Raw genomic sequence first — 56230 nt, forward strand, 5'->3', positions numbered from 1 at the left:
CGCCGCCCTGGCCGCCGACTGAGCCGGACCCGCCCGCCGTCGGGCCCCGCTGCCGGAGCCGGTGCCGGCCCGGCAGATCACGGGCCGCTCGCTCATCGTCGTCGCCGTGCTGCTGCTGGCCGCCGTCCTGGTGGCCCCCACGCTGCGCGCGTTCCTGAACCAGCAGCTGGAGATCTCGGCCGCGCGCGAGGAGATCGCCGCCATGCAGGCCCAGCGCGAGGACTACGAGCGGCGGATCCAGCTGTGGGACGACCCCGCCTACGTGACCCAACAGGCGCGCGAGCGTCTCGAGCTGGTCATGCCGGGGGAGACCCTGTACTCCGTGACGGGGCTGCCCTCCGAGACCGACACCGACACCGAGGTCGAGGACACGCCCGCCGCCGGCGCGGACGAGACCGTCAACACCCGCCTGCCGTGGGCCGAGGGCCTGTGGGACTCGGCCGTCCGCGCCGGGCTCGAGTGAGCCCCGCGTCCCGCCCCCGCCCGCACCATCCCCGCACCCCCGAGGACACCATGACCGTCAGCCCCCGCCCCGCCCAGGACCGCACCGTCACCGAGCAGGACCTGGACACCCTGTCCCGCCAGCTCGGCCGCCCGGTCCGGGACGTCGTGGAGATCGGCGCCCGCTGCGTGTGCGGCAACCCCCTCGTGGCGACCACCGCGCCGCGCCTCTCCAACGGCATCCCGTTCCCCACGACCTTCTACCTGACGCACCCCGTGCTGACGGCGGCGGTCTCGCGCGTGGAGGCGGACGGGGAGATGGCGCGCATGAACGACCGCCTCGCCCAGGATCCCGCGCTCGCGGCCGCGCACCGCGCCGCGCACGAGGCCTACATCGCCGAGCGGGACCGGGTCGGGGCCGAGGCCGGCACGGGGCCCGTCCCGGAGATCGCCGGGGTCTCGGCCGGCGGCATGCCCGAGCGCGTGAAGTGCCTGCACGCCCTCGTGGGCCACGCGCTCGCGGCCGGGCCGGGGGTGAACCCGCTCGGTGACGAGGCGATCGCCCTGGTGGCCCCGTGGTGGACGCCCGAGGTCTGCGCGTGCGAGGGCGCGTGGGACGAGGCCGCGGCGGTGCCCACGAAGGACCTGTCCCGGCACGTGAGGCACCTCGAACGCGTCGCCGCGCTCAAGGAGGTCACGGTGGCCGGCGTGGACTGCGGCACGAACTCCATCCGCCTGCTGATCTCCCGGCCGGCCGGGACGGATGAGACCACCGGCGCCGTGGCCGACCCGACGGCGCCGCTGGCCGACGTCGTGCGCGAGATGCGCGTGGTGCGCCTGGGCGAGGGCGTGGACGCCACCGGCGCGTTCTCCGACGCCGCGCTGGAGCGCACCTTCGCGGCGGTGGACGAGTACGCCCGCCTGGTCCAGCGCCACCACGCCGGCCGGGTCCGGTTCGTGGCCACCTCCGCCAGCCGGGACGTCTCCAACCGGGCCGCGTTCGTCGACGGCGTCCGGGAGCGGCTCGGCGTCGAGCCGGAGGTCGTCTCGGGCGCCGAGGAGGCCGCCCTGTCCTTCGCGGGCGCCGTCTCCGCCGTCGAGACCGCGGACCTGGGCCCGGAGGACCTCGTGCTCGTCGTGGACCTCGGCGGCGGCTCCACCGAGCTGGTCGTCGGCACGCCTGCGGGCGAGGTCGTGGGCGCGGTCAGCCTGGACATGGGCTGCGTGCGGTTCACCGAGCGTCATCTGCGCTCCGACCCCCCGACGTCGGACGAGGTCGCCGCGGCCCGCGCGGACGCCCGCCGCCTCCTCGACGACGCCGCCGCCCGCCTGCCGCTGGAACGCGTGGCCCGCGTAGTCGGCGTGGCCGGCTCGGTGACCACCGTGACCGCCGAGGCCCTCGGGCTCAGCACGTACGAGCCCGAGGCCATCCACGGCGCGCGCCTGCCGATCGCGGAGTTCCGCGCGGCGGCGGAGGGCCTCGTGGCCGCGACCCGGGCCGAGCGCTCCGAGCGGGGGTTCATGCACCCGGGACGGGTGGACGTGATCGGCGCGGGCGCGCTGCTGTGGAGCACCGTCCTGGAGCGGGTGGCCGAGACCGCGGGCGTCACCGAGGCCTGGGCGAGCGAGCACGACATCCTGGACGGGATCGTGCTCTCGCTGCGGTCCTGATCACGGCGGCGGAAGATGGAGGGGCGGGGCCGGTGCGTGCGTAGACTGGCGGTATGTCTCTCACTCCTGAACTGTCTCCCAAGCCGCGCCTGCTGATCGTCGGCGGCGGCTACGCCGGTTTCCAGCTCGCGAAGGAGCTGCAGACCAAGGTCAAGGACCGCGGCGGCGTCGTGACCGTCGTGGACCCGCTGCCGTACATGACGTACCAGCCGTTCCTGCCCGAGGTCGTCGGCGGCCACATCGTGGGGCGCAACGTCGTCGTGGACCTCGCCACGCATCTCAAGGACGCCGAGGTGCTGCGCGGCACCGTCGTGAAGGTGGAGCACGCCCGCCGTGTCGCCACCGTGCGCGGCGAGGACGGCCACGAGTTCGAGCTGCCCTACCAGGACATCGCCATGACCGCCGGCGCCACCACCCGCGTCTTCCCGATCAAGGGCCTGGGCGAGCACGGCATCGGTCTGAAGACCGTGGAGGAGGCCGTGACGCTGCGCAACCAGATCCTGGAGCGCCTGGATGCCGCCTCCCTCATGGTGGACGCCGAGGCCCGTCGTCGCGCCCTGACCTTCGTGGTGGTCGGCGGCGGCTTCGCCGGCATCGAGACCGTGGGCGAGATGGAGCACCTCATCCGCACCGCCGTCGCCCGTAACCCGCGCCTGTCCCAGTCCGAGGTCCGCATCGTGCTCGTCGAGGCGATGGGCCGCATCATGCCCGAGGTCGGCGAGGACCAGGCCGTCGGCGTGGTGGAGCACCTGAAGGACCGCGGCATCGAGGTCCTGCTCAACACCTCGCTGGGCGACGCCACGGACGGGATCATGACCCTCGTGGACATGAAGGACAAGTCCGAGAAGGAGAAGTTCGGGGCCGACACCCTCGTGTGGACCGCGGGCGTGGCCGCCAACGCCGTCGCCAAGCAGACCGACTTCCCGGTCGAGGAGCGTGGCCGCATCGAGGTCACCCCCACCCTCCAGGTCAAGGACGGGGAGGACGGCGTGCTCGAGGGCGCCTGGGGCTGCGGCGACGTCTGCGCCGTCCCGGACCTGACCGGCGCGGGCCCCGGCGGGTTCTGCGTCCCGAACGCCCAGCACGCCGGCCGTCAGGCCAAGCAGCTGGCCGCCAACTACATGGCCGTCCGCCACGGCGAGGGCGAGGTGCAGGAGTACGTGCACAAGTCGCTCGGCGCCGTCGCCGGCCTGGGCTTCTTCAAGGGCGTTGGCAACCCGCTCGGCGTGAAGATCTCCGGCCCGGCCGCCTTCCTGGCGCACCGCGGCTACCACGCCTACGCGATGCCCACCCTGGACCGCCGCTTCCGGATCCTCTCCGGCTGGGTCGCCGAGACCCTGTTCGGCCGCGACTCCACCTCGGTGGCGGGCCTGGACACCCCGTTCAACCCGTTCCGCCGCGCCGCCGGCGTCGAGCTCGAGCCCGGCCGCTTCGAGCGGCAGCGGGCCCTCGAGTCCTCGAAGGGCTGATCCCGCAGCCAGCGGGCCGCCGGCCCCGTCCGAGTGCATCGGACGGGGCCGGCGTCGTCCGCACCCGGGCCCGCGTCCACGGGCCCGCCACGCCCCCGTGGCCCAACTGGCAGAGGCGGCCGACTTAAAATCGGCGTGTTGCGGGTTCGAGTCCCGCCGGGGGCACCACGCGTCTCCCCGCGCGCCTCGCTTCTGCGCCCACCGTGAACAGCCGGTGAACCGGCGCGGATCCACGCTCCGCCCCGCGCGCGGACGCAGACATCCCGATAGGATCGTGCTGAACCCCGGGGCACGAGCGCTGCTCACTGCGGCGGCGTGCGACCGGGCCGACTCGACCCGAAGGAGCGAGCCGTGGCGAATCCGGTCATGAACTCTCAGAACTTCCAGCAGCAGATGCAGGGCGGCGGACAGGCGCAGCCCGGTTGGTACCAGGGCGGGCAGCAGTCCGCGCAGTCCCCGTACGGCCAGCAGCAGAGCCCGTACGGCCAGGCCCAGGCGTTCGGCGCCGGCCAGGCGGCCCAGCAGTACGCGCACCAGCAGTCCATGGAGGACGCCTTCCGCGCGCCCTCCGCCGGCCCGGAGCAGACCGGCCGGATGACCTTCAACGACGTCGTCGGCAAGACCGGCCTGATGCTCGTGCTCGTCGTGGTGGCGGGCGCCGTGGGCTGGTTCTCGCCGGGCCTGATGATCATCGGCGCGATCGCCGGCCTCGTGCTGGGCCTGGTCAACGCGTTCAAGCGCGAGCCCTCGCCCGTGCTGATCATGCTCTACGCCCTGGCCGAGGGCCTGTTCCTCGGCGGCATCTCGGCGTTCTTCGAGGGCGCCTACCCGGGCATCGTGGTGCAGGCCGTGCTCGGCACCTTCTCCGTGTTCGCGGTGATGCTGGCCCTGTACACCTCGGGCAAGTTCCGCCCGACCCCGCGCATGACGAAGATCGTCATGGCGGCCATGCTGGGCTACCTCGTCTTCATGCTCGTCAACCTGGTCCTCACCTGGACGGGCATCGCGAACCTGCGCACCGGCGGCCTGGGCCTGATCATCGGCGCGATCGCCGTGCTGCTGGCCGCGTACTCGCTGACGATGGACTTCGAGATGGCCGCCGTGGGCGTGAAGAACGGCGCCCCGCAGAAGTACTCCTGGTCCGTGGCCTTCGGCCTGACCGTGACCCTGATCTGGCTGTACGTCGAGATCCTGCGCATCCTCTCCATCCTGCGCGGCAACGACTGACCGGCGCCCCGTCCCCGCACGGAGACCCGCACCGCCGCCCCGGTCCTGCACAGGGCCGGGGCGGTCTGCGTCCGCGAGGGCGTAGATTGAGGGGGTCCCTCGCCGCCACTCAGGAGGTCCCGTGACCGAGACCAGCGACCTGCCCGCCTTCGGGGCCCCGGACGCCACCGGCACCCAGCACCGCCTGCACCGCGGGTCCGCGGAGGCCGTCGTCGTCGGCCTGGCCGGTGCCCTGCGCAGGTACCGCGTGGGCGGCGTGGACCTGACCGAGCCGTACGGCCAGGACGTGGTCCCGCCCGCCGCCAACGGCATCCAGATGAGCCCGTGGCCGAACCGCGTCGCCGGCGCCCGCTGGATCCTGGACGGCGTCGAGCAGCGCCTGGACGTCACCGAACCCGCGCGCGGCCACGCCAGCCACGGCCTGCTGCGCAACACCCACTTCGTCACCGAGACGTTCTCCGCCCACGCGGTGACCCTGCGCGGTGAGATCCACCCCCAGCACGGCTGGCCGTTCCGGCTCACCCACCGCGTCACGTACGAGCTCGAGGCGGACGGCGGCCTCACCGTCACCGCCGAGGTGCAGAACCACACGGACGCCACCGTGCCCGTGGCGGTCGGCTCCCACCCGTTCCTGCGGATCGGGGACGTCCCGACGGCGGAGCTGAGCCTGCGCGTGCCCGCGGACGCCTGGATCCGCACGGGGGAGGACCTCATCCCCGTGGAGACCCTGCCGGTGGACGGCACCGACCTGGACTTCCGCCGCGGCCGGGCCGTGGGCGAGGCCGCCCTGGACGTGTGCCTCACCGGCCTGACCCCGGACGCCGACGGCCGGCACCGCCAGACCCTGCTCGCCGCGGACGGCCGCGCCGTGACCCTGTGGACCGACCACGCGTTCGCCTACACCCACGTCTTCGTCACGGACCGGCTGCCCGGCCGTGACACGGCACTAGCGGTGGAGCCGCTCACCGCTCCCGCGGACGCCCTGAACTCGGGGGAGGGCCTGCACCGGCTCGTCCCGCACGCCCGCTGGAGCGTCCAGTGGGGTCTGACCCCCCATGTCCCCGACCACCCACACGAGGAGGATCGCGCGTGAGCTCGACCCTGGCGGCCCAGACCAAGATCGACAAGGACGTGCCCTACGGGCTGACGGTGGCCGCGGCCTGGTCCTGGCGGCTGGTGGCCGTCGTCATCGGCATCGGCGTCGTGGTGTACCTGCTGGGCTTCGTGAGCCTCGTGGTGATCCCGATCCTCGTGGCCGCGCTGCTGGCCACGCTGCTGGCCCCGGTGTTCCAGGCGATGCGGCGCATCAAGGTGCCGGGCGTCGCGGCCGCCCTGCTGTGCGTGCTGCTGCTGGTCGTCGTCGTGGTGGGCCTCATGGGGCTCGCCGGTCAGCAGATCGTCCAGGGCTTCGCCCAACTGGGCGGCCAACTGGGCCAGGCCGTCGACGACGCGATCGCCTGGCTGGCCGGCGTGGGCGTGGAGATCCCCCGGTCCGGTGCCGGGCTGGAGGGCCTGTGGCAGACGCTGCGGGACAACTCCGCCACGGTCATGAACAGCGCCGTCTCGTTCGGCTCCACGGCCGTCAACATCGGTGCGGGCCTGTTCATCGCCCTGTTCTCCCTGATCTTCTTCCTCTACGACGGCGACCGCATCTGGCGCTTCCTGCTGATCTTCGTGCCGAAGGCGCACCGGGCCACCGTGGGCCGCGCGGGCCGCTCGGGCTGGCAGTCGCTCGGCTCCTACGTGCGGGTCCAGATCTTCGTGGCGTTCATCGACGCCGTCGGCATCGGCATCGGTGCCCTGATCCTGGGCGTGCCGCTGGCCATCCCGTTGGCCGTGCTCGTGTTCCTGGCCTCGTTCATCCCGATGATCGGCGCCACCCTGACCGGCGCGATGGCGGTGCTCCTGGCACTGATGTCCAACGGCCTGGTCAACGCGCTGCTCATGCTGGGCGTGGTGCTGCTCGTGCAGCAGATCGAATCGAACGTCCTGCAGCCGCTCGTGATGGGCAAGGCCGTCGCGCTGCACCCGCTGGCCGTGTTCCTGGCCGTCGCCGCCGGCTCCACCGTCCTCGGCCTGGCGGGCGCCGTGTTCGCCGTGCCGGTGCTGGCCTTCGTGAACAGCTTCGTCCGCGCCCTCACCGCCGACACCCCCGAGGAGCTCACGGAGCGGACGGACCACGCCCTCGAACCGGGCGGCGCGGAGGACGAGACGGCCGGCTCCCACCGGTACCGCCCCTCGACGCACGAGGACGCCGCCCTCGCCTCCGAGGCCGACGCGGGCACCCGGCACGGGGACGGCGCCTGATGGGCGCGGCGCAGGCCACGGACACCCCGGACCGGACCGTCCCGACGCCGTCGCCCCGGTGGGTGCGGCCCGCCGGCGGCCCGCCGACCCCGGCGGAGCTGCCCGTCACCCTCGGGGAGATCGAGCGGGCGCGCGAGACGCTGCGCGGGATCGCCGAGCGCTCCCCGCTGCAGCACTCCCGGGCGCTCTCCCGGGCCGTGGGCACGGACGTGCACCTGAAGTGCGAGAACCTGCAGCGGGCCGGCTCGTTCAAGGTCCGCGGCGCCTACGTGCGGATGGCGCAGCTGAGCGAGGAGGAGCGCGGCCGCGGCGTCGTGGCCGCCTCGGCCGGCAACCACGCCCAGGGCGTCGCCCTCGCGGCCGCCAAGCTCGGCATCCGCGCCCGCATCTTCATGCCGCACGGCGTCGCCCTGCCCAAGCTCCAGGCCACCCGGGACCACGGTGCCGAGGTCGTCCTGCACGGCTCCACCGTGGACGAGTCCCTCGCCGAGGCGCAGCGGTGGGCCACGGAGACCGGTGCCGTGTTCATCCCGCCGTTCGACGACCCGGCCGTGATCGCGGGCCAGGGCACCGTCGGCCTCGAGATCCTCGACGTGCTGCCGGACGTGGACACCGTGATCATGGGCATCGGCGGCGGGGGACTCATCGCCGGCACGGCCGTGGCCCTCAAGGAGGCCGCCCGGCGTCGTGGGCGCACGGTGCGGGTCATCGGGGTGCAGGCGGCCACCGCCGCCGCGTTCCCCGGCTCCCTCGAGGAGGGCCGCGTCCAGGTGCTGGAGAGCGTGTCCACCATCGCGGACGGCATCGCCGTCGGCAAGCCCGGGGCCCTGCCGCTGCGGATCGCCGCCGAGCTGGTGGACGCCGTCGTGACCGTCACGGACGACGAGATCGCCGCGGCCCTCGTCCACCTCCTCGAGCGCTCCAAGCTCGTGGTGGAGCCGGCGGGCGCCGTCGGGGTGGCCGCCCTGCTGGCGGGCCGCACGGCGGACCTGGGCTTCGAGCTCGGCACCACCGCCGTGATCCTCTCCGGCGGGAACATCGACCCGATGCTCATGCTGAAGTCCATCCAGGCCGGACTGTCGGCCGCGGGGCGCTACATGACCGTGCGCATCCCACTGCGGGACCGCCCGGGCGAGCTGGCCACGATCTCACGGATCATCGCGGACACGGACGCCAACGTGGTGCGCGTGGACCACACCCGCGTCGGCCCGGAGCTGTCCATGGGCGGCGCGCACATCACGATCGACATGGAGACCCGCGGCGCCGAGCACTCCGCCCAGGTCCTGGAGGCGCTGCGCGCGGCCGGCTACAGCCCGGCCCCGCTGCCCTGACCGGGCCGGCTCAGGCCACGGAGCCGGCGGCGGCCGCGGTGACGGTGCCACAGGTCCCGCCCACCGCGCGGCGCACGGCCTGGACCAGGAGGTCCTCGCGCGTCAGCGTCTCGATGCGGCGGACCATCTCGCGGCGGTCGTAGCGCTCGCGGACGCCCGGCAGCAGGCGTCGGGCCAGGTTGAGGTGCTGCAGCACGCCGAGCAGGAGCACGTCCTCGTCGGAGGGCTCGGCCTCGTCCAGGACCACGGCGGTCAGGTGCGCGAGCAGTTCGGCGCGCTCGGTGCCGCGGGGGACGTGCCGGGTGGCCAGGAAGGCCTTGCGCTCGGTGAGGCGACCGGTCTCGGTCAGATGGGCGACGACGGCCTTGCGCAGATCCGGCTTCCCGGCCGCCAGGGTGGCCACGAGCGGTCGGCCGGCCAGGGCGTCGACCTGTCCGAGGGAGGAGTCCAGGACGGGGTCGCCGGTGGTGCCGGCCGCGGTCACGAGCACGCGGGCCCGGTCCACGGGGACGTCCTCGAGGGTCACGATCCCGGCGGAGCGGTGGTCGGCCAGCGCGGCGGCCGCAAGGGCCACGCGGTGGTGGGAGGGGCTCTCGGAGAGCCCGTCCTCGCGGGTGAGCAGCAGGTGCGCCTTCTCGACGGTCAGCATGGGGCCAGAGTAGCAACGGGGGCGCGGTGGGACCCGGGACGGACGACGGCCGCGGCCCCTGGAGGGGACCGCGGCCGTCGTCGGAGTCGGGGTCGGTCAGCCGGAGTAGGGCTGGACGTCCTTGACCTCGACCTTGATGTCCTTGCCGTTCGGGGCGGTGTAGGAGACCTTGTCGCCCTTCTTGGCACCGTTGATGGCCTCGCCGAGCGGGGAGCGCTCGGAGTAGACCTCGAGCGACTCGTCGTCCGCGGCGATCTCGCGGTTGCCGAAGAGGAAGGTCATCTCGTCGCCGGCGACGACGGCGGTCACCACGGTGCCCGGGTGCACGGCGCCGTCGTTCTCGGCGGCCTCGCCCACGCGGGCGGTCTCGAGCAGGTGCTTCAGCTCGGCGATGCGGCCCTCGTTCTTGGACTGCTCCTCGCGGGCGGCGTGGTAGCCGCCGTTCTCCTTGAGGTCGCCCTCATCGCGGGCGGCCTCGATGCGCTCGATGATCTCCTGGCGGCCGGGGCCGGAGATGTGCTCGAGCTCCTTGGAGAGGCGGTCGTACGCCTCCTGGGTCAGCCACGGGGCGTCGGACTGGCTGGTGGTCATGCTCTGTTCCGCCTTTCTGTCTCGGGTGATGCGGAGTCCGGGGCGCGGCACACCGGGTCCGGCGCGCGATCCGCGTCCGGCGGACGCGCCCGCATGCGAAAGACCCCGCCGATTAGGAGGACGCGCGTGCCCCGAGGGCTCCGTGCGACGCCTGCCTGACTCACCGGCGGGGCGGGAATGCTCCGACGAGTCTATCCGGGCGGTGTTCGTCACACCAAAGGCGGCCGCTACGCCGAGGGCGGAGCGGGCCGGGAGGGTTCAGACCTTGCGGCAGGTCTCGACGACGCCGGAGTCGCCCCGCACCACGGTGCGCACGTCCACGGTGTAGCGCTGCTGCGCGTCCGAGGGGGAGTCCCGCCGGTCGGCCGGCAGGGTCTCCAGGCGGACGGTGCGGAAGCCGACGGGGGCGGCGTGGGAGTCGGTGACGAGCACATCGCACTCGGCCTGCACGCCCTCCGGGACGGAGGCCTGGAAGGTGACGGTCGCGTGGCCGTCGTCCTCGATGGTGAAGCCGACGTCCTTGTACTCGATGGCGCCCACGGACATGTTCAGGCCGATCCACACGGACAGCAGCACGGCCACGACCAGCCCGAGCCCGCCGAGGCCCGCCCACAGCCGACGACGGCCCGGACGTGTGTGGTCCGTGCCGTACCGGTTGGCTAATGTGGGGTCCTGCGCGCGAACCGCGGGGGCGTGGTGAGACATCCCCTCCACCCTAGCCGCTGCCCGCCGCCGGAGGCCGATGAGGACGTCGGCCCCGCCCCCTCACGCCGCCGCCCCCGCGGCGGCTCCGCCATCCGGACAGGAGTGTGCGATCCACGTGACCGATCAGACCCCCCAGGCCCAGCCCGCCGCAGGCACCGCCCTGCCGCCCTCCACCGGGCTGCGTCTCATGGCGGTGCACGCGCACCCCGACGACGAGTCCTCGAAGGGGGCCGGCACGATGGCCGCCTACGCGGCGGCCGGGGCCGAGGTCATGGTCGTCACGTGCACCGGCGGCGAGGCCGGCACCCTGCTCAACCCGTCGTTCGGGGACACCACCCGGGCCGACCGGGACATCGCGGCCGTGCGCCGCGAGGAGATGGCGGAGGCCGCGCGCATCCTCGGCATCCGGCACGCCTGGCTCGGCTTCCTCGACTCGGGCCTGCCCGAGGGGGATCCGCTGCCGGCCCTCCCGGCGAACTGCTTCGCCGAGATCCCGCTCCGGGATGCGGCGGCCCCGCTGATCTCGCTCGTGCGCCGGTTCCGCCCGCACGTGCTCATCTCCTACGACGAGGTCGGCGGCTACCCCCACCCGGACCACCTGCAGGCCCACGCCGTGACGATGGAGGCGTACCGGGCCGCGGGCCTCGCCGACGAGTACCCCGAGGCCGGGCCCGCCTGGGAGGTCTCGAAGGTCTACTACGACTGCGGCTTCAACCCGCGGAAGTTCCGCACGATGGCCGCGGTGGCCGAGGCCGACGGCGAGGACGTGCCGTTCGCCCGACGCCTGATGATGTTCGATGCGATGGACGCGATGCGCGAGGTGCTGCGCCGCCGTGAAGCCGGGGAGGACGTGCCCGACCCGGAGGTCATCCCGCCGTGGGTCACCGCGGACCACGACGTCACCACGCAGGTGGACGTCACCGGCTTCCTCGACGAGCGCGACGCCGCCCTGCGGGCGCACCGCACGCAGATCGACCCCGACGGCATGTTCTTCGACGCCCCCCACGACCTGCAGCGGCGCGCCTGGCCGTGGGAGGACTTCGCGCTGATCGACTCGCGCGTGCCCTCCGAGCTGCCGGAGCACGACCTCTTCGCCGGCCTGCGCTGAGCCGACCCGGCTCGGGCCGTGCGGCCGGGGCCGGTAGAGTGGGGCGGCGTGACACCCCTGTCTGGCCTTCCCCTCGTCCTCACCGCGCTCGCGGCCGCGAGCCCCGCGCCGGTGCCCGCCGTCCCGGAGCCGACGCTGCGCCCCGGGCTCGAGGAGGCGGAGGTCACCCCCGGCATCGAGGGGTTCCTGTTCACCGCGCTCATGGTGGTCATGGCGATCATCGTCTTCCGCGTCATGGTCCGCTCGGTGCGCCGCGTCCAGCAGCGCTCCCCGGAGGCCGAGGCCATGCTCGTGGAGCGCCATCAGCAGCACCTGCCGGACGAGGTCCGCGCGGGCGGCGAGCACCTGGACGCGGACTCCGAGGACCGGCTGCGCCGCCTGCAGGAGAAGTACCCCGGCTACCTCCAGGAGCCGGCCCCGGAGCCCCAGGCCCCGGACACCGGACGCGACTGACCGCCGTCGGGCCCGTGCACGCCCGAGACTCGGCGCCGGAGACTCCACGCCCGAACCCTTGAGGCCCGCAGACGCGCCGCTACGGCATGACCGTAGCGGCGCGTCTGCGGGCCTCGGCGCTGCCCGGCGGGGCGCAGACCCCCGTCCCCGACACGCTCAGGTGACGACGAGCACCGCCCGGTAGATGGCGACGGCGTGGCACACGAAGCCGGCCACCGTGAAGGCGTGGAACAGCTCGTGGAAGCCGAACCACTCGCGGTGGATCGTGGGGGCCTGCAGCGCGTAGCAGACCGCGCCCGTGATGTACGCGACGCCGCCGGCCACGATCAGCCACCCCGCCGCCGCATCCGCGGCGAAGAAGTCGCCCAGGTAGAGCAGCGCCGCCAGCCCGAGGGCCACGTACACCGGCGTGTAGAGCCAGCGCGGCGCGTCCGTCCACAGCACCCGGAACGCGACGCCGGCCACGGCCCCCACCCACACCAGGGTGAGCAGCACCCGCGCCCGGTCCGGAGCCAGCAGGGCCAGGGAGAGCGGCGTGTAGGTGCCGGCGATGACCAACATGATGTTCGTGTGGTCCAGCCGCTTGAGGACACGGGAGACCCCCTCGTTCCACTGCACCAGGTGGTACGTCGCCGAGACCGCGAACAGCAGCAGGCCCGTCACGGCGTAGACCGCGCTGGCCCACCGCAGCGTCGCGGTCGGCGCGAGCACGATGAGCACGATGCCGGCCGCCAGCGTCAGCGGCGCCATGACCGCGTGGATCCAACCGCGCAGTCGGGGCTTGTACAGCGGATGGTCGGGGTCGCGGATGCGCTCGATGCGCCAGCGCAGGCGACGGGCGGCGTCGGTCTCGCGGAGGGGTGTCACAGGGTCCATGCCTCCATTGTCGTCGGTCGGCCCGGGGCCGGGGCACGGGATGGTCGCTGTGTGCCGCGCGCGTATCCTGGAGGCTCGCAGGACCGTCCGAGAGGGGAGCGCGCCGTGGGTCGACCCGAGGCCTTCTACCGCCTGTACGAGCGGCGGCTGACGCGCGGCCTGGACCCGGAGCGCCTGCCCCGGCACATCGGCGTGCTGGTGGACGGCAACCGTCGCTGGGCCCGCGCGTTCGGGGCGTCCACGCAGCAGGGCCACCAGGCCGGAGCTGAGCGCATCCTCGACTTCATCGGCTGGTGCGACGAGGCCGGCATCCCCGTGGTCACGCTCTACATGCTCTCCACCGAGAACCTGCGGCGTCCGGCGGAGGAGCTCGCCCCGCTCCTGGAGATCATCCAGACGACGGCGGAGCGCCTCGCCCAGCCGGCCGAGGGCCGCGCCCCCGTCTGCGTGCAGCCGGTCGGCGCGGTGGACCTGCTCCCCGAGCCCATGGCGCGACGGCTCGCCGAGGTCGCCGAGCAGACCAAGGGCCACGACGGCGTGCACGTGAACGTGGCCGTGGGCTACGGGGGCCGCCAGGAGATCCTCGACGCCGTGCGCGAGCTGCTGCGGGACGAGCACGCCCTGGGCCACAGCGCGGCGGAGGTGGCCGAGTCCGTCACCGTCGAGCAGATCGCGGACCGGCTCTACACGCGCGGCCAGCCGGACCCGGACCTGGTCATCCGCACGTCCGGGGAGCAGCGGCTCTCCGGGTTCCTGCTCTGGCAGTCCGCGTACTCGGAGTTCTACTTCTGCGAGGCCATGTGGCCCGCGTTCCGCAAGGTCGACTTCCTGCGTGCCCTGCGCGACTACGGCAGCCGTCAGCGCCGGTTCGGCACCTGACGGTCGGCGCGGCCCCACCACAGGCCCAGCAGCACCCCGACGACGGCCCCGGCCAGGTGGCCGGTCCACGAGATGCCGGGGGCCGGCAGCAGGCCGATCAGGCTCGAGCCCAGGTGCGTGAGCGCAACGAGCACGGAGACGACGACCGCCCCGATCCGCCGCACCGCGACCCCGTAGACGATCAGGAACGCGATCAGCACGTACACGATCCCGGAGGCGCCGATGTGCACGCCCGGGGTGCCGATCACCCAGGTCAGCAGGCCCGAGCCCAGCCAGGCGCAGACGAGCAGGGCCACCGGCCGGCGCGAGACCAGGGCGGCCAGCGGACCGAGGACGACCAGCGCCGTCGTGTTGCCGATCAGGTGGGCCCAGCCGGCGTGCAGCACGGGGGAGAACAGGACCCCGTCGAGGCCGTCGAGGCGCCGCGGGATCAGGCCCACGCCGGGGATGATCACCCGGCCCAGGAAGATCAGCACGAACTGCGCGACCCACATGGCCGCAATCAGCACGGCGGTGGGCGCGACGGCGCCCAGCAGGCGGCCCCCGGCGCGCTCGGCCAGGGTCGGGGCGGGGGCCGGGCCGCCCGGCAGATCGGGCAGGCCGGGGGACGGGCGGTGCATGCTCAAGGGCCCTCCTGGGGACGGGGAGCGGGCGGCCGTCGGGACGTCGGCGGCGCGCCTCCAGTGTAGGGAGCGCGGGACGCCGGGGCCGTGGCGGAGCCCGGACGGACCGTCACCGCGACTTCATCCCGGGTTCACCGTGCCGGGCCCCGGCGGACGACGCCGCTTCCTAGCGTGGCCCGTGGGCGGACCCCCGCCCGCATGGTTCACCGGCACAGGAGGCAGACATGGTGGCAGAGCTCGTGGAGCACGCGCAGACCCGGCAGGAGCCGTCGAGCCGGCCGGGCCAGGCGCGTGCCGAGGCGGGGCCGGCGGACGCGACCGGCCTGCGGACCTACGTGGTGGACACGTCCGTGCTGCTCTCGGACCCGCGCGCCCTGCTGCACTTCGCCGAGCACGAGGTGGTCCTGCCGCTCGTGGTGGTCTCGGAGCTCGAGGCCAAGCGCGCCGACCCCGACCTCGGCTACTACGCGCGCACGGCCCTGCGCCTGCTCGACGACCTGCGCGGCCGCCACGGCGCGCTGGACCAGCCCGTGCCGATCACCCCCGAGGGCGGCACGCTGCGGATCGAACTGAACCACGTGTCCGTGGACGTGCTGCCCCTGGGCATCCGCGGCACGGACAACGACTCCCGCATCCTCGCCGTCGCGAAGGCGCTCGCGGACGAGGGCGCCACGGTCACGGTCGTGTCCAAGGACCTGCCGATGCGCGTGAAGGCGGCGGCCATGGGCCTCGCCGCGGACGAGTACCGCCACGAGCTCGTGCGTGACTCGGGCTGGCGCGGCACCGTCTCCCTCAGCGTGGCGCAGGAGCGGCTGGACGCCCTCTACGACGACGGCGAGGTCGACCTGGCCGGCGTCCCGCTGGGGACCCTGACCGGCACGGGCGTCGAGACCGGGCCGGAGGAGGCCCCGGCCGAGGCGGACCGCCTGCCGGTCAACACGGGGCTGGTGCTCACCGCGCCCCGGGGCTCCGCCCTGGCCCGGGTCGGCGAGGGCGGCCGAGCCTGCCTGGTGCGCGGGGACCGCGACGTGTTCGGCCTGCACGGCCGTTCCGCCGAGCAGCGGCTGGCCATCGAGCTGCTGACGGATCCGAGCGTGGGCATCGTCTCCCTCGGCGGCCGCGCGGGCACCGGCAAGTCCGCGCTGGCGCTGTGCGCGGGCCTCGACGCCGTGATGGAGCGCCGCGAGCACCGCAGGGTGGTCGTGTTCCGCCCGCTGTACGCCGTCGGCGGCCAGGACCTCGGCTACCTGCCCGGCTCCGAGGGCGACAAGATGGGCCCGTGGGCGCAGGCCGTGTTCGACACCCTGGGTGCGCTGGTCTCCCCGTCCGTGGTGGACGAGGTGGTGGACCGCGGGATGCTGGAGATCCTGCCGCTGACGCACATCCGCGGCCGCTCGCTGCACGATGCGTGGGTGATCGTGGACGAGGCGCAGTCGCTCGAGCGGAACGTGCTGCTCACGGTGCTGAGCCGGATGGGCCGCAACTCGAAGGTCGTGCTGACCCACGACGTCGCCCAGCGGGACAACCTGCGCGTGGGCCGGCACGACGGCATCGCGGCCGTGGTGGAGCGCCTCAAGGGCCACCCGCTGTTCGGACACGTGACGCTGACCCGTTCCGAGCGCTCCCCGATCGCCGCGCTGGTCACGGACCTGCTGGAGGAGGGCCGGGCCTGAGCCGGGCGGCGGGGTCGGTCATGAAAAAGGGGCCGCTGCCGAAGCAGCGGCCCCCGGCGGGGGTGCTCGGCCCCGCGGAGGGGGGATGGGGGACCGAGGAAGCCCGCCACCATGGCCCCTTTGAAACGGGATTGAGGCCATGGGGTCTGTGTGAGCCCCGTACGTCCATGAGACGGCTGGAAGCTCGTGACTTCACAGTAGACCCACGCGAGGGCTCGTCGCAATGGGCGGCCCCGGTTGCGCTGTCGGCAGAACACCGGGTGGCCGGACCGTGAACGCGAGGTGGCCTGATCGCCTGTGGACGGCGGCCCGGCGGGTGCGCCGCCCGGCCTAGGCTGGGCGCATGAGCGGAGTGGGATGGGCGTGGACGCACGGCGCGCCGGCGACGGCGGTGCTGTGGACCCTGGGGCTGGCGTGGTTCGCGGTGTGCTCGGGCGTGCTCGTGCGCACGGACCTGCGGGAGCATCGGCTGTCGAACCGATGGACGCTGCGGCTGGCGCTGGGCGGGCTGGCGATGATGACCGGGGGAGCGCTGCTGGCGGGCCGGGGTGACCTGGCCCTCTGCAGCCTGCTGGGCGGTCTCGGCTACACCGTGGCGATGCTCGCGCTGCACGTGCTCAGCCGCGGCGGCCTCGGGATGGGGGACGTGAAGCTCGCCGGCGGCCTGGGCGTGTACACGGGGGTGCTCGGTCCGACGGCGGTGCTCGCCGCCGGGGTGGGCGCGATCCTGCTCGGCGGCGTCGTGGCGGGGCTGCTGGTCCTCGCGGGCCGGGCGACGGGGCGAACGGCGCTGCCGTTCGGGCCGGCGATGGTGGCGGCGGCCGCCGGAGTGCTGGTGCTGGCGTGAACGACGAGCGGCCGCCCTCCGCACGGGAGGACGGCCGCTCGGCGTCGTGGCCCGGGAGGCGGCGTCGCGCCGCTCACCGAATCCGCCGGATCACTCCGGGTGGGTCATGGACATGGTGTCCAGGGCCTTGTCCAGCTGCTCCTCGGTGATCTCGCCGCGCTCGACGTAGCCGAGGTCCACGACGGCCTCGCGCACGGTCATCTTGTTCGCGACGGCGTGCTTGGCGATCTTGGCGGCGGCCTCGTAGCCGATCACCTTGTTCAGCGGGGTCACGATGGACGGCGAGGCGCCGGCGAGGAAGGCGCAGCGCTCCTCGTTGGCCTCGATGCCGTCGATCATCTTGTCCGCCATGACGCGCGTCGTGTTGGCCAGCAGGCGGATGGACTCGAGCAGGTTGGCGGCCATCACGGGGATGCCCACGTTGAGCTCGAACGCGCCGTTGGTGGAGGACAGGGCGACGGTGGTGTCGTTGCCGATCACCTGGGCGCACACCATGATCGCGGCCTCGCAGATCACGGGGTTGACCTTGCCCGGCATGATCGAGGAGCCCGGCTGCAGGTCCGGGAGGGCGATCTCGCCGAGGCCGGTGTTCGGGCCGGAGCCCATCCAGCGCAGGTCGTTGTTGATCTTCATGAGCGAGAACGCGATGTTCCGCAGCTGGCCGGAGGCCTCCACGAGGCCGTCACGGTTGGCCTGGGCCTCGAAGTGGTTGCGGGCCTCGGTCAGCGGCAGACCGGTCTCCTCGGCGAGCAGCTCGATCACGCGGGCGGAGAAGCCCTTCGGGGTGTTGATGCCGGTGCCCACGGCGGTGCCGCCGAGCGGGACCTCGGCCACGCGCGGCAGCGCGGACTGGATGCGCTCGATGCCGTAGCGGACCTGCGCGGCGTAGCCGCCGAACTCCTGGCCCAGGGTCACCGGAGTGGCGTCCATGAGGTGGGTGCGGCCGGACTTCACGACGCCGGCGAAGGCCTCCGCCTTCTTCTCGAGGGAGACGGCCAGGTGGTCCAGCGCCGGGACGAGGTCGTTCACGAGGGCGGCGGTGACGGCCACGTGCACGGAGGTCGGGAACACGTCGTTCGAGGACTGGGAGGCGTTGACGTGGTCGTTGGGGTGCACCTCGTCCTCGGAGCCGGCCTCCTTCAGTGCGCGGGTGGCGAGGGTGGCGAGCACCTCGTTGGTGTTCATGTTGGAGGAGGTGCCGGAGCCGGTCTGGAACACGTCGATCGGGTACTGGTCGTCGTGGTCGCCGGCGATGACCTGGTCCGCGGCGGCGACGATGGCGTCCGCGCGCTCCTGCGAGATGATGCCCAGCTCGGCGTTCGCCTTGGCCGCGGCCTTCTTGACCTGCGCGAGGGCGTGGATGTGGGCGGGCTCGAGGCCCTTGCCGGAGATCGGGAAGTTCTCCACGGCGCGCTGGGTCTGTGCACGGTAGAGCGCGTTCACCGGCACCTTCACCTCGCCCATGGTGTCGTGCTCGATGCGGAACTGCTGATCGGTGTTCTCTGCGGTCATGGTCACATCCTAGGACGGCGTGGGCGCCCGGTGCCGCACCGGACGCCCGACGTCGTCAGACCGCCAGGTCGCCGTGCACGCGGCCCGGTCGCGCGGTGCCCTCGGACAGCGAGTAGGTGAGCCCGACGACGGCGGTGCGCCCCGACTCGACGGCCGCGCGGACGGACTGCGAGGTCTCCAGGAGGTGGTCGCAGGTCTGGTCCACGTGCTCGGCCACGAACTCGTCGACCTCCTCCAGTCCGCGGCGGCGCCCGGCCAGCACGGACGGGATGATGCGCTCCACGAGGGGGCGCACGAACCCGCGCGGCATGGTGCCGGAGATGTAGGACTCGACCGTCGCCGTGACGGCGCCGCACGAGTTGTGGCCCAGGACGATGACGAGCGGGATCTCCAGCACGTCCACGCCGTACTCGATGGAGCCCAGCACGGCGTCGTCGATCACGTGGCCGGCCGTGCGCACCACGAACACGTCGCCGAGGCCGAGGTCGAAGATGATCTCGGCCGCCAGGCGCGAGTCGGCGCAGCCGAAGATCACGGCGACCGGGGCCTGACCGGCGGTCAGGTCGCTGCGCCGCTCGGCGTTCTGGTTCGGGTGGCTCGGCTCGCCCGCCACGAAGCGGCGGTTGCCCTCGGCGAGGACCTCCCACGCCTCGGCGGGGGTCAGGTCGGAGGTGGGGACGACGACGTCGGGGGCCGGCGTCGTCTCGGGGCGGGTGTGGGGGGTCATCGGGTCTCCTTCGCGACGCCGTGCGCCAGGTCTTCGAGGACGGCCTGGTCGCCGGTGGTGGTCAGCACCACGGTGCTGCCGTCCACCTCCGCCACGAGCCGTCGCTCCGGCTTCTTCGGATCGGCGTGGAGGTCCCACGCGATCCCGTCGATCTCGATCGTCTCCGACGTCGGGACCTGGTCCACCCGCAGGCTCACCCAGGTGGGGTCGACGTCCTCGGCCTGCTGCAGGCCCGCGAACACCGTGTCCGTGACCACCCAGCCGACGTCCCACGTGGAGACGCCGTCCAGCTTCTGCAGGCGGGCGTAGTTGGCGTACCAGGACTCCGGTACCTCGGGCGCCAGGGCCGGCAGGTCGCCGTCGTCGTGGGGGACCGTGGCGGCCTCGGCGGCGACGTCGACGCGGTCCTCGCGGGGCCGCTGCGGCGGCTCCGGGTTGAGCAGGAGGACCACGGCCACGATCGCCAGCAGAGCCACCAGGGAGAGCACCATGGCCATCCACGGCTGCCGGGCCCGCTGCGCCTGCTTGGCGGTCAGGACGGGGCGGGGGGCGGGGGAGTGGGGGTCGGCGGAGCTCACGGTCAGCATTGTGCCACCCGCGGGAGACCGCCCCCGTAGGATGAGGACCGGGGCAGAGCCGCCCTCACGCCCCGTCCCGTGCGGACGGAGCGCCGCGAGCAAGGATCGGAGCAGCGATGACCAGCGCGTCCTCGGAGAAGACCGGCTACGAGAATCACGTCCCGGACCGCAACCTGGCCATGGAGTTGGTGCGGGTGACCGAGGCGGCGTCCATCGCCGCGAGCCCCTGGGTGGGTTACGGGGACAAGAACAAGGCGGACGGCGCCGCGGTGGACGCGATGCGCGCGTTCATGGACACCGTGGCCATGGACGGCACCGTGGTGATCGGCGAGGGCGAGAAGGACGAGGCCCCCATGCTGTTCAACGGCGAGCAGGTCGGCGACGGCTCCGGCGCCGCCGTGGACGTGGCCGTGGACCCGATCGACGGCACCCGCCTGACCGCCATGGGCTACAACAACGCGCTCTCCGTCTTCGCGGTGGCCGAGCGCGGCACCATGTTCGACCCGTCGGCCGTGTTCTACATGGACAAGCTCGTGGTGGGCCCCGAGGCCGCCGACTTCGTGGACATGCGCCTGCCGGTGAAGCAGAACGTGAACCTCGTGGCCAAGGCCCTGGACAAGCCCGTCTCGCAGGTGACCGTGTGCGTGCTGGACCGCCCCCGCCACGAGGGCCTGGTCAAGGAGATCCGCCAGGCCGGCGCCCGCGTGAAGTTCATCCTGGACGGCGACGTCGCCGGCGCCATCGCCGCCGCCCGCCCGGACACCGGCGTGGACATGATGATGGGCATCGGCGGCACCCCCGAGGGCATCGTCACCGCGTGCGCGATCAAGGCCACCGGCGGCATCATCCAGGGTCGCCTGGCCCCCACCGACGACGCCGAGAAGCAGAAGGCCCTCGACGCCGGCCTCGACCTCGACGCGGTGCTGACCACGAACGAGCTGGTCACCTCCGACCACTGCTACTTCGCGGCCACCGGCATCACCGACGGCGACCTGCTGCGCGGTGTGCGCTTCGCCGACGGCCGCGTGCACACGCAGTCCATCGTGATGCGCTCGTCGTCCGGCACGGTCCGCACCGTGGACGCCGAGCACGACGTGAAGAAGTGGTCCAAGTGGCTGGGGGACCGCGACGCCCGCTGAGCCCGCGGGCCGGTCTGCCGGGCTCAGCCCCGCGGCAGGCCGGCCACGTGCACCGTCGCCGGGGCGCCGGCCGCGGCGCGGACGGCCAGCGGGCCGGACGCCGTCTCCGCTGCGGGCAGGAACACGGCCTCGCCCGGGCCCAGCTCGATCTCCTGGCCTGCCAGGGCCAGGCTCGCCGTGCCGCGGGTGACCACCGCGATCCCGGGCCCGTGCACGTCGAGCCCGTGGACGGCGTCGTCCTCGAGCGTGGCCTGGAGCAGCTCGAACTCCTCGAACGGCGGGCGGAAGGCCACCACGGAGTCGGCCACGCGCTCGGGCTCGGTGGAGGGCACCGGCAGCGCCTCGAAGGTGACCACGCGGCGCAGCTCGGGCACGTCCACGTGCTTCGGGGTGAGCCCGCCGCGCAGCACGTTGTCCGAGGCGGCCATGACCTCCACGCCCAGCCCGTGCAGGTACGCGTGCACGTTGCCGGCGGGCAGATGGATGGCCTGACCCGGGGCCAGGTCCACGCGGTTGAGCAGGACGGCCACCACCACGCCGGGGTCGTCCGGGTGGTGCTGGGCGGCCTCGAGGGCCGTGGCCAGCGAGGGGTCGCGCTCGGCCAGGTCCGGCGCGGCCCGCAGCACGTCCACGACCTGCGCCACGGCGCCGGGGGCGCCCCACACGGAGTCCGGGTCGAGGATCGAGGTGAACGCGTCCTCGAGGTCCCCGGCGGCGAGGGTCTGGCTGATCCGGGCGGCGGCGACGGCGACGGCGGACGTGTCCCCGTCCGCCCGCTCCGTGAGGGCGCGGGCCAGGGCCTCGAAGCTGTCCGAGGAGACCTCGGGGGAGCGGAAGCCGCACATCGCCGCGAAGGGGGTCAGGGCGAGCAGCATCTCCGGCTTGTGGTTCGCATCCTTGTAGTTGCGCTCCGGGGCGTCGGCCGGCACGCCGGCCGCCTCCTCCGCGGCGTGGCCCGCGCGGGCCTGCTCCAGGGTGGGGTGCGCCTGGATGGACAGCGGGGCGCCCGCGGCGAGCAGCTTCATGAGGAAGGGCAGACGGCCCTCCGGTGCGGCGGGCCCGAGACAGCGCTCGGGGTCCCCGGCCACCACCTCGTCCAGGCCGACGTGGGCGCCGTCCGCCACGACGGCGACGCACGGGGCGCCCGGATGGTCGCCCAGCCACAGCTCGGCCTCGGGGCGGCCGGTGGGCTCGCGTCCCTGCAGGTCGGCGAGGAGCGTGGGGGAGCCCCAGGCGTAGTCACGGATCACGGGCTTCAGGACGTGCATGCGCCCAGCCTAGGTCAGCCCGTCGGCCCGCGCGCCGCGCCTCACGGGGCGGGGATGCACAGCCCGTTGGTCGAGGACGCGTGGTTCAGCACGTCCTCCTGGCCCAGGTCCTCGGCCGTCATCAGGTCCTCGGCGGTGAAGGGCTCGCCGTCGGAGCGGGTCGGCGGGGCCGGCCACGTGGCCGGGTCGTCCTCGTCGACGTCGGGGGTCTGCGTCTCCTGCGCGACGACGGCCAGCACGGTGAGCAGCGGCGTCGCCGAGACCCCGGTCGGCTCCGATCCGGCGGTTGCGGACTCATCGGCCAGCATCTCGTCCACGCGGCGGTGGACGAGGTCGTAGTCGGGGTAGGTGGTGAAGTGGGTGCCCGTGTCGCCGAAGTCGGGCGGGCCGATGGTCAGCCGCCGCATCTTCTGGCCGCGCGAGCGCTCGGCGAGGTCCGCGAACGTGCCGAGCTGGGACTGCGGCAGGTCGGTGGTCACGATCTGCTCGCCCGCCGCGAGGATCCCCTCGAAGCGGGTGAGCACGGTGGCGGGGCTGAACTGCTCCAGCATCGCCGCCTGCATGCACTGCTGCCGGCGGATGCGGGCGTAGTCGGTGGACCAGTGCCGGGAGCGGGCGAAGGCGAGCGCGTCGTCGCCGTTGAAGTGGTGGGTGCCCGGCTCCCACCAGATGTTGCCCCAGGCGCCGTCGGGCCGGACGCCGCGGTGCACCACGTAGCCGCCGCTGACGACGTCCACCCCGCCCATGGCGTCGATCAGCTGGGCGAAGCCGCCCATGTCCATGAGGGCGTAGCCGGAGACGTCCAGGCCGAGGATGCCGCCGGCGGCGTCCTTCATGGCCTCGGCGCCGGGGTGTTCGGCGTCCGGGTAGAGGTCTGCGTGATGCTCCTCCACGTCCGTGTAGAGGGCGTTGAGGATGCACTCGTCGCCGCAGTCGAAGCCGTTGGGGTACACGTCCCACAGCGGGGAGCCCTCGACGAACGGCGCGTCCTGGAGATTGCGGGGCAGGGAGAACATCACGATGGCGCCGGTGCGGGCGTCCACGGAGACCACGTGCATGGAGTCCGGGCGCAGCCCCTGGCGGCCCTCGCCGGCGTCCGCGCCCAGGACCAGGATGTTGTAGCGGCCCTCGGCCTCCGGGACGGCCGGCCCCTCCTGGAAGACCTCGCCGAGCGCCCCGCGGCTCGTGTTCGCCGCCCAGCCGCCGTAGAGCAGGGCGCCGCTGGTGAGCACGAGCGCGAGCGCGGTGACCGCCGCCGTGATCTTCCGCGCGCCGGGGGCGAGCAGGTGCGGCCGGATCAGCCGGAACGTGTCCACCCACAGCACCGCCCAGCCCACCGCCAGCGCCGCCAGGACCACCGCCAGCCCGAGCAGCACGCCGTCCCGGGCCATGAGCGAGATCAGGCTCGCGCGGGAGACCAGCCACCACAGCAGCCCGAGGATCAGCACGGCCCACACGGTGACGGTGACCCGCAGCGCCACGCGGCCGAGCCGGCGGCTGCCGGCGACGAGCTGGGCGCCGCCGGGGACCAGCAGGGTCAGGGCGGTGAGGATCAGCGCCCGGCGGGTGCGCTCGGTGGGGGAGGCGACGCGTGGATCTCGGAGCGGGTCGGGCTGCGCGTGACCGGCGGGCACGGATCCGGTGGCGGGTGACATCAGCGGTCGGCGGCCATCCGCTCGCGCAGGCGGGCCCCCTTGGCCCGGGCCTGGGCGTTGAGCTCGTCGGCGTGCTCGGCGAGGGCGGCGCGCAGGCGGTCGCCCTCCGCGGTGTCGGCCGAGGCGAGGATGCGGGCGGCCAGCAGGCCGGCGTTGCGGGCGCCGTCGATGGAGACGGTGGCCACCGGCACGCCGGCGGGCATCTGGACGATCGAGAGCAGGGAGTCCATCCCGTCCAGGCTCTTGAGCTTCACGGGTACGCCGATCACGGGCAGGGGGGTGACGGCGGCGAGCATCCCGGGCAGGTGGGCCGCGCCGCCCGCGCCGGCCACGATCACGCGGATGCCGCGCTCGTGCGCGCGGGCGCCGAACTCCACCATCTCGTGGGGCATGCGGTGCGCGGAGACCACGCCGACCTCGACGGGCACGTCGAGCTCGCGCAGGGCCTCGGCGGCCGCGCTCATCACGGGCCAGTCGGAGTCGGAGCCCATCACGACGGAGACGACCGGGGCGTCGTCCTGGAGGGGCTGGGCGGGGGTCTGGGGCGTGGCGGTCATGGGCGGGCCTCCGTCTCGGTGCCGGTGGTGGGGGCGTCGTCGCGCAGGAGTGCGGCGGCGGACTCGGCGGTCCGCACGGCCTCCTCGAGGCTGAGGCCGTGGTCCGCGACGACGTTGACGTGACCGACCTTGCGGCCCGGGCGCACGTCCTTGCCGTAGAGGTGGACCTTGGCCTGCGGGTGGGCGGCGAGGGCCGCGACGCTGCCGGCGTGCAGGTCCTCGCGGGCGCCGCCGAGGACGTTCTTCATCACGACGCCGGCCCCGCGGGGGGCCGTCTCGCCCAGCGGCAGGTCGAGCACGGCGCGGACGTGCTGCTCGAACTGGCCGGTGACGGCGCCGTCCATGGACCAGTGGCCGGAGTTGTGGGGGCGCATGGCCAGCTCGTTCACCTGGAAGCCCGGGCCGACCCCCGGCGTCTCGAACAGCTCGACCGCGAGCATGCCGGTGACGTCCAGCTCCTCGGCGAGGCGGACGGCCGCGGCGGTCGCGGCCGCGGCGACGGCCGGGTCGAGGTCCTGGGCCGGGGCGACCACGAGGTCGCACACGCCGGCCACCTGGACCGAGTCGACGACGGGGTAGACGGCCACCTCACCGGAGGGGGTGCGCGCCACCTGCGCGGAGAGCTCACGGGAGAAGGGGACGAGGGCCTCGGCCAGCAGCGGGGCGATGCCGGCGCCGAGCCACGCGGCCAGGGTGCCGTCCGCGGCGGAGGTGCGGGCGTCGTCGGCGTCGTCGAGCTTGAGCACGCCCTTGCCGTCGTAGCCGCCGCGGGCGGTCTTGAGGATCATGGGCCAGCCGTGCTCGTCGCCGAAGGCGAGGACGGCCTCGAGGTCGTCGACCGGCGCCCACGCCGGGTTCGGCAGGCCCAGCCGCTCGACGGCGGCGCGCATGACCAGCTTGTCCTGGGCGTGCTGCAGCGCCTCGGGGCCGGGGCGCACGGCGACGCCGGCCTCCTGCAGGGCCCGCAGGTGCTCGGTGGGCACGTGCTCGTGGTCGAAGGTGACCACGTCCACCGTGGCCGCGAACGCGCGCAGGTCCGCCAGGTCCGCGTGGTCGCCGACCACGTGGGGGGCGACCTGGGCCGCTGACGCGTCCGGGGCCTCCGCGAGCACGCGGAAGGGCACGCCGAGCTCCGCGGCCGCGCCCGCCATCATGCGGGCCAGCTGCCCGCCACCGATCACACCGAGTCGAGGGGAAGTCACCCGCACAGGGTAGTCGGACCGGCTGAGAACTCCGTCACGGAGGGGCGGCCGACGCCGGATCCGAGGAGGTCGCGCGCCGGGGGCGCGGCTACAGTGTTCCCCAGCCCTGCGCGGGTCCGGCCCGCGTGCACACCCCCGTCCCGAACCGAGGAGTCCACGCCCATGCTGTCCGATCTCTGGGGCCGCCTGACCGGGATGGCCTCCCTGCTGTGGCGGGAGGTGGCCAAGTTCGGCACCGTCGGTGCGGCCGCGTTCGTGGTGGACTCGCTCGTCTTCTGGTGGATGATGACCGGCCCGCTCGAGGGGTCCAACGTCAAGGCCAAGATCGTGGGCGGCGTCGTCGCCACCCTGTTCAGCTGGGTCGCCAACCGCTACTGGACGTTCCGGGACAAGCGCTCCTCGAACAAGACGCGCGAGCTCGTGATGTTCCTGGTCATGAACGCGATCGGGCTGGGCATCCAGGCCGGCTGCGTGGCGGTCGCGCAGTACCTGATGGGTGTGACGGACCCGACCGGCCTGTTCATCGCCGGCAACGTGATCGGCCTGTTCTTCGGCACCGTGTTCCGCTACTTCGCCTACCGGTTCTGGGTGTTCAAGGAGAAGCTGGACGTGGAGCCCGGCTTCGCCAACGACCTCGCGATCATCACCGGTCAGATGCCCGTGCTGCGCGAGGACCAGCTGCCTCCGCACGGCCGGCACGAGGCCCGGGACCGGCCCGCCGAGCGCGGGCATCGGGCCGACGGCCCGGCCCGGCACCGCGCCCCCGACGCTGGGGTCTGAGCGTCCCGGCCTGACCCCGCCGCCCCGTCAGGGGCGCACGGTCACCGCCCGGCCCGCGTCCCACGCCTCCAGCGCGGCCCGCACTCCCGCCCACGTCAGGCGGGGGCGCGGGCCGTCGTCGTCCGGGGCGACGTCGGCCCCGGCCGGGATCGACGCGGGCCGCACGTGATCCACGGGGCCGGGCAGGGCATCCGGCTGGGCGCGGATCTCGGCGGCCACGTCCACGACGGCCGGATCGGCGGCCGGGCCGTCGAACTCGGGCTCGAGGCCGCGCGGCAGGGCGACGGCGAACACGGTCACGGACGGGTCCGGCCACGCCTCGGGCCGGTCCGTGAGGACGGCGGCGGGGGAGTCGCCCTCGAGGGCGGGCTCGGCCTCGGCGCAGAGCACGCCGAGGGCGAGGGCGTGGGAGAGCCAGTGGACGGGCAGGTCCAGGGCGACGGCGTCGCCCGCCCCCACGCCCTCGGCGCCGAGCAGGCCCGCGAACTTGGCGGCCCAGTTCACGGTCACACGGCCCGAGAGCTCGATGCGCTGGTCCACCGCGCCGGGCTCGTCCGGGGCCCCCGGCTCCTGGACGAGCGCGGGCCGCGGGGAGGAGGCGAGGCGGTGCACGAGGGGGCCGGTGGACCGGGGTGCGGAGAGGGAGACCATGGGCCCAGTGTGGCACCCGTTCGGTTTGACTCGGCATGAATCACACCGATGTAATGAACCCGGGCCAACGGTCCCGCCAGGAGGGGCCCGCCGGCGTGCCCGGCACCCGCGCGGACCGCATGGTCACCCGGCCCACAGCCGCCACGTCGATCCCGGGAAGAGGCGTCACACATGGAGCAGACCCAGCGAGTCGAGGACGCGCACCGCGCCGATCCCGCGCCGGCACCTCGTCCGCGGAGCGTTCCCAGCGACTGGTTCCTCGACCCCGCCGACCCGCAGGCCGGCGTCTCCGGCGCGAGCCTCGAGGACCAGGCGACCGCCTTCCTCACCGCCCACGACCTCGACCGCGAGACCGGCACCCCGGCCGCCACCGTCACCGCCCTCTTCCCCGGTGACGAGCGTCCGGTCGAGGCCGTGCCCGTCTCCGCCGACTGGGCCGCCATCCCGGGCGTGACCACCGAGCCCGTCGAGGGCGAGCTGGCCTGGCAGGCGGACGCCCTGTGCGCGCAGACGGACCCCGAGGCGTTCTTCCCGGAGAAGGGCGGCTCCACGCGGGACGCCAAGCGCGTGTGCGAGGCCTGCACCGTCAAGGACGCGTGCCTGGAGTACGCCATGGCGAACGACGAGCGCTTCGGCATCTGGGGCGGGCTCTCCGAGCGCGAGCGTCGCCGCCTGCGCCGCGCCCGCGCCTGACGCACGGCGCCCGTCCACCGGGCGCGGTGCCCGGTGCGGACCGCCCGGCCCGGGCTCAGCCGCGGCCCCAGCTGGGGTCGAGCACCTGCGGGTCCACGCCCAGCGCGTCGGCGCAACGGCTCAGCGCCACCCCGTAGACGGCCCCCTCGAGGTCGGCCGGGTCGGCCGCGTCCCGCAGCGGCCGCTCGAACAGGGTGATCAGCACCCCGTCCCGGCCCTGCCGCTCGGCCCGCGCGAACAGCGCCTCCTCATCCCGTTCCCGGCCGGCGTGCAGCTCGCGCAGCCGCTCGTCGAGCCGGTCCGGGATGCGCTCCACCCGCGCGGTCACGTGCCGCAGCCCGGGCGCGTCCAGGGAGCCCAGCCGGTCCACCGCCTTCTCGACGGCGGTCAGCAGCGCCTCGCCCCGGCCCCGCTCCGAGCGTGCACCGAACGGGCGCGGATGCCGCAGCCCTCGGCCACGGCGGTCCCGACCGCCGCGCCCCGCGGGTGAGGAGACGCCGGCCTCGGCCGGGCCGCCCTCGACGCCCGGCTCGGCCCCCGCGGCGTCGCCCGCCCGGAACGGCAGGGGGTCGAGGGGATCGGAGGAGGCGGACGCGGTCATGCGCGCCATGGTAGGCCACCGCTCCGGGCCGTCCGCCGAGTAGGGTGGCGGGCGTGGGACCCATGCGACGCTGCAGCAAGACCGGATGCCAGAGCCCTGCCCTGGCCACGCTGACGTACAACTACGCGGACTCGCAGGTGGTCATCGGGCCCCTGTCGCGCCGGGCGGAGCCGCACACGTACGACCTCTGCGGCGAGCACGCTCGGCGCACCACGGCCCCGCGCGGCTGGGAGGTGCTGCGGCTGGAGCTGCCCGAGCACTACGAGGCCGTCGACGCGGACGGCGGCGTGCGCACGGTCCCCACCCGGCCCATGGCCGTCCCGCCGGCCCGCCCCGGGCTGCGCGTGGTGCGTGACGGGGACTGACGCGGCGCGTCTCGTGCCGTCCGGGGCATCGCTAGGCTGGAGGACATGACTGAGACCTCCGCAGAGTTCCGCACCCCCGACGTCGACCCGGCCTTCGCCAACCGCACCACCGTGCCCGGTGCCTCGTTCGACTTCACGGTCCGGGACCTGTCCCTGGCCGAGGCGGGCCGCCACCAGATCCGCCTGGCCGAGCACGAGATGCCGGGGCTGATGTCCCTGCGCGAGGAGTACGGGGAGGCCCAGCCGCTGAAGGGCGCCCGCATCGCCGGCTCCCTGCACATGACCGTGCAGACCGCCGTGCTCATCGAGACCCTCATCGCCCTCGGCGCCGAGGTCCGGTGGGCCTCCTGCAACATCTTCTCCACGCAGGATGAGGCCGCGGCCGCCGTCGTCGTGGGCTCGGGAACCCCCGAGGACCCGCAGGGCGTGCCGGTGTTCGCCTGGAAGAACGAGTCCCTCGAGGACTACTGGTGGACCGCCTCGCAGATCCTCACCTGGCCGGGCGCGGACGAGGATCCGGAGCGCGGCCCCAACATGATCCTGGACGACGGCGGCGACGCCACCCTGCTGGTGCACAAGGGCGTCGAGTTCGAGGCCGCGGGCGCCGTGCCCAGCGCCACCGAGGACGATCCCGAGGAGTACCGGATCATCCTCGAGACGCTGCGCCGCTCGCTGGCCCGCGACCCGCAGCACTGGACCCGCACCGCCGGCACCCTGCGCGGCGTCTCCGAGGAGACCACCACGGGCGTGCTGCGCCTCTACCAGCTGGCGCAGGAGGGCCGCCTGCTCTTCCCGGCGATCAACGTGAACGACGCCGTGACCAAGTCCAAGTTCGACAACAAGTACGGCATCCGCCACTCCCTGCCGGACGGCATCATGCGCGCCACGGACGTGCTGATCGGCGGCAAGGTGGCTGTGGTCTGCGGCTACGGCGACGTCGGCAAGGGCGCCGCCGAGGCCCTGCGCGGCCAGGGTGCCCGCGTGATCGTCACGGAGATCGACCCGATCTGCGCGCTGCAGGCCGCGATGGACGGCTACCAGGTGGCCCGCCTCGAGGACGTGGTGGGCGAGGGCGACATCTTCGTCACCACCACCGGCGGCAAGGACATCATCATGGCCGAGCACATGGCCGCCATGAAGGACAAGGCCATCGTGGGCAACGTCGGCCACTTCGACAACGAGATCGACATGGCCGGCCTGGCCCGCATCCCCGGCGTCGTGAAGACGGAGATCAAGCCGCAGGTCCACGAGTGGACCCTGGACGGCGGCACGGAGGCCGAGCGCAGCATCATCGTGCTCTCCGAGGGCCGCCTGCTGAACCTCGGCAACGCCACCGGCCACCCCTCGTTCGTGATGAGCGCGTCCTTCACCAACCAGGTGATGGCGCAGATCGAGCTCTTCGGCGGCTCCACGGGCACCGGCGCCCTGACCGGCGAGCACTACGAGAAGCGCGTCTACACGCTGCCCAAGGTGCTGGACGAGAAGGTCGCCCGCCTGCACCTGGACGCCCTCGGCGTCGGGCTGACCGAGCTGACCAAGGCCCAGGCCGAGTACCTCGGCGTGGACGTGGCCGGCCCCTACAAGGCCGACCAGTACCGCTACTGATCCCCGGCGCCCGCGGGCGGACGGACCCACTCGAGAGAGGCACGAGCATGGCTTCCCATCAGGCCGGCCGCGGGCGCGACGAGCGCGCCGGGGCGGAGGACTTCGATTCCGGGCTGGACTACGGCGCGTTCGTCGAGGACGACGCCGCAGACGACCCGAACCGCACCCAGGCGCTGCCCGCCATGGGCCGGGACGACGACGGCGGCGCCCAGCACACCTCGGCGCTCAGCCCCGAGGACCTCGCCGCGCTGCGCGGCGGGGACGCGGCGGCCGCGGACCGACGCGACGCCGGCCGCCCGGCCGCGGACGCCGACCGCGACATCGTCGCTTCCCGGGCCGTGCCCGAGGGCGGCCGGCGGCCGCTGCCCGGCGCCGACGAGCTCGGCCCGCTGAGCGCCGCCGTCGGGGCCCGCCCGGCGGGGTCGAGCACAGCCGCCCCGGTCGACCGCTACCCCGAGGACGGCACCGCCGCCCCCGTGGCGCAGGCGGCGGCCCTGCAGGGGCCCACGCCGGAGGAGCGCGCGCGCCTGCCCAAGGCGGGCCCGCGCCTGGCGCAGGTGCTGCTGGCGATCCTCGCCCCGCTCGCCCTGCTGCTGGCGGCCGTCCGCCTCGTGGCGAGCCCGGTGTTCCTGTGGCTGGAGTACCACCGGCCCGGGTTCCCCGCGGACCGGTTCGGCTTCACCCTCGCCGACCGCATGCACTACGGCTCCGCCGGGCTGGACTACGTGACCAACCTGGCCGGGCCGCGATACCTCAGCAGCCTCACGCACCAGGGCGCGCCGCTGTTCACCGAGGTCGAGGTCGACCACATGACGGATGTGAAGACCGTGCTGTGGATCGCCGCCGCGGCGCTCGTGGTGCTCCTGGTGGTGTGCGCCCTGCTCATCGCGTCCCTGCTGCGCACCAGCCCCGGCGGGGTGCGCCGCGCCCTGTTCGCCGGTGCCGTGTGGCTGCCGCTCGCGGTGATCGCGCTCGCGGTCATGGCGGTGCTGGGCTGGGAGACGTTCTTCGCTGGCTTCCACTCGCTGTTCTTCGCGGACGGCACGTGGACGTTCTCCGTGCGGGACGCCCTCATCCGCCTCTACCCCCAGCAGTTCTGGGTGGACGCGGCCGTGGTGGTCGGGCTGGTGACCCTGCTGGCGTCCCTCGTGACGCTCGTGGTCACGTGGCCCACGCGCCGCCGTCGTGAGCTGAGCGCGGACCGCCGCGAGCAGCTGCTGCGGACCCGCCTGCGGTGGGCCCGGGAGGACGACGCCGTGGTGCGCTGACCGCCGCCGGACGGCACCGGGAACGGGCCGGGAGGACGAGGCGTCCTCCCGGCCCGTCGTCGTCCGGGGGCGCGGGGTCAGCGACGGTAGAGGGCCTCGACGTCCTCGGCGTGGTCCTCGATCACCTGGGCCCGCTTGAGCTTCTGGGACTGGGTGACGTGCCCGGAGTCCTCGGTGAACGGGTGGTCCAGGATGCGGAAGCGGCGGATGGACTCGGCGCGGGAGACGCCCCCGTTGACCTGGTCCACCGCCTCCTGGATCGAGGCCAGCACGGTGGGGTCCGTCGCGGCCTCGGCCGGCGTGAGGCTGAGCTCGCGGTCCAGGGCCCACTGGGTGAAGGCCTCGGTGTCCAGGGTGATGAGGGCGCCCACGAACGGGCGGTTCTCGCCGACCACCACGACGTGCTCGATGAGCCGGTGCTGGCGCAGCGCCTCCTCCATGGGCGTGGGGTACACGTTCTTGCCGCCGGCGGTGATGATCACGTCCTTCTTGCGGCCGGTGATCCGCAGGAAGCCGTGCTCGTCCAGCGCGCCGATGTCCCCGGTGCGGAAGAAGTCGTCCTCCATGGCCTCCGCCGACGCCTTGGGCATGCCGTGGTAGCCGTCGAACACCACGGGGCCGCGGATGAGGATCTCGCCGTCCTCGGCGATCTTCACCGTCACCCCGGCCACGGGCAGGCCCACGGTGCCCACCCGGTGCGCGCCGGGGATGTTCACGGTGGCCGGCGCGGTGGTCTCCGTGAGGCCGTAGCCCTCCACGATCGGGATGCCGGCGCCGCGGAAGAAGTGCACCAGCTCCGGGGAGAGGGCGGACGCGCCGGACACGCACGAGATCACCTCGCCGCCGAGGGCCTCCCGGATCTTGCGGTAGACCAGCCGGTCGAACAGCGCGCGCCGGGCGCGCAGCAGGGCCGAGGGGCCGGGGCCGTCCCCGAACTCGGCCTCGTCGACGGCCGTGGACCACTCGATGGCGGTGCGCTTGGCGGCCGCGTAGATCGGCCCGGTGCCGCTCTTCTGGGCCTTGGCCTCGATGCCGGCCTCGACCTTCTCGAACACGCGCGGCACGGCCAGCAGCCACGTGGGGTGGAAGGAGGCGAGGTCGCCGAGCAGCGTGGCCGGGGAGCCGGAGTGGGCCACCTGGATGCGGGCGTACAGGCAGATGACCTGGACGGCGTGGGCGAGCACGTGGGCCAGCGGGAGGAAGAGCAGGGTGCGCGACGTCGTCGTCGGGGACCACTGGACCACCTCGCGCGCGAAGTGCAGCACGTTGATGGCCGCGCCCACGAAGTTGCCGTGCGTGATCACGGCGCCCTTCGGGCGGCCGGTGGTGCCGGAGGTGTAGACGATCGAGGCGGGGCTGGCGAGGGTCGCCAGGGAGCGGGCGTGCTCGACGGCGTCGTCCGACACGAACGCGCCGGCCTCGGCCAGCTCCGCCAGCCCAGCGTCCGTCAGCGGGAACGTCGCCACGTCCACGCCCGCGTGCCCGGCGGCCTCGGCGACACGCTCGCCGAGCTCCTCGCTGCCGACGGCGACCACCCGCAGGCCCGAGTCCGTGACGATGTGCTCCACCTGGTGGGCCGAGGAGGTCTCGTAGATCGGCACGGAGACGGCGCCGGCGAACCACACGGCCTGGTCGAGGACGGCCCACGCGTAGGAGGTGGGGGAGAACAGGCCCACCCGGTCCCCGGGCTGGACGCCGCGGGCGATGAGGCCGGCCGCCACGGCGCGCACTTGGGTGAGGAACGCGGTGAAGTGGACGTCCACCCAGCCGCCCGCGCCGTTGCGCACGGCGTACACGGGGGCGTCCGGCCGGTCGGCACAGGAGGTGACGATCAGGTCCGTGATGTTGGAGTCCGCCGGCGGCATGCCGACGAGCTCGGTGGCGGACTCATGGACGGGGCTCTGGTTCTGCACGGTCCGAGCGTATCCATTTCCGGGCGTGCGGCGCGCGGTCGGGCACGCCCGCGCCCGGGACGTGGCCGTCAGATCCAGCTGCTGAACCACATCCGCCAGCGCCACTGGTCGTACGAGATGACGTCGCCGATCCACACGGGCAGGAAGAACAGGGACACGGCGACGGCGATCGTCACGTACGCCAGCACCAGGGCCGAGCCCCAGCGGGGCCCGGGCCGGCGGCCCGGCCGCAGCAGCAGCGAGAGCGCCAGGGCGATCATCATCACGAGGAAGGGCTCGTAGGCGATCGTGTAGAAGAAGAACATGGTCCGCTCGGGCCACAGGAACCACACCAGCTGCCCGGCCGCGTAGGCGCCGAGCAGGGCGCCGGCCCGCCAGTCCCGGTGGCGCACCAGCAGCCACACGCACACGAGGACGGCGGCCAGGCCCGTCCACCACACGAACGGGTTGGCGATGTCCGTGATGGCCGACGAGCACGCGCCCGCGGCGTCCGCCGGGCAGATCCCCTCGCCGGGCTCTGCGCCCTCGTAGTAGTAGCTCACGGGCCGGCCCATGAACGGCCAGGTCCACGGGTTGGCGGCGTAGTCGTGGGGGCTGGTGAGGCCCTGGTGGAAGGTCGTGGACTCCTCGTGGTAGTGCCACAGGGAGCGCAGCGGGCCGGGGACCAGCCCGGCGAGCAGGCCCTCCGGCGGGTTGTCCCGGTGCCAGTCCCGGTAGTAGCCGCCCTCCGTGACGAACCAGCCGGTCCACGAGGCCAGGTAGGCGACCAGGCCGCCGCCCACCACGGCCACGAACGCGTACAGGCCGTCCTTCTCGACGCCGGCCCACGCCCAGTGCCGCACCCCGGCGGTCCGGCGTGCGGACATGTCCCACAGGACCGTGAGCAGGCCGAAGGCCGCCATGAACGCCAGCCCGGAGAGCTTCACGGCGCAGCCGGCGCCCAGCAGCACGCCCGCGACCAGTCGCCACGGGCGCCAGCCGAGCCACGGCCCGCTGGCCAGGGCGTCGCGTCCCCGCCGGGCGACGTCGTGGGCGAGCCGCTCCGCGAGCAGCCGCCGCCCGTGGACGCGGTCCGCCAGCAGCGCGGCGAAGGCCGCGAGCACGAAGAACGAGAGGAAGATGTCCAGCAGCCCGATGCGGGACATCACCAGGTGGTGACCCTCCACGGCCAGCAGCAGCCCGGCGACCGCGCCCAGGGACACCGAGCGCAGCAGGTGCTGCGTGGCGAGGGCGACCAGCAGGACGGACAGCGTACCGGCCACCGCGGCGCTGAACCGCCAGCCCACCCCGTTGTCCGGGCCGAACGCGAGCATGCCCAGGCCGATCAGCCACTTGCCCAGCGGCGGGTGCACCACATAGGCGGCCCCCTCGAGCGGCTCCGCCTCGCCGCGCGCGAACGCGTCGTTGACGTCCTCGTCCCACCGCCGCTCGTAGCCGGACTCCAGGAGGGAGTAGGCGTCCTTGGGGTAGTAGGTCTCGTCGAAGATCAGCTGGTCCGGGTGGGCCAGGTTCGTGAACCGCAGCACGCCGGCGATCACCGTGACCAGCAGCGGCAGGATCCAGTGCCACCGCGTCAGGGGCGCCGCACTCACCCCGAGGCGGGCGCGCAGGGCGGCGACGCCGAAGGGGCCGTCGTCGACCGCGACGGCGGCGGGGCGGGAGGCGAGGGCGGTGGCGGGCACGGGCTCCATGCTAGGGGGACGGGTGGACCGCGAGACGTGCACGGTGGCCGGGGCCGTAGGCTCGGGGCAGCCGTCCGTCCGTCGAAAGGTCGTCCCATGCCCGAGGGCCGTATCGTCCTGGCCGCCACCCCCATCGGCAACCTCGGGGACGCGTCCGCGCGCCTGCGTGAGCTGCTGGCGGAGGCGGATGTGATCGCCGCCGAGGACACCCGGACCGCGCGGCGCCTGTGCGCCGGTCTGGGCGTCACCCCGACGGGCAGGGTGGTGGCCCATCACGAGCACAACGAGGCGGCCTCCACCCAGGGGCTGCTGGACCAGGTGCGCGGCGGTGCCACGGTGGCGGTGGTCTCGGACGCGGGCATGCCCACGGTCTCGGACCCGGGCTATCGGCTCGTGGCGGCCGCGGTGTCCGCAGGGCTGCCCGTGACCTGCGCGCCCGGCCCCTCCGCCGTGACCACCGCGCTCGCCCTCTCCGGCCTGCCGACGGACCGGTTCGCCTTCGACGGCTTCGTCCCCCGCAAGGACGGGGAACGACGGCGATGGCTCACCTCCCTGCTGACCGAGGCCCGCACCGTGGTCGCCTTCGAGTCGCCGCAGCGTCTGGCGGACGCGCTGGCCGTCGTCGTGGAGGTCCTCGGTGCGGAGCGGCCGGTGTGCGTGGCCCGCGAGCTCACCAAGCTGCACGAGGAGGTGGTGCGCGGCACCGCGGCCGAGGTGCATGCCTGGGCTGCGGAGCGGCACGCGGGGGAGGGGATCCGCGGGGAGATCGTGCTGGTGATCGGGCCGCCCGCGCCCGGCGCCGAGGGCGAGGCGTCCGAGGCGGACGCCGTCGCCGAGGTGGCGGTGTTGGTGGAGTCCGGCACCCGGCTGAAGGAGGCCGTGGCCGCGGTGGCCGGAGCCCATGGGATGCGGAGCCGGGAGCTCTACCAGGCGGTGCTCGCGGCCAGGGGCTGACACGTCCCCGGCTGCACAGCCAGCAGCGCTTACCGCGTGAACAGTCGATTCACAACGGGCCTCTCAAGCGTGAATAATCACAGATTCCACGACTCGTCGGTTGTGGCAGGACCGCTACTATGTCAGAGTGCCTCATGCCTGTGGAGGTGCCCCAGGTCCCCAGAAGCACCACGAAAGGCTTGGCATGGTCAACGAAACTCGAGCGATCTCGCGCCGACAAGTAACTAAGGGTGTCACCTGGTCCGTCCCGGCGATCGCTGCCACCGCCGCAGCCCCGGCCTTTGCTGTATCGAGCGTTGGCGTGGTTGCCGGCGCAACTCTGTACGCGAACCCGCTCATGACGAAGTACGTCCAGGCGCAAAACGGTACGACCGCGCTCTATCTGAATGCCACACCGGGCGTGGGTATCCCCGATGCCACGGCCTGCCAATCCGTCCAGAACAAGAAGATCTCGATCGTCTACACGGCTCCTGCGGGCATCGTCGACTTCCGCAAGGTCCTGAACGCTCGGAAGGCCGGCACCCCCTACAACACCTACACGAACGGCAGCGTGGGCGACAGCAAGACCTTCTACACGTTGAAGGTCGGGGACCGCTTCGTGACCGGCACCAACCCCGCATACTGGGAAGTCACCAAGCTGGCCTCGGACGGGTCCTCCATCACCCTGACGTATTCAGCACCCATTACCGGCTGCTATTACTACGCACAGCCGTCATTCAATCCCTACTTCTGGGCCAAGGACGTGGCGTCCATGGTCAACCAGGTCCACCTCACCGCGTATATCGGCACGCAGCGCGTCGCGTTCGACACGGGGGCCGCGTCGAACGTTACCTGGTCTGCCGATCGCCTCGAGATCATCGGCCCCAAGACGACGAACTGACTCGAGTCTCTCTCAACCCACGTGTCAGCGAGGGGTGGCTGCAGCCCTCTGCAGCCACCCCTCGCTGCATTCCTGGGCGTTGCTCCCACCTGCTGGAGCCGCCACGAGCCGAGGGCTCGATGGAGTCGTCGGGTGTTCCACCCGGTGACCCAGTCCAGGATCGCGACCTCGATGGCGATCGCGGAGGGCCCTGGTGGCCCGTACCGGTTGCACCAGACCCTCAGTGTCTGCACGCCGACGCCGACTTGGGGTGCGACGGCACGGCTCGACTCCGATCTCGGACCGCCGTCGAGTGCCCGACGGTCGTGAACCATGCGCACAGCACGCTCACGCACCCCGGGACCGAACTTCTCGGGCCTTTCGATTCTTCTTGCTGAGACTCGGGACGAAACCCAGAGCGCTTCACCCCACGGAGGTTCTCCCGATCGTCACCGCGCGACGCTCACCAGCGTCCTGGCGGGGTACAGCTAGGATCGGCCGTGGAGCCGCTGCCGACCGCCGCCGGACGGCGTCGGAATAGCCGTGGCCGTCCACCCGTTTCCTTTCAGGACGCGGGGCGTGCCGCCTCCGACCACCGACCCCGAAAGAGGTGCATCATGACCGTGACCGCTGAGCGCGAGAAGGCGCTGCTGGAGTCCGTCCCCACCGGCCTGCTGATCGACGGCGAGTGGCGCGATGCCTCCTCCGGCAAGACCTTCGACGTGAAGGACCCGGCCACCGGCAAGGTCATCGCGAGCCTGCAGGACGCGAACTCCGACGACGCCATGGCCGCCTTCGACGCCGCCTGCGCCGCGCAGGCCGACTGGGCCCGCACCCCGGCCAAGGAGCGCGCCGACATCCTGCGCCGCGCCTACGATCTGATCAACGAGCGCGCCGAGGACTTCGCGCTGCTGATGACCCTCGAGATGGGCAAGCCGCTCGCCGAGGCCCGCGGCGAGGTCACGTACGGCAACGGCTTCCTGCGCTGGTTCTCGGAGGAGGCCGGCCGCCACTACGGCCGCACCCTGACCGTGCCCGAGGGCACGCTGCGCATGCAGGTGCACCACCGCCCGGTGGGCCCGTGCCTGCTGATCACCCCGTGGAACTTCCCGCTGGCCATGGCCACCCGCAAGGTGGGCCCCGCCGTCGCCGCCGGCTGCACCATGGTCCTCAAGGCCGCCAAGCTGACCCCGCTGACCACCCAGCTGTTCGCGCAGGTGATGCAGGAGGCCGGCCTGCCCAAGGGCGTGCTCAACGTCGTCGCGGGCTCCTCCGCCTCGTCGATCTCCGGTCCGATCCTGCAGGACCGGCGCCTGCGCAAGGTGTCCTTCACCGGCTCCACGCCGGTCGGTGTGCGCCTCATGAAGGACGCCGCGGACAACGTGCTGCGCACCTCCATGGAGCTCGGCGGCAACGCCCCGCTCATCGTCTTCGAGGACGCGGACCTGGACGCCGCCGTCGAGGGCGCCTTCGCCGCGAAGATGCGCAACATGGGCGAGGCCTGCACCGCCGCCAACCGCTTCCTCGTGCACGAGGAGGTGGCCGAGGAGTTCACGCAGAAGTTCGTGGCCAAGCTCGAGGCGCTCAAGCCCCTGCGCGGCACCGACCCGGAGTCCACCCTCGGCCCCATCGTGGACGAGGGCGCGCGCGACGACATCGACCAGCTCGTCCAGGACGCCGTGGCGGCCGGCGGCGAGGTGCTCACCGGCGGCCACAAGATCGAGGGCGACGGCTACTTCTACGCGCCGACCGCGATCAAGGTGGAGAAGGGCAACCCGATCCTCCAGCAGGAGATCTTCGGCCCGGTGGCCCCGATCGTGACCTTCTCCTCCGAGGAGGAGGCCATCGAGATGGCCAACGACACCGAGTACGGCCTCGCCTCCTACGTGTTCACCAAGGATCAGGCCCGGATGTACCGCGTGGCCGAGAGCATCGAGTTCGGCCTCATGGGCTACAACGTGGGCGTCATCTCCAACCCGGCCGCGCCGTTCGGCGGCGTGAAGCAGTCGGGCCTGGGCCGCGAGGGCGGCGCCGAGGGCATCGAGGAGTACACCTCGGTGCAGTACATCGGCATCGCCGACCCGTGGGCGGCCACGAAGGCCTGACCCTCGCGCCGAGCCGTGTCCTCCGGGGGCGGTATCGGGTGGTATCCGACGTGGATACCACCCGATACCGCCCCCGAGGTGTATCAGCGGCCCGGGCTCGGCTCCCTAGAGTGGGGTGCATGGCCCACACATCCGAGACCCCGCTCGCCTACCGCGCCCCCGCCCAGCAGCCGGACGACGACGGCGGCCCGCGCCGGGACGCCCGCGAGGAGAAGTCGGGACGTCGGCGGCGCCTCGAGTACCCGCCCGCACCGGAGCCGCTGCCAGTGCCCGTCGTGGACAACCACACGCACCTCGACTTCCGCGACGGCCTGGTCCGCGTGGACGTCCACCAGGCGATGGACGCGGCGGAGGCCGTGGGCGTGGTCGGTGCGGTCCAGGTGGGCTGCGACGTCGCTTCGGCCCGGTTCACGATCGCGGCGATCGAGGCCGAGCCCCGCCTGCTCGGCGCCGTGGCGCTGCACCCCAACGACGCGGCCCGCCTGGCCGAGCATGGCGAGTTCGAGGAGGCGTTCGCGCAGATCGCGGAGCTCGCCCGCCACCCCCGCGTGCGCGCGGTGGGCGAGACGGGCCTCGACTACTTCCGGACGCAGGACGAGGCCGGCCACGCGGCGCAGCAGGAGTCCTTCCGCCGGCACATCCGACTCGCCCGCGAACTCGGCAAGGCCCTGCAGATCCACGACCGGGACGCGCACGATGACGTCGTCCGGATCCTGCTCGAGGAGGCCGCCGACGGCGGACTGCCCCCGCACGTGGTGTTCCACTGCTTCTCCGGCGGCCCCGACCTGGCCCGCACGTGCACCGAGCACGGCTGGCACATGTCCTTCGCCGGCCCTGTCACCTTCAAGGCCAACGACGAGCTGCGCGAGGCGCTGCAGATCGCCCCGGCCGAGCTGCTGCTCGTGGAGACGGACGCGCCCTTCCTCACGCCGCATCCGCATCGGGGTCGCCCCAACGCGCCCTACCTGATCCCGCTGACCCTGCGGGGCATGGCGGAGACGCGCGGCGACGACGTGGACGCCCTCGCCCGCGCGGTGAGCGAGAACACCGCCCGGGTGTACGGCTCGTTCTGAGCCGATCCAGCCCCGGCCCCTAGGATGGACGACGTGCTGACCCGACTCCTCAAAGCCCGGCTGCCCGAGGGAACGCAGTACCTGGTGGACCGGCCCATGCGGATCCGCCTCGTGTTCGTGGTCCTCGGGTCCGTCCTCGTGGCCGGCCTCGAGATGGTGGCGCTCGCCTCGATCCTCCCGCTGGTCAGCCTGCTGACCTCGGGGGAGCTGGGCTCCCCGGCGCTCGAGGGGCTGCTGGCCCGGTTCGGGGCCGTGACGGTGCCGGAGCAGACGGTGGCCTTCGCCGTCGTGATCGTGCTGGCCTTCCTGCTCAAGGCGATCCTGGTGCTCGCGTTCCGCTGGTGGACCATGGGGTTCACCAATCAGAACCTGATCCGCACGTCCGCCACGCTGCTGCGCTACTACCTGCGGGCCGACTACGGCCTGCACCTGACGCGCACTGTGGGCACCCTGGTCAACAACGTCACCGGCACCTCCAGCATGGCGTACACGGGCGTGGTGAACGCGTCCGTCACGTTCCTCACGGAGGCCGTGACGCTCGTCGCGGTGGCGGTCGTGGTGGGCGTCTCCATGCCGCTGACGGGGCTCGGGATGGCCCTGTACTTCCTCGCCGTCGCCTGGGTGATCAAGACCGTGATCCGCCGCCCGGCCTCCCGCCTGGGCTGGACCCTGGTGACCGCGGGGGAGCGGGCCAACACGGCGGCGCTGCAGGGCCTGGAGAACTACAAGGACGTGAAGATCCGCGGCAACGACTCGGCCTTCATGGAGGAGTACCGCGCGGCCCGCATGGAGAGCGCCGAAGCCACGCGGCTCAAGATGATTCTCACGATGATGCCGCGCTACGTGCTCGAGGTCGCCTTCGTGGCCGCCATCGCGGCGCTCGTGGCCGTGGCCTTCATCCAGGGCCGCGGCGGGGAGGCGTTCGGCTCGCTCGCCCTGCTCGCGATGGCCGGCTTCCGCGTGCTGCCGTCCATGGCCGCGCTCATGGCCACCACCAATGAGATCCGCACCTCCTGGCCGGCCTTCGAGCGCACGACGGCGGAGCTCGCTGCCGCGCAGCCGGTCCTGCACGCGGCGGACCGGCCCTACGAGCGCATCACGTTCGAGGAGTCCATCGAGGTGCGGGACGCGTCCTTCACCTACCCCGGCAAGGCCGAACCGGTCCTGCGCGACATCGACCTGCGCATCCCCTTCGGCTCCTCGTACGCCTTCGTGGGCGGCAGCGGTGCCGGCAAGACCACCCTGGTGGACCTGGTCATCGGCTTCCACCACGCCCAGCGCGGTGGGGTCTACGTGGACGGGGTGGAGCTCGAGGCCAACCCGCGCGGCTGGTGGGACAACGTGGCGTTCGTCCCGCAGTCCGTCACCGTGGTCAACGGGACGGTGCTGCACAACGTGCTCCTGGACGTCGAGGCCACCCAGACGGCGGACCGGGCCGAGGTGGAGCGCGTGCTGCGCGAAGCCCAGCTGGGCCAGTGGCTGGACGAGCTCCCCGACGGCCTGGACACCGTGATCGGCGAAGGGGCCGTGGGCGTCTCCGGCGGCCAGCGCCAGCGCCTGGGCATCGCGCGCGCGCTCTTCCGGCGCCCCCGCCTCCTCGTGCTCGACGAGGCGACGTCGGCCCTCGACAACCTCACGGAACGCCGGGTCACCGAGGTGATCGAGTCGCTGCGCGGCCGGATCACGGTCATCGTGGTCGCCCACCGTCTCTCCACGGTCAAGCGCTGCGATCAGATCGTGCTGATGGACCAGGGGCGGATCATCGGCCAGGGCACGTTCGCCGGGCTGCAGGAGACGAGCCCCGAGTTCCGCGAGCTCGTCCGGCTCGGTGACCTCTCCACCTGAGCGGACCCCGCGCCGCTGCGTCCCGGCTACCCCGTCCGGCGCCCCGATAGACTCGCGGGCATGGTCCAGCCCTCCCCGCACCCCGCCCCCGCCCCGCTGCTGAGCGCCGCGGACGTGCGGCGCATCGCCGCCGAGCTGGACCTGCGTCCCACCAAGCAGTGGGGCCAGAACTTCGTGATCGACCCGAACACGATCCGGCGCATCGTGCAGGCCGCGGACGTGACCGCGGACGAGCACGTGCTGGAGATCGGCCCCGGGCTGGGCTCGCTCACCCTCGGCCTGCTGGACGCGGCCGCCGCCGTCACCGCCGTCGAGATCGACCCGGTCACCGCCGCCCGCCTGCCGCGCACCGCCGCCGAGTTCCGCCCCGGGGCCGAGGACGCCCTCGCGGTGCTGCACGCGGACGCCATGACGCTGAGCGAGCAGGCACTGGCCGAGGTCCGGCCCGCTGCCGCGGCCGGCGGCCCCACCGCGCTCGTGGCGAACCTGCCCTACAACGTGGCCGTGCCCGTGCTGCTGCACGCGCTCGCGGTCCTGCCGGGGCTGCGGCACGGCCTGGTGATGGTGCAGGAGGAGGTCGCGGACCGTCTCGCGGCCGGGCCTGGTTCCAGGGTCTACGGCGTGCCGTCCGCCAAGGCGGCGTGGTATGCGGAGGTGCGCAAGGCGGGCACCATCGGCACCCAGGTGTTCTGGCCCGCTCCGCGCATCCACTCCGGGCTGGTCGCCTTCACCCGGCGCGAGCCGCCGGCGGGCAGCGCGTCCCGCCGGGAGGTCTTCGCCGTGGTGGACGCCGCCTTCGCCCAGCGCCGCAAGACCCTGCGCGCCGCGCTCGCCTCCTGGGCGGGGTCGCCGCAGGCGGCGGAGGACGCCCTGGTGGCCGCCGGCGTGGACCCACGCGCCCGCGGCGAGGCCCTGGACATCGCGGCCTTCGCGAGGATCGCCGAGCACGGCCCGCGGCGTGCGGCGGAGGAGGTGAGCGCATGACGACGGAGGACCTCGGCCTCGACCCCACGGCCCGGCACGTCACGATCAGCGCCCCCGGCAAGGTGAACCTGTCCCTGCGGGTGGGGCCGCCCGGCGCGGACGGCTACCACCCCGTGGCCACCGTGTACCTGGCCGTCAGCCTGCGGGAGACCGTCACGGCGATCGCGCGCACGGACGGGAGGATCACCGTCGGCCCGTCGGGCCGCCACATCAGTCTGGTGGACACCGAAGACGTGCCCTGGGACGAGCGCAACCTCGCGCACCGCGCCGCCGCACACCTGAGGCACACCCTCGGACTCGATCCTGACAGCCACGGCGTCCACCTCGAGGTCGCCAAGCAGGTCCCGGTCGCGGGCGGCATGGGCGGCGGCTCCGCCGACGCGGCCGCCGCGCTGCTCGCGTGCAGCGCCCTGTGGGAGACCGGGCACACCCGCGCCGAGCTCGCCGAACTGGCCGCCCCGCTGGGCGCGGACGTGCCCTTCAGCGTGCTGGGCGGCGCCGCCGTCGGGCTCGGGACCGGGGCGGAGCTGACCCCCGTCGCGGCCCGCACCCCGGTGCACCTCGTCCTCGTCCCGGCGGACGCCGGGCTGTCCACCCCCGTGGTGTTCCAGACCCTGGACGAGCTGCGCCGGGAGGGTCACCTGCCCGACGGGCCGGCGCGCCCGGAGGTGAACGAGGCCGTCCTGCGGGCCCTCACCGCGGCGGACCCGCTCGAACTCGCCACCGCCATGGACAACGACCTGCAGACCCCGGCCGTCGTCCTGTTCCCCGAGCTCTCGGACGTCCTCGATCTCGGCCTGGACGAGGGCGCGCTGCGCGGCATGGTCTCCGGCTCCGGCCCCACCCTGCTCTTCGTGGCGCAGGACGAGGCCTCCGCGCTGCGGCTGGCCTCGGCCATCGAGGAGCGCACGGGCGTGCGCGCCCTCCCCGTCCACGGCCCCGTGCCCGGCGCCCACGTGCTGTGACACCCGGCGGCGCACCCCGCCGCCCCCGACCACCCCTCCTCCGTCCGGAAAGGACCACCTCCTCCATGGCCCACCTGCTCGGCGCCGAGAACATCGGCATCGCCTTCGGAACCCGCACCGTCCTCGAGGGCCTCTCCCTCGGCGTGGATGAGGGGGACCGGATCGGACTCGTGGGCCGCAACGGCGACGGCAAGTCCACGCTCATGCGCATCCTCGCCGGCCTCCAGGAACCCGACACGGGCCGCGTCACCCGCCGCGGCGGCGTCCGCGTGGGCGTGCTGGACCAGCAGGACCGGCTCGACCCGGAGCACACCGTGCGTCAGGCCGTGGTCGGGGACGTGGACGACCACGTGTGGGCCTCAGACCCCAAGGCCCGGGACGTCCTGGGCGGTCTCCTCGACGGCTTCGACCTGGAGCAGTCCGTGCGGGGCCTCTCCGGCGGCCAGCGCCGTCGCGTGGCCCTGGCCCGTCTGCTCGCCGGGGACGACGACGTCCTCTTCCTCGACGAGCCCACCAACCACCTGGACGTCGAGGGCGTCGCGTGGCTCGCCCGCCACCTGACGCAGCGCTGGCGCCCCACCGACGGCGGCCTTGTGGTGGTCACCCACGACCGGTGGTTCCTCGACGAGGTCTGCACGCGCACGTGGGAGGTGCACGACGCCACGGTGGACCCGTTCGACGGCGGCTACGCGGCGTGGGTGCTCGCGCGCGCGGAGCGCTCCCGGCAGGCGGCGGTGACGGAGCAGAAGCGTCAGCAGCTGGTGAAGAAGGAGCTCGCCTGGCTGCGCCGTGGCGCCCCGGCGCGCACGTCCAAGCCGAAGTTCCGCATCGAGGCGGCCAACGCCATCATCGAGGACGTCCCCGCCCCGCGCGACTCGGTGTCCCTGGCGAAGATGGCCACGGCCCGGCTCGGCAAGGACGTCCTCGACCTCGAGCACGTGAGCCTGACGCTGGGGGAGAAGCCGATCCTCGACGACGTCACCCTGCGCCTGGCGCCCGGCGAGCGGCTCGGCGTGGTCGGCGCCAACGGTGCGGGCAAGTCGACCCTGCTGCGCCTGCTCGACGGCCGCATCGCTCCGGACTCGGGGCGGGTGAAGCGCGGCAAGACGGTGGTCTCGGCCACCCTCACCCAGGACGTGAAGGAGCTCGACGACGTCGCCCACCTGCGCGTCGCGGAAGTCATGGCCCGGGAGGGTTCGTCCTTCCAGGTCGGTGACCGCGAGATGTCCTCCGGCCAGCTGCTCGAGATGCTCGGCTTCGGCACCTCCCGGCAGTGGACTCAGGTCTCCGAGCTCTCGGGTGGCGAGCGCCGGCGCCTGCAGCTGCTGCGCCTGCTCGTGGGTGAGCCCAACGTCCTCATGCTCGACGAGCCGACCAACGACCTGGACACGGACACCCTGGCCGCCGTCGAGGACGTGCTGGACGGGTGGCCGGGGACCCTCGTGGTGGTCTCCCATGACCGGTACCTGCTCGAGCGTGTCACCGACCACCAGGTCGCCCTGCTCGGGGACGGCAAGGTCCGCGGCCTGCCGGGCGGGGTGGATCAGTACCTCGAGCTGCGCGCCGCGATGGACGAGGCCGGCGGCCCGGCCCGGGGAGCCGGCCCGGTACGGGGCCGCAACGACGTCGTCGGGACGTGCGCGGGCATGGGCGGGCCGGAGGAGGACACCGGGCCCACCGAGGCGGAGCGTCGGCTGGCCCGCAAGGAGATGGCCCGGCTCGAGAAGCAGATGACCCGGCTGCGGGACCGCAAGTCCGGCCTCGAGGCGCGGATGGCCGAGCTGGGGCAGGCGCAGGACTTCGATGCCCTCACCGCGGCCTCCGCCGACTTGAAGGACCTCGACGCACAGCTGGACGTCCTGGAGGAGGAGTGGCTGCAGGCTGCCGAACTCGCCGAAGGGGACTGACGGGCGGGCGCGCACAGGAGAGTGCGGCAGGTCGCACAGCCGGCGACTGTTTCCGTCCTATAATCGGGGGCCGGGGCACGGCACCATGCCCGGCCCACATGACGTGGACCATCCCCCCGCGTCAGGACGGAGGAGCAGAGCGTGTTCGCGAGCCCCGGTGACGAGTCGACCACGCTTCGCATGGGCTCGACCGCCCGTGGTCGTGTCCTGGGCCGGCCCTGGGAGCGAGGCCTTCCGCGACTCGTCCTGGTCGTGGACGTGGTCGCGGTCCTGCTCGCCACCTTCGTGTCGGCCCAGCTCCGCTTCGGCGGACCGCGGCGCACCACCCTCCCGGGCGCCGCACTCGTCGACTACAGCGTCATCAGCCTCGCGCTGAGCGCGGCCTGGGTGCTCGCGCTGACCATCCAAGGCTCCCGGGACATCCGGATCCTGGGGGTGGGCACCGAGGAGTACAAGCGGGTCCTGCAGGGCACCCTCTACCTCTTCGGCACCGTCGCGATCCTCGCCTATGCGGCAGGTCTCGAAGTGGCGCGCGGCTACGTGGGCCTGGCTCTGCCGCTGGGCGTGCTCCTGCTCCTGCTGGGCCGGTTCCTCGTGCGCGGGTGGGTGGCGCGGCAGCGACACCGCGGCAGGTTCCGGCGGCGGCTCCTGCTCGTCGGCGGCCCGAAGGCGGTCCGGCACATCTTCCAGGCCCTCGACTCCGAGGCCGGCGCCGGCTACGCCCCCGTGGCGGCGGCCCTCCCCGGATACAAGACCCGGCAGGAGGACTACCTCCCGATACCGGTCTCCACGGACCTGGACACCGTGGAGGACGTGGTCGCCCACGTGGAGGAGCGCGACGTCGAAGCCGTGGTGATCACCTCGGGCCACCCGTTCGTCCCCGGGGACGTCCGCCGGCTCGGCTGGGAGCTGCAGGAGCGCGGTGTCTCCCTGATCATGGCGCCCGCCCTCGTGGACGTCGCCGGACCCCGCCTCCACACGCAGCCCCTCGCGGGTCTGCCGCTCATCCACCTCTCCACCCCGCGCCTCTCCGAGGGCAAGGCGTTCGCCAAGCGGGCGTTCGACGTCGTCGCGTCGGGGCTGGGCCTGATCGCCATCTCGCCGCTGTTGATCGCCGTCGCGATCGCGGTCAAGGCCACGGACGGCGGGCCGGTGTTGTTCCGCCAGGAGCGCATCGGTCTCGGCGGCAGGCCGTTCACCATGCTCAAGTTCCGTTCCATGGTGGTGGATGCCGAGGAGATCCGGCAGCGGCTCGTCTCGGACGGCGGGGATGCGGACGTGCTGTTCAAGATGAAGGACGACCCGCGCATCACCCGGGTCGGCAAGCTCATCCGCCGCACCAGCATCGACGAGCTGCCCCAGCTCGTGAACGTGCTGCGGGGGGACATGTCCCTCGTGGGCCCGCGGCCCCACCTGCCGCACGAGGTCGAGGCCTACGAGCAGTACGTGCACCGCCGCTTCCTGGTGCAGCCCGGCATCACGGGGCTGTGGCAGGTCTCCGGCCGGTCCGACCTCCCGTGGGAGGAGGCGGTCCGCCTGGACCTCTACTACGTGGAGAACTGGTCCATCCTGGGCGACCTCGTGATCCTGGGGCGGACCGTCAAGGCCGTGATCGCCGCCGACGGCGCCTATTGACCCCGGATCCGCGCGACCCGTGTGGAAGAATGGGCCGTCGTCGCCGCCCCCTGGGGTCCGGCGCTCCGCCCTGGTGTAATGGCAGCACGCCGGCCTTTGGAGCCGTGCGGTCTAGGTTCGAATCCTAGGGGCGGAACCCCCGTCCGCTGACCCCCACCGGTGCAGGAGCCCCCATGTCCCAGCCGTCCGCCCGTCCCTCCGCCGTGATCGTCCTGGCCGCGGGCCAGGGCACCCGCATGAAGTCGACGACGCCGAAGATCATGCACGCGATCGGGGGGCGCTCCCTCGTGGGCCACGCGCTCGCGGCGGCCTGGTCGCTCGCGCCGGAGCACCTCGTGGCCGTGGTCCGGCACGAGCGGGCCCGCGTGGCCGAGCACCTCGAGACGGTGGCGGCCCAGCTGGGCATCGACGCGCTGGCGATCGCCGACCAGGACGACGTGCCGGGCACCGGCCGCGCCGTCGAGCTGGGCCTGGCCGCCCTGCCCGCGGACCTCGAGGGCACCGTCGTGGTGACCTACGGCGACGTCCCGCTGCTGACCCCGGAGACGCTCGCCCGCCTCGTCGCGGACCACGAGGCGGACGGCAACGCCGTCACCGTGCTCACCGCCACCCTCGAGGACGCCACGGGCTACGGCCGCATCGTCCGCGACGCCGAGGGCCTCGTGGAGCGGATCATGGAGCACAAGGACGCCCTCACCCACGCCGAGTCCACGGGGGATGACTCCTTCGTGGCGATCCGCGAGGTCAACTCCGGCATCTACGCCTTCGACGCCGCCCTGCTGCGCCGCACCCTGCCGGAGATCTCCACGGACAACGTGCAGGGCGAGAAGTACCTCACGGACGTGCTCGGCATGGCCCGCGCCGAGGGCGGCCGTGTCGCCTCGGTGGGCACGGACGACGTGTGGGAGGTCGAGGGCGCCAATGACCGCCGTCAGCTCTCCGACCTGGGCCGCCAGCTCAACGACCGCGTGCTGCGCGGCTGGATGAAGGAGGGTGTCACGGTCGTCGACCCGTCCTCCACGTGGGTGGACGTCACCGTCTCCCTGGCCTCGGACATCACGCTCAAGCCCGGCACCCAGCTGCACGGGGCGACGTCGGTGGCCACGGGCGCCGTCGTCGGCCCGGACTCCACCCTCACGGACACGCAGGTGGGGGAGGGTGCCGTGGTGAAGCGCACCGACGCCACGGAGGCCGTGATCGGCGCGGGCGCGACCGTCGGCCCGTTCACCTACCTGCGCCCGGGCACGGTGCTGGGGGAGGACGGCAAGATCGGCGCGTTCTACGAGACCAAGAACGTGACCGTGGGCCGCGGTGCCAAGCTCTCCCACCTGGGCTACGCCGGGGACGCCGAGATCGGCGAGTACACCAACATCGGCTGCGGCAACATCACCGCCAACTACGACGGCGTCGCCAAGCACCGCACCGTGATCGGCGCGCACGTGCGCACCGGCTCGAACACGGTGTTCACGGCCCCGGTCTCGGTGGGCGACGGCGCCTACACCGGCGCGGGCGCCGTGGTCCGCGAGGACGTGCCCGCCGGGGCCCTGGCGCTGAACGCCGTGAGCCAGCGCACCCTCGAGGGCTGGGTGCCGGCCAAGCGCCCGGGCACCTCCTCGGCCGAGGCCGCGCGGGCCGCCGGCGCGGAGGGCTCCGGCGCTCAGGGCTGACCCCGCGCGCCCGACAAGAGGTCGGCGTGTCACAACCGTACCGATTCCGGTACGGTTGTGACACCAGAGATGAGGTGGTGATCCCGTGACGTATCGTGACGATCTGTGGGACGTGGCTGCGGGGAACCACGGGGTCATCACCACTACGGAAGCGGAGGAGGCGGGCGTGCCCGCCGTCGAGGTCCGCAAGCTCGCCCAGCGCGGCGTTCTGCGGAGGCTGGCCCACGGGGTGTACCTCCATCGCCAGGTTCCCCGCGACCGGTTCACGGACGCGGCGGAGGCCGTGGCCACGGGCGGTGAAGATGCATTCCTGGACTGGGACGCAGTGCTGTCACTGTACGACCTCGCCCTGGTCGATCCCTCCGTCGTACGGGTGGGCGTGACGAGGCGGTACCGCGGCTCGCCGCGCGCGCATGTACGAGTGACACGACGCCGTCCCCCGCCGGGCGACGAGGACCTCACCTTTCACGGCGGCGTGCGAGGCCTCACGATCAACCAAGCCCTTCGTGAGGCACTCGACCGCATCCCTCTCGAGCGCGTCGCCGCTGCGATCGAGGAGGCCCGCGCGCGCGGGCTGCTCACGGTGGGCGAGGCGAGGAGCTTGAAGAAGGACCTGGAGGCGCGGCAGAACGGTGGACATCGTGGCGGTCGATGACGTGGTCGTGGGCCTGGGCGATCTGGGAGCTCGAGGTGCGCCCAGGAGCGAAGGCCAACTCAACCGTCGACTGGAGGCGATCGCTGACGCGATGGGCGTTCCGGTGGACCGGGCGCGCCGGTTGCTGGGAGCAGTGATCGTGGCGCAGATGTTGCCGGAAGGCGTCGTAGTCAAGGGTGGAAATGGCGTTCGACTCCGACATGGAGCCACCGGGACGCGGGCGACCCGGGATCTCGATCTACTGGCTCGCGATCCCCAGCAGGCGCTGAAGGACTTGACCGGGTTCGTCGACCGGGGATGGGGGGCCGCGCCCGGGAGCAAGAGAGAACTCAAGGCCGACCCGGCTGCGACCCGGGTGGCCTTCTTCGGCACGGTGCATGAGGACGATCCTGCGGAGCCTCTCGGAGTGCCCGATCCCTACGTCCTGTCACGAGCGAAGGTGACCCTGCATTTTCTCTCCGCGAGGACAAGTTGGGTGTCGGTCCCGATCGAGATCGGGCGCGACGAATTCGAGGGCAGCACGCTGGCGCAGCCAGTCGAGGTCGTGGCACCCCAGGTCGCGGAGGCGGTCACCGCGTTGGGATGTGGAACACCGCGGTCTGTGGCCGTGATGGCTGTCGAGCAGCAGCTCGCACAGAAGATCCATGCCGTCACGGATCCACATCAGACGCGAGGCCACGATCTCGTGGACATCCAGTTGCTCTGGCATGGGGCGGAGGCCGAGGGTGGTGTCGACATCCCGTTGCTCGCAGATCTCGTCAGCCGTACTTTCATGTTTCGGTCACCCGGCCGGACTGCGGCAGGACACACACCGCATGAGTGGCCGCCTCCGGTCGCTCACGTCCGGACTCTCGAGCAGGGGTACCTGGATGCGCTGGAGGAGACACGAGTGGGTGCGGAGGGACAGGCCAGGCTCCTGCAGCCGCGCGTGTCCGACGCGGCGGATTGGCTGGAGTCGTTGATCACAAGGATCGCGCGGGCCGCCGGCGCCGAGGGCTCCGGCGCTCAGGGCTGACCCCGCGCGCCCTAGGATGGGTGCGAGGACCGGGCCCCTCAGGCGGCCCGCTGGACGTCGGCCGCGCGCCGCCGCCGGGCATGGAACGTGCAACCACGAAGGATGTTGAGGACGTCATGACGGAGCTGAGCCGCAGCGAGGACAAGCGACTGGTGCTGGCCACGGGCCGCGCCCACCCCGAGCTCGCGCAGGAGATCGCCGAGGAGCTGGGCACCGAGCTGCTCCCCATGAGCGCCTACGACTTCGCCAACGGCGAGATCTATGTGCGGTCGGGTGAGTCGGTGCGCGGCAAGGACGTGTTCATCATCCAGTCGCACCCGGCGCCGCTGAACAACCACCTCATGGAGCAGCTGATCATGGTGGACTCCATGAAGCGCGCCTCCGCCCGCCGCATCACGGTGGTCTCGCCGTTCTACCCATACGCCCGCCAGGACAAGAAGGGCCGCGGCCGCGAGCCGATCTCGGCCCGCCTCGTGGCGGACCTGTACAAGACCGCCGGCGCCTCCCGCGTGATGAGCGTGGACCTGCACACCGCCCAGATCCAGGGCTTCTTCGACGGCCCGGTGGACCACCTGTTCGCCATCCCGCTGCTGGCGGACCACATCCGCTCCAGCGTGGAGGGCGAGGAGGTCACGGTGGTCTCCCCGGACACCGGTCGCGTGCGCGTGGCGGAGCAGTGGGCGGACCGCCTGGGCGGCGTGCCGCTGGGCTTCGTGCACAAGAGCCGGGACCTCACCGTTCCGAACAAGGCCGAGTCCAAGACCGTGGTCGGGGACGTCGAGGGCCGCGTCTGCGTGCTGATCGACGACATGATCGACACCGGCGGCACCATCGCCGGCGCCGTGCAGATCCTCAAGGACGCCGGCGCCAAGGACGTCATCATCGCCGCCACGCACCCGGTGTTCTCGGACCCGGCCGCCCAGCGTCTCGGCGAGTGCGGCGCCCGTGAGGTCGTGGTGACCAACACCCTGCCCATCCCGGAGGAGAAGCGCTTCGAGACCCTCACCGTGCTCTCGATCGCCCCGCTGATCGCCCGCGCGATCCGCGAGGTCTTCGAGGACGGCTCGGTCACCAGCCTGTTCGACGGCGTCGCCTGACCATGGCCGAGCGCGTCGAGCCGGCCCACGGGGAAGACGGCGGCGCGGTGGCCGCGCCGCAGCCTCACCGTCCGCGCCTGCCGTTCTGGGCCTCCCTGCTGCTGAACGTGGTGGTGGCCCTCGCGGTCGTCGCCGTGGTGCAGGCCCTGTGGGTGAAGGTGTACTCGGTGCCGTCCGGCTCGATGGAGAACACCCTCGAGGTGGGGGACCGCATGCTGGTCAACCGCACCGCCTACCCGGACGGGGCGGCCGACGCCCAGGACGTGGTGGTCTTCACGGCCAACGAGGACTGGGCGCACCCCATGCCACCGGAGGGGGCCGTGGAGAACGCCGTCCGCACGTTCGGCGACCTCACCGGCATCGGCCGCTCGCACGAGCAGGCCCTGGTCAAGCGCGTGATCGGCACCGCGGGGCAGACCGTGGAGTGCTGCACCGCCGAGGGCGCGGTGACGGTGGACGGGGAGCCCGTGGACGAGCCGTACATCCACAACGACCTGCCGTTCCTCCGGGACGAGCTGGACTGCGAGTCCGAGGTGATCTCCGCGCGCTGCTTCGGCCCGGTCACCGTGCCGGAGGACTCGATGCTCGTGCTCGGCGACCACCGCTCCAACTCGGCCGACTCCGTGATCGCGTGCCGCGGCATCCCCGCCGACCAGGCCGGGGACTGCGCGCGCTTCGTCACCCGCGAGGACATCGTGGGCGAGGTCTTCGTGACGGTGTGGCCGCCCACGCACTGGGGCGGGCACTGATCTCCTGAGGGGACGGGGCGTCCTGGGTGCCGGCCGCCTCCGGGCCGTGCCGGCTCAGCCGGTCGTGGCCAGCTGCGCGGTGATCAGGGCGTCCATCGCCTCCCGCACCCGGGCCTCGGCGTCCTCGGGCACGGGCCCTTCGGCGCGGAGGCGGGCCACCACGTCGGCGGCCGTCCGCGGTTCGTCCAGCAGGAGCCAGACGGACGGGCCCAGACCTTCGAGCACGACCAGGCGGTCCGAGGCGAGCAGGACCAGGCGGCCGCTGTCGGTCAGGATGCCGTCGTCGACGGCGCAGCGGGACACCGCGCCCGGGACTGCCGCACCGACCGAGGCCCGCAGCTCTTCCTCGGTGAGCGCCTCCCAGGCGGGGGTGACGGGCGTGGGCGGGGCCGCCAGGAGGCCGTCGACGACATCCCGCAGGTCCTCCGCTTCGGCGTAGACCAGGCGTTGGGCGCCGCCGGCCGCGTCGAGGACGCGGCAGAGCGTCACGAGACCGCGGGGGAGCAGGGAGAGGGAGGATGTCTGGGGGACGAGCGCCTCGAGCGCGGCCACGAGTTCTATGGCCTCCGCCCGCGGCGTCACCGGGCCTGCCGGATCCCGCACGCGGTCCAGCACGGCGATCCGGGCCAGCCGGGCGTCGGGGAGGGTCGGGCCGAGACCCAGGTCGTCCGGGCCTCGCTGGGTCTTGGGTCGCACCCCCCGTGACCCCAGCAGGGACAGCGGTTTGGGGTAGGGCGTGACGGTCAGGCCGTCCGGTGCGATGATCGCCGTCTCGTCGGTGAGGTAGGCGAAATGGGGTCCCAGCCGGCGCGTGGCCGTCGTCTTGCCCGTCCCGGACGCCGCCACCAGGACCATCGCCGCCCCGGTGTCCGGTGCGGCGAGGCACGCGGCATGGAACAGCAGGTGGGTGCCGCGGGCGGACTCGATCGTCCGTGAGGTCGCCAGGAACACCAGGTCCTCGTGCCACTGGAGCCACGGAGACGCGGTGTCGGCGCCGCGGTGCGCATCGGCGTGGGCGGGCGGCTGCACGACCTCCACACCGCACCGGGCCCAGGACGTGATGACCTCCGCGCGCTCGTCTCCTGTGAGGCCGCTCACCGTCACGGCATCGAGACCGGTGCGGATGCGCAACGCGGTGGTCTCGCTCATGGCTTCGTCCTCCCCCTGGGCGCCGGGCATGGCTCACCCTTTCCATCCCGTGGCTGTCCGGTCAGTGTACTGAGCGCCGTGTGGGCGGCCATGGCGCCGCCCCGCCGGCTGGCACGGGTCTTCGCCAGAGCCTCCCTATACTCGACACAGGTTCTCGGGCGCTGAGTGCGCCGTCCATCCGAGCTGAGGGAGGAGCCCGCATGGCAGCCCAGTCGCCCACGGCGGCGGTGACCGTGGTGATCCCGCACTACGGCGATCCGGCCCCCACTCTCGCTCTCGTCGACCGCCTGCTGGCCGATCCCGGAGACGCGCTGGCCGCCGTCGTGGTCTCGGACGACGCCTCGCCCACCCCGTACCCCGAGGCGCACGATCCGCGTCTGACCGTGGTGCGCCGCGAGCGCAACGGCGGCTTCGGGGCGAACGTGAACACCGGCCTGGCCGCGGTCACCACCGAGCTGGCCCTGGTCCTCAACTCGGACGCCGAGATCACGGGGGCGCAGATCGACGCTCTGGTGGCGGCAGCCGCCCCGTATCAGCCGGCCGTGGTCAGCCCGCAGGTCGTCAACGAGGACGGCACGCCGCAGTGGTCCGGGCGGCACTTCCCGACGGTCCTGCACCAGACCGTCGAGTGGCTGACGCCGCTGGCCCGCTTCCGTCACCTGGACGTGCTTCACGAGGCCGTGGGGCACGACGTCGCGGCGGCCCGGTCCGCCTCGCCCGTGGCGGTCGACTGGGTGATGGGCGCCGTGCTGCTCCTGCCGATGGCGCAGGTCCGCGCCGTCGGCGGGTTCGACGAGGAGTACTTCATGAATTCCGAGGAGGTCGACCTGCAGCGCCGCCTGCGCGAGCGCGGCGTGCCGTCGATCGTGGTCCCGGCCGTCCGTGTGCCGCACGGGCTGCACGGCTCCTCGGACCCGCTGCGCCGGCGCGGCTGGCTGGTGGACTCCCGGTACCGCTACGCCCGGAAGTTCGGTCACCCCCGGGTCCTCAAGGCCGCGCTCACCGCGGCGACGGGGGCGAACTTCGCCGTGAACGCGCTCCGGCAGGCCCGGGGTGTGGACGTGGACGCCCGCGCCGTGCTCCGGGACGAGCACGCGCTGGTCTGGAAGGGGCAGCGCCGATGAGCGCCACCGGCTACACCGTGCCCGCGCCGCCCGACGCGCGGGGCGGCCGCTCACCGGAACGGCTGTTCCTCGTCTCGCCGGCGTTCCACGGCTACCACCGCTCCATCGCGGCGGCGTGGGCGGCCCAGGGCTTCGACGTCACGGTGCACTGCTACGACGCCTACGCCACGCTCGGCATGAAGCTGCGGAACAAGGGGCTGCTCGAGCTGCCGCAGAAGGCGGGCGTGGACCGCACGGCCGCGCGGGTCGTCTGGGACACCGGGCGGGCCGTGGCCGCGCTGCGGGAGGCCCGGCCGGACCGTGTGCTCGTCATCAAGGGGGACTCGCTGGGCGAGGCCTTCTGGTCCGAGATCCTCGAAGCGGGCCTGCCCCGCATGCTCTGGCTGTACGACGACCTCGCGCGGCACGACTACTCGATGGAGTTCCTGCGCTCCGTCGGGCCGGTGCTCAGCTACGCCCGCTCCGAGGCCGAGCTGCTGGCCGGCGGGGGCGTGGACGCCCACTACATGCCCAACGGTTTCGACCCGGCCATGGCGCTGCCCCAGGTGCCGCGGCGCGACGAGCTGGTCTTCGTGGGCTCGCGCTACCCGAACCGCGTGGAGCTGCTCTCGCGCCTGGCCGCGGCCGGGGTGCCGGTGCGCGCCTACGGGCGTCAGTGGAGCCACCACCCGGTGGACCGCCTGCGCACGTGGGAGCTGACCCGGCCGGACCTGCCGGCCGAACGGGACATCCCCCTCGAGGAGGCGTACGCCGTGCAGGCGGCCGCCGCGGGCGCCATCAACATCCACGGCCTGCAGGCCGGCCACGCGATGCGGACCTTCGAGGTGCCCGGCATGGGCGGTCTCCAGCTCGTCGATCGGGCCGACGTGGCCGAGTTCTACGTCCCGGACGAGGAGGTGCTCGTCTTCGAGGACGCGGACCACCTCATCGAGCTGGGCCGCCGGGTCGTCGCGGATCCCGCCTGGGGAGCGCGCATCCGGGAGGCCGGCCGCCGCCGGTCGCACGCGGAGCACACGTTCGCGCACCGGGCGGCCATGGCCCAGGGGTGGTGGGCATGACCGACGCGCCCCTCTTCTGGCGCTCCGAGGACCTGCCGCGCTGGCACGCGTGGCAGCGCGCCCAGTGGCCGCTGACCCGGCGGGCCGCGGACACCGCGCGCTCGACCGTGCGCGGCGTGGCCGGCGCCCTGACACGCCGCCGGTCCACCGGCGACGACGTCCCCCGCCTGCTCCTGCCGGCGGGGGACGTGCACACGCTCGTCGCCCTGGAGTCCTTCGGCCCCACGCAGCTGGCCGCGCTGGCCTCGCCCGTGGCCGCCCTGGCCACCGCGCGGCCGGAGGCCGCCGCCGGGGTCGGCTGGGTGCTGCCCGCCGGAGACGCACCCGCCCTGCCCGGGGCCGT

General features: G+C 73.3%; 52 protein-coding genes and 2 tRNA genes (1 of these 54 cut by a window edge). 37 read left to right on the forward strand and 17 right to left on the reverse strand.

Annotation, left to right across the window (positions count from 1 at the left end):
* Positions 1-61 precede the first annotated feature (61 nt).
* The 8 genes from ACFI33_RS06630 (at position 62) to ilvA (ending at position 8446) form a co-directional block, all read left to right on the forward strand.
* Positions 62-463 carry an FtsB family cell division protein gene (locus ACFI33_RS06630; RefSeq protein WP_462623833.1) on the forward strand — a complete coding sequence of 134 codons (402 nt, stop codon included), beginning with the start codon at positions 62-64 and terminating at the stop codon, positions 461-463.
* A 50-nt stretch (positions 464-513) separates the two neighbouring features.
* A complete protein-coding gene (locus tag ACFI33_RS06635) occupies positions 514-2112 on the forward strand; it encodes a DUF501 domain-containing protein (protein WP_070709481.1) in 1599 nt (532 codons plus the stop codon).
* A 53-nt stretch (positions 2113-2165) separates the two neighbouring features.
* Positions 2166-3581 carry an NAD(P)/FAD-dependent oxidoreductase gene (locus tag ACFI33_RS06640; RefSeq protein WP_070709479.1) on the forward strand — a complete coding sequence of 472 codons (1416 nt, stop codon included), beginning with the start codon at positions 2166-2168 and terminating at the stop codon, positions 3579-3581.
* Positions 3582-3672: 91 nt separating this feature from the next.
* Positions 3673-3749: transfer RNA gene (locus ACFI33_RS06645), tRNA-Leu, on the forward strand.
* Positions 3750-3932: 183 nt separating this feature from the next.
* A complete protein-coding gene (locus ACFI33_RS06650) occupies positions 3933-4808 on the forward strand; it encodes a Bax inhibitor-1/YccA family protein (RefSeq protein ID WP_036339974.1) in 876 nt (291 codons plus the stop codon).
* A gap of 121 nt (positions 4809-4929) precedes the next feature.
* Complete coding sequence (locus ACFI33_RS06655) at positions 4930-5901, forward strand: aldose 1-epimerase family protein (protein WP_462623835.1); 972 nt, start codon at positions 4930-4932, stop codon at positions 5899-5901.
* Complete coding sequence (locus tag ACFI33_RS06660; RefSeq protein ID WP_462623837.1) at positions 5898-7115, forward strand: AI-2E family transporter; 1218 nt, start codon at positions 5898-5900, stop codon at positions 7113-7115. The genes ACFI33_RS06655 and ACFI33_RS06660 overlap by 4 nt, the downstream gene beginning before the upstream one ends.
* Positions 7115-8446, forward strand: a complete 1332-nt coding sequence (ilvA, locus tag ACFI33_RS06665; RefSeq protein WP_462623839.1) for a threonine ammonia-lyase — start codon at positions 7115-7117, stop codon at positions 8444-8446. The genes ACFI33_RS06660 and ilvA overlap by 1 nt, the downstream gene beginning before the upstream one ends.
* A gap of 10 nt (positions 8447-8456) precedes the next feature.
* Here the strand turns inward: ilvA and ACFI33_RS06670 are convergent, their stop codons facing one another.
* The 3 genes from ACFI33_RS06670 to ACFI33_RS06680 all read right to left on the reverse strand — a co-directional run bounded on the left by ACFI33_RS06670 (position 8457) and on the right by ACFI33_RS06680 (position 10391).
* Positions 8457-9095, reverse strand: a complete 639-nt coding sequence (locus tag ACFI33_RS06670) for a GPP34 family phosphoprotein (protein ID WP_041102933.1) — start codon at positions 9093-9095, stop codon at positions 8457-8459.
* Between the two features lie 96 nt (positions 9096-9191).
* Entirely contained in the window at positions 9192-9686 is a 495-nt protein-coding gene (gene greA, locus ACFI33_RS06675; RefSeq protein WP_002856531.1) for a transcription elongation factor GreA, read from the reverse strand.
* 258 nt (positions 9687-9944) lie between these two features.
* A complete protein-coding gene (locus ACFI33_RS06680; protein WP_002856530.1) occupies positions 9945-10391 on the reverse strand; it encodes a DUF4307 domain-containing protein in 447 nt (148 codons plus the stop codon).
* A gap of 115 nt (positions 10392-10506) precedes the next feature.
* Here ACFI33_RS06680 and mca point away from each other — a divergent pair, with 115 nt between their 5' ends.
* Both mca and ACFI33_RS06690 read left to right on the forward strand, forming a co-directional pair.
* Positions 10507-11499 (forward strand): mycothiol conjugate amidase Mca, encoded by a 993-nt coding sequence (gene mca, locus ACFI33_RS06685; protein WP_010079320.1) that lies wholly within the window; start codon positions 10507-10509, stop codon positions 11497-11499.
* Positions 11500-11547: 48 nt separating this feature from the next.
* Positions 11548-11952, forward strand: a complete 405-nt coding sequence (locus tag ACFI33_RS06690) for a hypothetical protein (protein WP_036339985.1) — start codon at positions 11548-11550, stop codon at positions 11950-11952.
* A 156-nt stretch (positions 11953-12108) separates the two neighbouring features.
* Here ACFI33_RS06690 and trhA read toward each other — a convergent pair whose 3' ends face one another.
* A complete protein-coding gene (gene trhA / locus ACFI33_RS06695; protein ID WP_248086712.1) occupies positions 12109-12828 on the reverse strand; it encodes a PAQR family membrane homeostasis protein TrhA in 720 nt (239 codons plus the stop codon).
* Positions 12829-12933: 105 nt separating this feature from the next.
* Here trhA and ACFI33_RS06700 point away from each other — a divergent pair, with 105 nt between their 5' ends.
* Entirely contained in the window at positions 12934-13707 is a 774-nt protein-coding gene (locus ACFI33_RS06700) for an isoprenyl transferase (RefSeq protein ID WP_041105013.1), read from the forward strand.
* Here ACFI33_RS06700 and ACFI33_RS06705 read toward each other — a convergent pair.
* A complete protein-coding gene (locus ACFI33_RS06705) occupies positions 13686-14327 on the reverse strand; it encodes a rhomboid family intramembrane serine protease (protein WP_235187752.1) in 642 nt (213 codons plus the stop codon). The two genes, ACFI33_RS06700 and ACFI33_RS06705, sit on opposite strands and share 22 nt — an antisense overlap.
* 227 nt (positions 14328-14554) lie before the next feature.
* On the opposite strand from ACFI33_RS06705, the gene ACFI33_RS06710 reads away from it, so the two are divergent.
* Complete coding sequence (locus ACFI33_RS06710) at positions 14555-16003, forward strand: PhoH family protein (RefSeq protein ID WP_036316323.1); 1449 nt, start codon at positions 14555-14557, stop codon at positions 16001-16003.
* A 343-nt stretch (positions 16004-16346) separates the two neighbouring features.
* A complete protein-coding gene (locus tag ACFI33_RS06715) occupies positions 16347-16850 on the forward strand; it encodes a prepilin peptidase (RefSeq protein ID WP_036316321.1) in 504 nt (167 codons plus the stop codon).
* A gap of 90 nt (positions 16851-16940) precedes the next feature.
* Here the strand turns inward: ACFI33_RS06715 and ACFI33_RS06720 are convergent, their stop codons facing one another.
* The 3 genes from ACFI33_RS06720 to ACFI33_RS06730 are packed head-to-tail and all read right to left on the reverse strand — an operon-like array spanning position 16941 to position 19676.
* A complete protein-coding gene (locus ACFI33_RS06720) occupies positions 16941-18362 on the reverse strand; it encodes a class II fumarate hydratase (RefSeq protein WP_036316319.1) in 1422 nt (473 codons plus the stop codon).
* Between the two features lie 55 nt (positions 18363-18417).
* A complete protein-coding gene (locus ACFI33_RS06725) occupies positions 18418-19089 on the reverse strand; it encodes a carbonic anhydrase (protein WP_002854504.1) in 672 nt (223 codons plus the stop codon).
* A complete protein-coding gene (locus ACFI33_RS06730) occupies positions 19086-19676 on the reverse strand; it encodes a DUF4245 domain-containing protein (RefSeq protein ID WP_036316317.1) in 591 nt (196 codons plus the stop codon). The genes ACFI33_RS06725 and ACFI33_RS06730 overlap by 4 nt, the downstream gene beginning before the upstream one ends.
* 107 nt (positions 19677-19783) lie before the next feature.
* On the opposite strand from ACFI33_RS06730, the gene glpX reads away from it, so the two are divergent.
* The gene (gene glpX / locus ACFI33_RS06735) at positions 19784-20806 is read left to right on the forward strand and encodes a class II fructose-bisphosphatase (protein ID WP_020624637.1); all 1023 of its coding nucleotides are present in this window, start codon (positions 19784-19786) and stop codon (positions 20804-20806) included.
* A gap of 23 nt (positions 20807-20829) precedes the next feature.
* Here the strand turns inward: glpX and manA are convergent, their stop codons facing one another.
* Genes manA through ACFI33_RS06755 form a run of 4 tightly spaced genes read right to left on the reverse strand, consistent with a single transcriptional unit; the run spans position 20830 to position 25488 of the window.
* A complete protein-coding gene (manA, locus tag ACFI33_RS06740) occupies positions 20830-22074 on the reverse strand; it encodes a mannose-6-phosphate isomerase, class I (protein WP_036316314.1) in 1245 nt (414 codons plus the stop codon).
* Between the two features lie 41 nt (positions 22075-22115).
* On the reverse strand, positions 22116-23729 hold the full coding sequence (locus ACFI33_RS06745) for an LCP family protein (protein WP_144862095.1): 1614 nt from the start codon (positions 23727-23729) through the stop codon (positions 22116-22118).
* Complete coding sequence (purE, locus tag ACFI33_RS06750; RefSeq protein WP_002854497.1) at positions 23729-24286, reverse strand: 5-(carboxyamino)imidazole ribonucleotide mutase; 558 nt, start codon at positions 24284-24286, stop codon at positions 23729-23731. Before purE ends, ACFI33_RS06745 begins: the two co-directional genes overlap by 1 nt.
* Positions 24283-25488, reverse strand: a complete 1206-nt coding sequence (locus ACFI33_RS06755) for a 5-(carboxyamino)imidazole ribonucleotide synthase (RefSeq protein ID WP_144820049.1) — start codon at positions 25486-25488, stop codon at positions 24283-24285. The genes purE and ACFI33_RS06755 overlap by 4 nt, the downstream gene beginning before the upstream one ends.
* A gap of 162 nt (positions 25489-25650) precedes the next feature.
* On the opposite strand from ACFI33_RS06755, the gene ACFI33_RS06760 reads away from it, so the two are divergent.
* Entirely contained in the window at positions 25651-26268 is a 618-nt protein-coding gene (locus ACFI33_RS06760) for a GtrA family protein (protein WP_355504910.1), read from the forward strand.
* Positions 26269-26295: 27 nt separating this feature from the next.
* Here ACFI33_RS06760 and ACFI33_RS06765 read toward each other — a convergent pair whose 3' ends face one another.
* Positions 26296-26919: a hypothetical protein gene (locus ACFI33_RS06765; protein WP_462623847.1), complete on the reverse strand. Its 624-nt coding sequence runs from the start codon at positions 26917-26919 to the stop codon at positions 26296-26298.
* 171 nt (positions 26920-27090) lie between these two features.
* Here ACFI33_RS06765 and ACFI33_RS06770 point away from each other — a divergent pair, with 171 nt between their 5' ends.
* Positions 27091-27612, forward strand: coding sequence for a WhiB family transcriptional regulator (locus ACFI33_RS06770; RefSeq protein ID WP_285139924.1), 522 nt, complete (start codon positions 27091-27093; stop codon positions 27610-27612).
* A 55-nt stretch (positions 27613-27667) separates the two neighbouring features.
* On the opposite strand, the gene ACFI33_RS06775 is transcribed toward ACFI33_RS06770, so the two are convergent.
* Entirely contained in the window at positions 27668-28213 is a 546-nt protein-coding gene (locus ACFI33_RS06775; RefSeq protein ID WP_227717921.1) for a hypothetical protein, read from the reverse strand.
* Between the two features lie 62 nt (positions 28214-28275).
* Here ACFI33_RS06775 and ACFI33_RS06780 point away from each other — a divergent pair, with 62 nt between their 5' ends.
* Genes ACFI33_RS06780 through ACFI33_RS06790 form a run of 3 tightly spaced genes read left to right on the forward strand, consistent with a single transcriptional unit; the run spans position 28276 to position 31451 of the window.
* Entirely contained in the window at positions 28276-28578 is a 303-nt protein-coding gene (locus ACFI33_RS06780) for a DUF3499 family protein (protein ID WP_020628239.1), read from the forward strand.
* Positions 28579-28623: 45 nt separating this feature from the next.
* Positions 28624-30183: an adenosylhomocysteinase gene (gene ahcY / locus ACFI33_RS06785; RefSeq protein WP_462623850.1), complete on the forward strand. Its 1560-nt coding sequence runs from the start codon at positions 28624-28626 to the stop codon at positions 30181-30183.
* A 47-nt stretch (positions 30184-30230) separates the two neighbouring features.
* A complete protein-coding gene (locus tag ACFI33_RS06790) occupies positions 30231-31451 on the forward strand; it encodes a TIGR01906 family membrane protein (protein WP_462623852.1) in 1221 nt (406 codons plus the stop codon).
* A gap of 77 nt (positions 31452-31528) precedes the next feature.
* Here the strand turns inward: ACFI33_RS06790 and ACFI33_RS06795 are convergent, their stop codons facing one another.
* Both ACFI33_RS06795 and ACFI33_RS06800 read right to left on the reverse strand, forming a co-directional pair.
* Positions 31529-33364, reverse strand: coding sequence for an AMP-dependent synthetase/ligase (locus tag ACFI33_RS06795; RefSeq protein ID WP_396830987.1), 1836 nt, complete (start codon positions 33362-33364; stop codon positions 31529-31531).
* A gap of 68 nt (positions 33365-33432) precedes the next feature.
* Positions 33433-35046: a dolichyl-phosphate-mannose--protein mannosyltransferase gene (locus tag ACFI33_RS06800; protein ID WP_396830985.1), complete on the reverse strand. Its 1614-nt coding sequence runs from the start codon at positions 35044-35046 to the stop codon at positions 33433-33435.
* 96 nt (positions 35047-35142) lie between these two features.
* Here ACFI33_RS06800 and rsmI point away from each other — a divergent pair, with 96 nt between their 5' ends.
* From rsmI to lepB, 15 genes are all read left to right on the forward strand, one after another.
* Positions 35143-36000 carry a 16S rRNA (cytidine(1402)-2'-O)-methyltransferase gene (gene rsmI, locus ACFI33_RS06805; RefSeq protein ID WP_101967340.1) on the forward strand — a complete coding sequence of 286 codons (858 nt, stop codon included), beginning with the start codon at positions 35143-35145 and terminating at the stop codon, positions 35998-36000.
* 184 nt (positions 36001-36184) lie between these two features.
* Entirely contained in the window at positions 36185-36880 is a 696-nt protein-coding gene (locus tag ACFI33_RS06810; protein ID WP_138976778.1) for a hypothetical protein, read from the forward strand.
* Positions 36881-37476: 596 nt separating this feature from the next.
* Entirely contained in the window at positions 37477-38964 is a 1488-nt protein-coding gene (locus ACFI33_RS06815; protein ID WP_256748584.1) for an NAD-dependent succinate-semialdehyde dehydrogenase, read from the forward strand.
* Between the two features lie 119 nt (positions 38965-39083).
* The gene (locus ACFI33_RS06820; protein WP_462623856.1) at positions 39084-40037 is read left to right on the forward strand and encodes a TatD family hydrolase; all 954 of its coding nucleotides are present in this window, start codon (positions 39084-39086) and stop codon (positions 40035-40037) included.
* Between the two features lie 24 nt (positions 40038-40061).
* A complete protein-coding gene (locus ACFI33_RS06825; RefSeq protein WP_152743697.1) occupies positions 40062-41882 on the forward strand; it encodes an ABC transporter ATP-binding protein in 1821 nt (606 codons plus the stop codon).
* A gap of 60 nt (positions 41883-41942) precedes the next feature.
* Positions 41943-42866: a 16S rRNA (adenine(1518)-N(6)/adenine(1519)-N(6))-dimethyltransferase RsmA gene (gene rsmA, locus ACFI33_RS06830; RefSeq protein WP_230260082.1), complete on the forward strand. Its 924-nt coding sequence runs from the start codon at positions 41943-41945 to the stop codon at positions 42864-42866.
* On the forward strand, positions 42863-43831 hold the full coding sequence (locus tag ACFI33_RS06835; protein ID WP_462623859.1) for a 4-(cytidine 5'-diphospho)-2-C-methyl-D-erythritol kinase: 969 nt from the start codon (positions 42863-42865) through the stop codon (positions 43829-43831). The genes rsmA and ACFI33_RS06835 overlap by 4 nt, the downstream gene beginning before the upstream one ends.
* A 65-nt stretch (positions 43832-43896) precedes the next feature.
* A complete protein-coding gene (locus ACFI33_RS06840) occupies positions 43897-45738 on the forward strand; it encodes an ABC-F family ATP-binding cassette domain-containing protein (RefSeq protein WP_462623860.1) in 1842 nt (613 codons plus the stop codon).
* A 141-nt stretch (positions 45739-45879) separates the two neighbouring features.
* Positions 45880-47373 carry an exopolysaccharide biosynthesis polyprenyl glycosylphosphotransferase gene (locus tag ACFI33_RS06845; protein WP_020627443.1) on the forward strand — a complete coding sequence of 498 codons (1494 nt, stop codon included), beginning with the start codon at positions 45880-45882 and terminating at the stop codon, positions 47371-47373.
* Between the two features lie 64 nt (positions 47374-47437).
* Positions 47438-47509: transfer RNA gene (locus ACFI33_RS06850), tRNA-Gln, on the forward strand.
* 37 nt (positions 47510-47546) lie between these two features.
* Positions 47547-49040, forward strand: coding sequence for a bifunctional UDP-N-acetylglucosamine diphosphorylase/glucosamine-1-phosphate N-acetyltransferase GlmU (gene glmU, locus ACFI33_RS06855; RefSeq protein ID WP_036340435.1), 1494 nt, complete (start codon positions 47547-47549; stop codon positions 49038-49040).
* An 85-nt stretch (positions 49041-49125) separates the two neighbouring features.
* A complete protein-coding gene (locus ACFI33_RS06860) occupies positions 49126-49695 on the forward strand; it encodes a type IV toxin-antitoxin system AbiEi family antitoxin domain-containing protein (protein ID WP_020627445.1) in 570 nt (189 codons plus the stop codon).
* Entirely contained in the window at positions 49673-50710 is a 1038-nt protein-coding gene (locus tag ACFI33_RS06865; RefSeq protein WP_020627446.1) for a nucleotidyl transferase AbiEii/AbiGii toxin family protein, read from the forward strand. Before ACFI33_RS06860 ends, ACFI33_RS06865 begins: the two co-directional genes overlap by 23 nt.
* 116 nt (positions 50711-50826) lie before the next feature.
* Positions 50827-51807 carry a ribose-phosphate diphosphokinase gene (locus ACFI33_RS06870; RefSeq protein ID WP_036340441.1) on the forward strand — a complete coding sequence of 327 codons (981 nt, stop codon included), beginning with the start codon at positions 50827-50829 and terminating at the stop codon, positions 51805-51807.
* Positions 51808-51809: 2 nt separating this feature from the next.
* Positions 51810-52556 carry a signal peptidase I gene (gene lepB, locus ACFI33_RS06875; protein WP_285139938.1) on the forward strand — a complete coding sequence of 249 codons (747 nt, stop codon included), beginning with the start codon at positions 51810-51812 and terminating at the stop codon, positions 52554-52556.
* Between the two features lie 54 nt (positions 52557-52610).
* Here the strand turns inward: lepB and ACFI33_RS06880 are convergent, their stop codons facing one another.
* Positions 52611-53705 carry a PqqD family peptide modification chaperone gene (locus ACFI33_RS06880; protein ID WP_462623864.1) on the reverse strand — a complete coding sequence of 365 codons (1095 nt, stop codon included), beginning with the start codon at positions 53703-53705 and terminating at the stop codon, positions 52611-52613.
* A gap of 200 nt (positions 53706-53905) precedes the next feature.
* Here ACFI33_RS06880 and ACFI33_RS06885 point away from each other — a divergent pair, with 200 nt between their 5' ends.
* The 3 genes in view from ACFI33_RS06885 to ACFI33_RS06895 are tightly spaced (each overlapping or abutting the next) and all read left to right on the forward strand, a layout consistent with a single transcriptional unit that may run on beyond the window.
* Positions 53906-54829 (forward strand): glycosyltransferase family 2 protein, encoded by a 924-nt coding sequence (locus ACFI33_RS06885; RefSeq protein ID WP_462623866.1) that lies wholly within the window; start codon positions 53906-53908, stop codon positions 54827-54829.
* A complete protein-coding gene (locus tag ACFI33_RS06890) occupies positions 54826-55887 on the forward strand; it encodes a CgeB family protein (RefSeq protein ID WP_144820036.1) in 1062 nt (353 codons plus the stop codon). The genes ACFI33_RS06885 and ACFI33_RS06890 overlap by 4 nt, the downstream gene beginning before the upstream one ends.
* Positions 55884-56230, forward strand: partial view of an RNA-binding protein gene (locus tag ACFI33_RS06895; RefSeq protein ID WP_462623868.1) — the start only. Its footprint extends 775 nt past the window's final position; the window shows 347 of its 1122 coding nt (coding positions 1-347); its start codon is at positions 55884-55886; the stop codon falls past the right edge of the window. Before ACFI33_RS06890 ends, ACFI33_RS06895 begins: the two co-directional genes overlap by 4 nt.

This window comes from Micrococcus sp. PSi08 (assembly GCF_054960655.1).

Coding starts and splice junctions, on each gene's coding strand:
- ACFI33_RS06635 (WP_070709481.1), top strand. CDS start 514: ATGACCGTCAGCCCCCGCCCCGCCCAGGACCGCACCGTCACCGAGCAG.
- ACFI33_RS06640 (WP_070709479.1), top strand. CDS start 2,166: ATGTCTCTCACTCCTGAACTGTCTCCCAAGCCGCGCCTGCTGATCGTC.
- ilvA (WP_462623839.1), top strand. CDS start 7,115: ATGGGCGCGGCGCAGGCCACGGACACCCCGGACCGGACCGTCCCGACG.
- ACFI33_RS06670 (WP_041102933.1), bottom strand. CDS start 9,095: ATGCTGACCGTCGAGAAGGCGCACCTGCTGCTCACCCGCGAGGACGGG.
- greA (WP_002856531.1), bottom strand. CDS start 9,686: ATGACCACCAGCCAGTCCGACGCCCCGTGGCTGACCCAGGAGGCGTAC.
- ACFI33_RS06680 (WP_002856530.1), bottom strand. CDS start 10,391: ATGTCTCACCACGCCCCCGCGGTTCGCGCGCAGGACCCCACATTAGCC.
- trhA (WP_248086712.1), bottom strand. CDS start 12,828: ATGGACCCTGTGACACCCCTCCGCGAGACCGACGCCGCCCGTCGCCTG.
- ACFI33_RS06705 (WP_235187752.1), bottom strand. CDS start 14,327: ATGCACCGCCCGTCCCCCGGCCTGCCCGATCTGCCGGGCGGCCCGGCC.
- ACFI33_RS06710 (WP_036316323.1), top strand. CDS start 14,555: ATGGTGGCAGAGCTCGTGGAGCACGCGCAGACCCGGCAGGAGCCGTCG.
- ACFI33_RS06715 (WP_036316321.1), top strand. CDS start 16,347: ATGAGCGGAGTGGGATGGGCGTGGACGCACGGCGCGCCGGCGACGGCG.
- ACFI33_RS06720 (WP_036316319.1), bottom strand. CDS start 18,362: ATGACCGCAGAGAACACCGATCAGCAGTTCCGCATCGAGCACGACACC.
- ACFI33_RS06725 (WP_002854504.1), bottom strand. CDS start 19,089: ATGACCCCCCACACCCGCCCCGAGACGACGCCGGCCCCCGACGTCGTC.
- ACFI33_RS06730 (WP_036316317.1), bottom strand. CDS start 19,676: ATGCTGACCGTGAGCTCCGCCGACCCCCACTCCCCCGCCCCCCGCCCC.
- glpX (WP_020624637.1), top strand. CDS start 19,784: ATGACCAGCGCGTCCTCGGAGAAGACCGGCTACGAGAATCACGTCCCG.
- manA (WP_036316314.1), bottom strand. CDS start 22,074: ATGCACGTCCTGAAGCCCGTGATCCGTGACTACGCCTGGGGCTCCCCC.
- ACFI33_RS06745 (WP_144862095.1), bottom strand. CDS start 23,729: ATGTCACCCGCCACCGGATCCGTGCCCGCCGGTCACGCGCAGCCCGAC.
- purE (WP_002854497.1), bottom strand. CDS start 24,286: ATGACCGCCACGCCCCAGACCCCCGCCCAGCCCCTCCAGGACGACGCC.
- ACFI33_RS06760 (WP_355504910.1), top strand. CDS start 25,651: ATGCTGTCCGATCTCTGGGGCCGCCTGACCGGGATGGCCTCCCTGCTG.
- ACFI33_RS06765 (WP_462623847.1), bottom strand. CDS start 26,919: ATGGTCTCCCTCTCCGCACCCCGGTCCACCGGCCCCCTCGTGCACCGC.
- ACFI33_RS06770 (WP_285139924.1), top strand. CDS start 27,091: ATGGAGCAGACCCAGCGAGTCGAGGACGCGCACCGCGCCGATCCCGCG.
- ACFI33_RS06775 (WP_227717921.1), bottom strand. CDS start 28,213: ATGACCGCGTCCGCCTCCTCCGATCCCCTCGACCCCCTGCCGTTCCGG.
- ACFI33_RS06780 (WP_020628239.1), top strand. CDS start 28,276: ATGCGACGCTGCAGCAAGACCGGATGCCAGAGCCCTGCCCTGGCCACG.
- ahcY (WP_462623850.1), top strand. CDS start 28,624: ATGACTGAGACCTCCGCAGAGTTCCGCACCCCCGACGTCGACCCGGCC.
- ACFI33_RS06790 (WP_462623852.1), top strand. CDS start 30,231: ATGGCTTCCCATCAGGCCGGCCGCGGGCGCGACGAGCGCGCCGGGGCG.
- rsmI (WP_101967340.1), top strand. CDS start 35,143: ATGCCCGAGGGCCGTATCGTCCTGGCCGCCACCCCCATCGGCAACCTC.
- ACFI33_RS06810 (WP_138976778.1), top strand. CDS start 36,185: ATGGTCAACGAAACTCGAGCGATCTCGCGCCGACAAGTAACTAAGGGT.
- ACFI33_RS06815 (WP_256748584.1), top strand. CDS start 37,477: ATGACCGTGACCGCTGAGCGCGAGAAGGCGCTGCTGGAGTCCGTCCCC.
- ACFI33_RS06820 (WP_462623856.1), top strand. CDS start 39,084: ATGGCCCACACATCCGAGACCCCGCTCGCCTACCGCGCCCCCGCCCAG.
- ACFI33_RS06825 (WP_152743697.1), top strand. CDS start 40,062: ATGGACGACGTGCTGACCCGACTCCTCAAAGCCCGGCTGCCCGAGGGA.
- rsmA (WP_230260082.1), top strand. CDS start 41,943: ATGGTCCAGCCCTCCCCGCACCCCGCCCCCGCCCCGCTGCTGAGCGCC.
- ACFI33_RS06835 (WP_462623859.1), top strand. CDS start 42,863: ATGACGACGGAGGACCTCGGCCTCGACCCCACGGCCCGGCACGTCACG.
- ACFI33_RS06840 (WP_462623860.1), top strand. CDS start 43,897: ATGGCCCACCTGCTCGGCGCCGAGAACATCGGCATCGCCTTCGGAACC.
- glmU (WP_036340435.1), top strand. CDS start 47,547: ATGTCCCAGCCGTCCGCCCGTCCCTCCGCCGTGATCGTCCTGGCCGCG.
- ACFI33_RS06870 (WP_036340441.1), top strand. CDS start 50,827: ATGACGGAGCTGAGCCGCAGCGAGGACAAGCGACTGGTGCTGGCCACG.
- lepB (WP_285139938.1), top strand. CDS start 51,810: ATGGCCGAGCGCGTCGAGCCGGCCCACGGGGAAGACGGCGGCGCGGTG.
- ACFI33_RS06880 (WP_462623864.1), bottom strand. CDS start 53,705: ATGAGCGAGACCACCGCGTTGCGCATCCGCACCGGTCTCGATGCCGTG.
- ACFI33_RS06885 (WP_462623866.1), top strand. CDS start 53,906: ATGGCAGCCCAGTCGCCCACGGCGGCGGTGACCGTGGTGATCCCGCAC.
- ACFI33_RS06890 (WP_144820036.1), top strand. CDS start 54,826: ATGAGCGCCACCGGCTACACCGTGCCCGCGCCGCCCGACGCGCGGGGC.